Consider the following 55500-nt stretch of genomic DNA (forward strand, 5'->3'; position numbering starts at 1 on the left):
GCGAAGCCGACACCGATGACCGGGTTGTAGCCCGCCTTCGCCAGGGTCTCCAGGCGCTGCACCTTGTCCGCGTCCGACTCGTTGTCCGTCGGCTCGACATCCCGGCCGCCGATACCGAAGTCCTTCTGAGCCTTCTGGAAGCCCGCGTAGGCGGCGTCGTTGAAGGACTGGTCACCCTTGCCACCGACGTCGTACGCCAGGCCGATGCCCTTGCCCGTGTACGTGCCGTCCTTCGATGATGTGCCGGTGGAATCAGTGCTGGACTTTCCGCAGCCGGCGGCCGCGAGGGCGACGACCGCGACGGCCACCGCTGCCTGGGAGAACCTCGTTCTCCGGGAGACGTTCCGAGAGACCATACGCACAGCAAGCACCCTTCATCCCCACGGCGCCGTCACGGGCCGCTGTCCCCAATATGCCGCCAGTGGTGGCGATGCGGCGCACAGTAACGCGCGTAGAAGGGGAGGGGAACGGGATTTCTCCGGGCCGTTATCGATTCGTGCCGACTCCGGGTTACAGCCGGGCGCCGCGGGTTACACCGGGATGACACAAGGGGACAAAGAGGCACCGAACGGGTGCCCCTCCCCCCTCCGGGCGGCCTACTGGTCGTCGAGCTGTACGGCGGCCGTGAACAGCTCCACGCCGACCGTGATGGCGCGCTCGTCGGCGTCGAAGTCGCCCTGGTGCAGGTCACGGGACGTGCGGTCGCCGGGGGTGCGGACGCCGAGGCGGGCCAGGGCGCCGGGCACGTGCTCCAGGTACCAGGAGAAGTCCTCGCCGCCGAGGCTCTGCTGGGTGCTCTCGACGGACTTCAGACCGCGCCGGGCGACCATGGATCTGCGCAGCAGCTCGGTGGACTCCCGGTCGTTGACGACCGGCGGCACGCCCCGCACGTAGGTGATCTCCGACTTGGCCCGGTGCAGGGTGGCGACCTCGTCGATGGCGGCGTGCACGATGTCGGGCGCCTCGCGCCAGGCGTCCAGGTCCAGGCAGCGGACGGTGCCGGACAGCTCGGCGTGCTGCGGGATGACGTTCGGGGCGTGGCCCGACTCGATCCGGCCCCAGGTCAGGGCGAGACCGCTGCGGGTGTCGACGCGCCGGGCGATCAGCGCGGGCACGTCGACGGCGACGCGGGCGGCGGCGGTGACCAGGTCGGTGGTCAGGTGCGGACGGGCGGTGTGGCCGCCGGGCCCGTCCAGGGCGACCTCCAGCCGGTCGCAGGCGCTGGTGATGGGCCCGTGCCGCAGCCCGACCCGGCCGACGTCGACCTTGGGGTCGCAGTGCACGGCGAGGATCCGGCCGACCTCGTCGAGCGCCCCGTCCCCGATGGCGCCGAGGGCGCCGCCGGGCATGACCTCCTCGGCGGGCTGGAAGAGCAGCCGGACCGGGCGGGTCAGCAGCCCCTTGGCATGCAGGTCGGCGAGGACGAGCCCGGCGCCGAGCACGACGGAGGTGTGCACGTCGTGGCCGCAGGCGTGGGCCCGGTCGGGCACCGTGGACCGGTACGGGCAGTCGGTCTTGGTGTCCGGGATGGGCAGGGCGTCGATGTCGGCCCGCAGGGCGATCAGCGGGATGGTGGGCCGCTGCCCCTCCGTAAGCCCGATGTCACAGATGAGCCCGGTTCCGGTGGCGAGCACGCGGGGGCGCAGCCCGGCCTGCTCCAGCCGCTCCTTGATCGCGGCGGTCGTGCGGAACTCCTGGTTGCCCAGCTCCGGGTGCATGTGCAAGTCGCGCCGGAAGGCTACGAGTTCGGCATGCAGGGACTCGCTGAGCACGCCGGGGAGAACATCCCCGGGGACATCGGCCTCATACTCTAGGGACATCAATTGGTTCACCCTCTGAAGGGTAGGACGCCTGACCGGTCAACTGACCCTCGATCAACAAAAGTTCAGCCCGTTAGGTGAAGAAAATCTGACCGGCGGACGCATGGCGGCGGACTCTGGTGGGTAAAACCTCTCTTTTCTCCTTCCACGGATACCACGCCCACCCATACTCCCGCTCTACAAGTCCACGGACCGGACCAAGCCCGGGCCAGTAGGCTCCGCGGTCGTGAGCGACTCGACCGCCGATTTCCTGCAGACCACCCGCTCCTCCTACGACGCGATCGCCAAGGACTACGCGTCCCGCTTCCCGGACGGCCTGTTCCACCCCCTGGACCGGCAGCTGGTCACCGCCTTCGCCGAGCTGGTCACGGCGAACGGCCCGGCTCCCGTGGCCGACCTCGGCAGCGGTCCCGGCTACGTCACCGCCCGCCTGCACGGCATGGGCGTCCCCGCGTTCGGCGTGGACATCTCCCCCGCCATGGTGACCCTGGCCCGCGAGGCACACCCCGAACTCCGCTTCCACGTGGGCTCGATGACGTCCCTGGACCTGCCCGACGCCACCCTGGGCGGCATCCTCGCCCTCTACTCCACCATCCACGTCCCCGACGATCACCTCCCGACCGCCTTCGCCGAGTTCCACCGCACCCTGGTCCCCGGCGGCCCCGTCCTGCTCGCCTTCCAGTCCGGCACGGAATCCGGCCACCTCCATCTGGCGGAACGCTTCGGCCATCAGATCGACCTGGACTACCACTGGCGCACCCCGGAGCAAGTCACGGCGCTGCTCACGGAGGCGGGCCTGGAGCCGGTGGCGACGGTGGTACGCGAGCCGGACGCGGAGGAGACCCGCGCACGGGCGTTCCTGCTGGCCCGCCGGCCCTAGCCGCGCCGCAGGTCGCCGCGCTCTCAGTCGCCGCGGCCTCGCCCCGGTTCCATGTCCGTGGTGACGGACTTGCGCTGAAGATCGGCCACGCGGTGGAGAGCCGTTTTGAAGGCGGCGTACTCCTGCTGGCCCAGCGCCTGCGCATGGCGTTCCTCGATCGTGCGCATGATGGCGGCGGCGGCCTCCATCTGGAGCAGGCCGCGTTCGGTGGGGAAGATCAGTTTGGCGCGGCGGTCCGCGGGATCGGGTCTGCGTTCGACGTAGCCGAGGCGTTCCAGGTCGTCGACGAGGGTGCCGATGACCTGCTTGTGCTGTCCGGAGACGCGGGCGAGTTCGCTGGCCCGGATGCCGTCGGCCCGCAGGTAGGCGAGGACGGCGCCGGTGCGGGGCTGGATGTCGTCGAAGCCCTGCCCGGCGAGCGCGGTGAACAGCTCGCGCTGCACGGAGAAGAGGATCCGGGCGGCGAGTACGCCGAGGTCCGGTTCCGCGTTCTGGTTCCCGGTCAACGCCCCTCCCCTCCCGGCGGCCGTCCGCCGCTGTGCCGTGTGACCAGCGATTTTAGTTGAGCGCGCGGCGGGCCGGACAGTGCAGCCCAGGCCCTGGGCGACCCGACCCGACCGTTGCTTGCACCCCGGAGGGCCTGGGCATAGCCTCAAATAGTCACTAGAACTGACTATCAAGATTAGTGACCAATAAGCCGTGGCTCCACCCCCAAAGGAGCGGAAGATGAGCGAGCGCAGCACGTTCCTGGAGTCGATCACCCGGGAGAACGCCGCCGTGGTGCTGGTCGACCACCAGGTGGGACTCCTGACCGGCGTCCGGGACATCCCTCTGGGCGAGCTGAAGCACAACGTGGTGGCCATGGCGCGGGCGGCGACCGTGCTGGGCATCCCGCTGGTCGTCACCACCACCGCGGCCGACAGCATGTGGGGGCCGACCACCCCCAAGCTGGTCCAGGCGCTGCCGGCCGGACAGAAGATCATCGACCGCAGCACGGTCAACGCCTGGCACGACGACCGGGTCCGCGAGGCCGTCGAGGCCACCGGCCGGCAGAAGCTGATCTTCGCCGGGGTGTCGCTCGAAGTGTGCGCGGCACTTCCCGCGATCGCCGCGACGGCCGCCGGGTACGACGCGTACGTCGCCGTGGACGCCTCCGGCACCTTCAGCCGGACCAAGCGCGAGGCGGGACTGCTGCGCATGCAGCAGGCGGGCGTCGTCGTCAGCGACTACGCCACCCTCCTGGTCGAGGCCCTCGCCGACAACGCCGCCCCCGAGGCCGGCGCCCTCTACGCCGCCCTCGACATGCCCTTCGCCGTCCTGGTCGGCCAGATCTCCGCGGCTCACCAGGCCTAGGACACATCCAGCACACCGGCGCGCCGCCCCAGGGAGTACGTGAACCGACGTGCCCGTGCTGGTGATCCACGGGGCCGACGACGAAGGCGTGGCACCGTCCTACAGCCGGGCGTATGCCGACGCCGCAGCGGCGCGAGGCGGAGACGTGCGCTTCGTCGAGGTGCCTGAGACGACCCACTTCGACGTGATCGACCCCGCGAGCCCGAGTTGGCGGCTTGCCCGCGACTGGATCCGGGAGCGGCTCGCCTGACGACTCAGGTACGTCATGAACGGCGACTTCCCGTTCCCGCTGCCCGGTGCAGTCGGCCGCGACGAGACCTCGGTCGTCAGTCCCACCAGTTGAACAGCAGGTCGCTCAACACGGCGGGGCACCAGTAGCGGATCTGAGTGAGCTCTGCTTCCGCCAGCTCGGTCACATCCACCTTGGCCATCGGTGTCCTCAGATCCTCGACAGGCAGGCAGCGGAAACCGGAGACCCCGAGGTCGTCCACCCACGGCGGCGGATCCACGAAGCCTGACAGCGGCTGTCCTGGAACAGGAGGTGCACCGGCGAAGGCGCTAACCGGCAGGTATGCGTGGCACAGAGCGGCATACTCCTCCGCGCGGCTGGTGACGGTGAACGCGTGGAAGCTGGACGCCCTGGCAAAGGCCAGCTCGCCGACATGGCCACCGATCCGTCTTGCCGCTTCCCAGCAGACGCTACGAAAGAGCGTTACGTCTGTCTCCGAAACCGGTTCGTCGGCGTGACCCCAGAACCCAGTCGCTCCACGCTCCAGCCGCATCAACGCCTCTCCTTCCCGACGAGGAAGCTTGCCACAGCAAGATCAATCGTCAGACGCGGCCCAGTCGTCCGCCGTCGGCACTGTACGGTGCCCGCGCCGTGCACCACCTGGAGCGCCTCGGCCACGTCTGCACCGATCAGCAGTAGAGGTTGCCGCCCGCCGAGGTGCCCAGGATCTGCACGAACCGCTGGTAGGCATCCACGCGGCTCTGCACCTGCGCGGGGTTCCTGCCGTCGCACTCCAGGGAGCCGTTGATGCTGCGGATGGTCTGACCGAATCCGGCACTGTTGACCATCGCGTTGTGGGGCGTCATCGTGCCGGGTCCGGTCTGCGTGTTCCAGTACCAGAGCCCCGTCTTCCAGGCGACGGAAGCGTCGGTCTGAACGAGGTTCGGGTTGTTGAGCAGATCGATGCCGAGCGCGTCGCCCGCCGCCTTGTAGTTGAAGTTCCAGCTGAGCTGGATGGGACCGCGGCCGTAGTAGGCAGCCTGACCGGCCGGGCAGCCGTAGGGCTGGCTCCAGTCGCAGTAGTGCGGGTAGTTGGCGGTGTTCTGCTCCACCACGTAGACCAGCCCGCCGGTCTCATGGCTGACGTTGGCGAGGAAGGCGGCCGCCTCCTGCTTCTTCACGGTGTCGCTGCCGGTGTTCGCGAAGCCGGGGTAGGCACTGAGGGCCGCGGTCAGCCCGCTGTAGCTGTAGAACGAATTCCGGTTCGGGAACATCTGGTTGAACTGCGCCTCGCTCACGACGAAGTTGCCCGAGGGGTTGGTGCCGCCGTCGCAGGCGTAGGGGTCCCAGAACCAGGTGCTGATGGTGGGGTCGTAGCCCGGGTTGTCGTGCTCTGCGATGTAGGCCTTGCCGTCGGTGTACCGGACGATGTCACCGGTGACGTAGGACTTGCCGGCCGTCCAGCTCGGATAGCTGGAGCAGGCCGCGGCGGAAGCTCCCGCGGCCGGCAACAGGACCGGTGTGGCGGTTCCTATCGCGATCGCGGCCAGGACTGCGGAGAGGCGACGCTTCGACACAGGGTCAACTCCTTTGCGGAGCAAGGGTGGGGGGCTGAAGCCACACTCAACCGCGTTGGTATGTACCAGTCAAGGTCTAGACCAATCAAATCTGACAACGTTGGCACGAATCAGGCCACCCCCAGCTCGCACCACACGAACTTGCCCCGATTCCCGAACCTGGCCGACGGCTGCCAGCCCCAGTAGTCCGCACAGGCCCGGATCAACGCCAGCCCCCGCCCCTCCTCCACCAGCTCGGCGACCTGCCCCAACGGTTGCGGCGGCTCCGGCGGTGCGGGGTCGGTGTCCCACGCCCCGATCCACACCACGCCCTCCGGGGTGCGGCGGACCCTCAGTGCGGCCGGCCCCTTGGTGTGGCGTACGGCGTTGGAGACCAGCTCCGTCGCGAGGAGTTCGGCCGTGTCCACCATCCCGATCAGACCGTGCATCGTCAGAATCAGGCGCAGGGTGCGGCGACAGACGGTCACGGCCCTGAGGTCGTTCGGGATGTAGAGGGTGTAGTCCCAGGTTTCGGGCATGCGTCATCAACTCCGGTGCGGTGAGTGGGATTTCGCGCGCGGTGGCATTGCCGCAGTCGTCATGACAGGACGAAGCGGTGCGCTTCCGCTGCGTGTGCGGTTCGTGACTGAAGGTAGGTCTATTTCTTCATGTCTCGCAAGCGGATCGCGTAACGTTGCCCGCGAACGAGTTGCGTTCAAGGGCGCGTTGAACCAAGGGGCGGTCGATGGCACTGAGGCGTGAAGCAACGGCACGCCAGATGCGTCTGGCAACTGAGCTGCGCAGAATGCGTGAAGCGGCAGGCCTCAACTCGCGCCAGGCGGCCGCGTTGCTCGGCGTTGGCCCCGCCCAGATCACCCACATCGAGTCCGCACTCGCGGGAGTGAGCGAGCAGCGACTACGCTGCCTCGCTTCCCACTACGCCTGCACGGACCAGGAGTTCATCGACGCCTTGGTGGCGATGGCCACCGATCGAACACGCGGCTGGTGGGAGGAGTACCGGGGCCTGCTGCCCAAGTCGTTCCTGGACCTGTCCGAGCTGGAGCACCACGCCCGGTTCCTACACCACGTGGCCATCCTGTACGTGCCGGGCCTGATGCAGACGGACGACTACGCACGCGCCGTCTTCTCGTCCAGGCTGCCCGAACTCACCGCCGAAGAGCTTGAGTTGCGCGTCAGGCACCGAAAGGCGCGCCAGCAGATCACCATTCCGTACGCAGCGCTGATCCACGAGGCGGCCCTGCGCATCAGGGTCAACGACCGTGCCACCTCAAAGGCCCAACTCGCCTGGCTCCTCGAGCTCTCCGAAGCGGACCATGTCACCTTGCGCGTCATTCCCTTTGACCTGGACGGCTTCGCCGCCTCAAGCGCGATGACGTACGCCGGTGGCCCCGTGCCCAAGCTGGACACAGTGATGCGGGACGCGCCTCATGGCTCAGTCCTTATCGAGGCTGAGGCACAGCTCAACATTTACCGAACACGCTTCCGTATGGTGGAGGCGGCATCACTCGAACCTGACGAGTCCCGTGACTTCATCCACGGGCTGGCGAAAGAGCTGTGAGGCATCCCATGGACAACTGGCGGAAGTCTTCCTACTCGGGCGAGGGCGACGGCAACGAATGCGTGGAGATCGCGAACTCCCCCACCCACATAGCCATCCGCGACTCCAAGGCCCCGGCCAGAGCAACCCTCACCTTCCCAGCCGGAGCCTTCACCCCCTTCATCGAAGCCCTGAAAGAGGGCGTCCAAGACGGCCCCAAGGCCCCTACTCAGACACCCTGAACCGCTTGGAGCACTTCAACTGACCAGAGCGCCGGTGCGCGCCGCGAACTCTCGCACGCCCTCAACCCGGTTCGTCCCGTACAGCAGACCGGCGATCAATGCCCGTAGCGCGGGCCGGCGAACCTCCTGCGGTGCCTCCTGCTCGACCCTCTGCAGAGCAGCGAACGTCTGCGGCGCATCCCCGAGGGCGTTCCACATGCGGGCGATGTCTGTCCACGCCCGCGCGCGGCGTTCTGCCGTCGGCATGCGATCGACGTCCAGCCTGGCTGCGATGTCGACTCCCTCGTCCGGGGTTCCGAGGGCGTTCAGCACACTGATCCGGTATGCGTCCACCTGCGTCCGGGTAGCCTCCACCGTGAACAGGCCTGGGACGGCCGGCCTGCGGTCGGCTTCCTGCCCCGCCTCCTCCATCAGAGACAGGGCCGTCGATCGGTCCGTGCCCGTAGCCGCCGAGTACGCGCCGGTCAGTAGCAACGTCGTGCGGACTGCCGCGGTCTGATCGTGGTTGGGATCCAGGTCGGCAGCCTCCTTGGTGAGCAGGCGCACCGCGGCCGCAGAGCGGCCCGAGCGGCGCATGGCGATCGCCAGCTGACGCGAGGCCTCGCCGACGGCGACCGGGATTCCGCTGGAGCGCGCGGCCGACAGGGCGCGGTCGGCAGCTACCCACGAGGCGTCCGAGTGTTGCTTCGTCGCGAGTTCGGCGGCCAGCACGTACGCGCGGGCCAACGCCAGGTGTGCCTCATCGCGGGCCCGGCCCTTCGAAACGTCCCGCGTCGCCTCCGCCGCGGCGATCAACGCGGGCAGCACCTGCCCCAGGCGGGTGTACTGCGTGGCGCAGTAGTCCCCGCGCGCGGCAGCGACCTGTCCGACCAGCCGGGGCAACGGCACCGGTGCCGCCTCCGGAAGCCGGAACAGCGACACTTCCAGATCCACAGGTGCGGCAGCCGCGGCGGCCGGACCGGCGCCCGCAACGGCCGTCGCCGCCGCTGCCACAGCTCCCGTCAGCAGCTCCCTACGACGCACCGCATCCTCCTCGTCCGACCACCCTCCGGCCACCGTAGCGACATTGGTCATGCCCGGTACGGAAGACGCACAGAGCTGCTGGGGGGCGATCTGCAGGAACGCAGCGAACCGCATCAAGCTCGCGTAGTCGACACGCAGCTTCCCGGACTCGATGCGGGAGACGGCGGACGCTGAGTAGCCACAGGCCTCGCCGACCTGCGCTTGAGTGAGCCGACGGGCACAGCGGGCACCGCGTAAGACCGCGCCGATCTCAGCATTTGCACCCACTGGGCACCTCCTCGAACCCGGTTGGGTGGTAGAGAACCTAGCGATGCCGAGGGCGTCCGGGCAGGGCGCGCGGGTGCACACCGCGTGCGCGGTCCGCACACGGTGTGCCGATGCGCACCGACTTGTCCCAGAACGGTCTGCGGGCCGTCATCGTCAAGACCGCACCCGGCAACCGCTGGGCGTCTCCTCGACCGGCCCCCAAGAAGCGGCACACCCATGTCGTCGGCCTGTCATCCTCACCGGAGGCACACATGAAGCTGCTGGTCACCGGCGGAGCCGGGTTCATCGGCTCTCACTTCGTCAAGCGCATGCTGGACGCCGAGGACGTCGAGCAGATCACTGTCCTGGACGACCTCACGTACGCGGGGAACGTAGGGAACCTCGGAAAGGCGTTCCTCAACCCGAAGCTGGCGTTCGTCAAAGGAGACATCTGTAACGACGGCCTGATCGACCTTCTCGTCAGCGGGCACAGCGCGTTGGTCCACTTCGCCGCCGAGTCCCACGTCGACCGCTCGTTCACCACGGCCGGAACTTTCGTGAAGACGAACGTCCACGGCACTCAGGCCCTCGCGGACGCGGCCATGCGACACGGCGTCGAGAAGTTCGTGCACATCTCCACGGACGAGGTGTACGGGCCGCTGCTGGAAGGAGAGGCCACCGAGGACTACCCGCTGCGTCCGACCGTGCCCTACGCGGCGTCGAAGGCGTCCAGCGACCTGGTAGCCCTCAGCTACTGGCACACCTACCGGGCGCCGGTCTGCGTCACGCGCTCCTCGAACAACTACGGGCCCTGCCAGCACCCCGAGAAGATCATCCCGCTGTTCGTGATGCGGCTGTTGCGCGGCGAGCAGGTCACCCTCCACGACAGCGGGCAGCACGTCCGGAATTGGCTGCACGTCGAGGACAACTGCGCCGGCATCGAACTCGTCCTGCGTCAGGGCGTGCCCGGCGAGATCTACAACATCGGCGGCGGCACCGACATGACGAGCAAGGACCTGACGGGCGAGCTGCTGCGGATCTGCGGCGCTGGATGGGACTCGGTCACGTACATCCCGGACCGGCTGTCCAACGACCTTCGGTACGCCATGAACTGGGAGAAGATCGCGCAGCTCGGCTACCAGCCCACCCGCGACTTCCAGGCCGGGCTCGTCGAAACCGCCGACTGGTACCGAGCCAACCCCGACCGCTGGGCCCCACTATCCCGCACGCCTCTCGCCGCCGTGCCCGCCCCGCGCACCGCCTCCCCGGAACTGGGGCACCAGCATGCCCACTGACCAGACCACTCCGCGCCGGATCCTCGTGAGCGGTGTCGGCGCCACCCCCGGGTTCGGCCTGACCCGCAGCCTCCTTCGCCTGGGCCACCAGGTCATCGGCGCCGACGCGAGCCCGCTCGCCCCCGGCCTCTTCCTGGCCGATGTCATTCCCCAGGTCATCCCGCGCGCCGACGACCCCGCCTACGGCAGCACGATGGCCGAGCTGTGCCGAGACCTGGCCGTCGACGCGATCGTGGTCGGCATCGAGAACGACCTCCCGCCGCTGATCGACGTGCGACCGCACCTGGAGGCCGACGGCGTGCGCGTGTGGGTGCCGGACGCGGAGTCGGTGCACGCCTGCATCGACAAAACGGCCTTCCACCAAGTGCTGGCCCAAAACGGCATCCCCACCCCCCGTACCTGGCAGCCCGAGGAGTTCGACCAGGTCCCCGACGGCATCGAACTGGTCGTCAAGCCCAGGAAGGGCCACGGCGCGCAGAACGTCCACTTCGTACAGAAGCAGGCCCATGCCCGCCTCCTGTGCGAACTGGTCCCCGAAGCCATCGTGCAAGAGCGGGTCTTTGGTTGCGAGTTCACCGCGGACTGCCTGGTCGACCGCGACGGGCGGGCCTCGGTGATCCTGCGCCGCCGGGACCTGGTGAAAGCCGGACTTGCAATCGTGAGCACCACGTTCGAGCACAGCACCGTGCACAACCTGGTCGTGGACACGCTGCGGGCCGTTCGGGCTGCCGGCCTGTGCTGCGTCCAGGGGTTCGTCACCGACGACGGCCGGGTCACGATCACCGAGCTGAACGTGCGGGTCGCCGGGGGATTCCCGCTGGCCGAGGCCGCTGGTGCGGATCTGGTCGGACAGATGGTCAACGGCCTTTTCGGTCTGCCCGTCGACCACGGCAGCCTCACCTACCGCACAGGCGTGTTTCTAGCCAACTACGTCGAGACCCTCCGCGTCGGTGAGGTCGCCGAACTGGCCCTCACCGCCTCAGCGAAAGGAGTACAGGCGTGACCATCTGCACGAGGCCCGACACCGGACGCAATGCCAGCCCGTTCCTGTACGGGCAGGAGGCCGCCGCGGTGGCCGAGGTCCTGGAGTCCGGGCAGTACGGACACACCGACGTCACCGAGGAATTCGAGCGGAGGATCGCCGAGCTCCTCGGTGTCCGCGACGCCGTGGCCGTCTGCTCGGGCACGGCCGCCCTCCACACGGCGCTGCTCGCCGCCGAGGTCGGACCTGGCCACGAGGTGATCGTGCCGTCCATGACGTTCTGCGCGACCGTCCAGGCGATCATCGCTGTCGGCGCGACCCCGCGGTTCGTGGACATCGATCCGGCCACCCTCTGTGTGACAGACCAACTCGTCATGGAAGCGGTCACCACCAAGACGGCCGCTGTCATGCCCGTGCTGTTCGGCGGCCGGGCCGTCGACCTCACCTCCATCCGCAAGGAGCTGACCGAACAGCACATCAGCGTCATCGAGGACGCCGCGCACGCCTTCGGCTCCCGCTACGGTGCCCGCCTCGTCGGCGGGACAGGTGACCTGACCTGTTTCTCGTTCGGGCCGATCAAGAACCTCACCTGCGGCCAGGGCGGCGTGGTTATTCCCCGCACCCACGATGAGGCTGACACGGTCCGCCAGCTGCGGCTCCTCGGCGTCGTCCAGGCCCAGGCCGAACGCGCGAACACCACCAGCTACCGCGTGGACTCCTTCGGCCTGCGTTACCAGATGTCGGGAATCAACGCCGCCATCGGCCTGGCCCAGCTCGACCACTTCGAGAGCACCGAGCACACCCGCCGCAGCCTGTGGTGCGCCTATCGGCGCGCGCTCGCCCCGCTGGACGGCGTCACCCTCATCGACGTCGACCCCGACCGCTCCGTGCCCCACCTGTGCCAGGTCCGCGTGCCGCACCGCGACAAGGTGTTCGCGCAGCTACGGGCACAGGGCATCGGCGTCGGCGTCCACTACCCGCCCAACCACCTGCAGACGGCCTTCGCCGACTGGGCGCGTCCCCTGCCAGCCACCGAGCAGGTCGCCGGGGAGATCCTGACGCTGCCCTTCCACCAGCACCTCACCGAATCGGACATCGCCCAGGTGGCCACCGCCCTCAGGCAGGCCCTCAAGATGGCTGGAGGTGCATCATGCGCAAGGTCCTGACCGTGTGCCTGGGGAACCACTGCCGTTCCCCGTTCGCCGAGATCGCCCTCGCCCGCCGGGGCGGCGCGGACCTGGAAGTCCGTTCCGCCGGGCTCATCGGGAAGTGGCAGGGCGAGCCGGCCGACGAGTCCATGGTCAACGCCGCCCGGCGCCTCGGCCACGACCTCACCGAACACCGTGGGCAACAGATCACCCTGGAGATGGTCGACTGGGCAGACAGCATCCTGGCGATGGACGCCGCCGTCCTCGAAACGCTCCGCACGATCTGCGGCGAGGCGCACGCGCCCAAGCTGGCCCTGTACCTCGGCGACCGCAACGTACCCGACCCGATCGGCAAGGACGACGCCACGTTCAACGACTGCGCCGTCCTCATCGAGGCCGGGACAGCGCGCCACATCCGATAGGCCGGTCAGCCGGACGCGGCGGCCGACAGGATCACGTCCACAAGCCTGTCGGCCGCGTCCGGACGGCCGTACGCGCGGGCCCGCTCTACCATCGCCCATCTCAGATGGGCATCGGCCAGAAGCGGGCCCACCGCGCTCCTCAGCTCGTCCGCCGTCACCTCGCCCACCAGCGCGACGGCGGCCCCGGCCTGCTCCAAGTGCCGTGCGTTGTGCGCCTGCTCGTTTCCCGCCGACGAGGCCAGCGGCACGAACACGGCCGGCTTGCCCAGCGCGGTCAGCTCCGCGAGCGTCCCCGCACCGCTGCGGGAAACCACCACATCCGCGAGCGCCAGGACGTCGGGCAGCTCCGGGCCCACGAAGCCCGTCAGGTGGTACCGGCCCTGCAGCTCGGCGGGCAGCCGTGCCGCCCGCGCCCGCAGGCCGCCCACATTGTCCGGACCGCACTGGTGGACGACGTTCGCCATTGCCAGCAGCCACGGCAGCACGTCACCGATCAGCTCGTTGATCTGCTGCGCTCCTTGGGCACCGCCCGTGACGTACACGGTCGGCAGCTGCCGGTCGAAGCCCCACAGCCTCAGCGCCTGGACCGCCTTGTCCGCGTGCCCGGTCAGGACCTCGGGGCGCACAGGGTTCCCCGTCACCACCGCGACCTGCCGCGCCGACTCCGACAGCAGATCAAGCGTCGACTCCGACGACACGCAGATCCGCGCAGCCGACGCCGCCAGCTTGCGGTTCGCCAGACCCAGCCGCACCGTCTGCTCGTGCAGCACTAGTGGGCGGTGGCACATCCGCGCAGCCAGCCCGGCCGGGACCGCGACGTAGCCGCCCGTCGCGAGCACCACATCCGGCCGGAACCGGTCGATGGCCTTGCGGGCCTGGATCACCCCGAGCGGCACCCGAGCCATGTCCTTGACGTTCGCCGGCGACGCCAACTTGATCGGGTTCTTGGAGCGGCGGATCTTGCCCGTCGCCACGGTGGTGAAGGGGATACCCGCGGCCGGAGCCACCCGCGCCTCCAGGCCGTCAGCCGTCCCGATCCACAGAGTCTCGAGCACCCGGCCCTCAGCAGCCAGCCGAGCCTGCAGAGTACGCACCGCGGTCAGCGCGGGATACGTATGCCCACCAGTCCCGCCGCCCGTGACGACGAGACGGAAAGGTTCGACACCGTTCACCTGGAACTGCTCCAAATCTGGCGGAGGTCAGACGGGCCGCCACAGTAACGGTTGCAGGACCTGCGCTCAGCCATCGCGACGGGGCCCGGCCTGCTACGCCAACCCCACCGCCGCCAGCCGATGCACATCCTTCGCCGTCCCCGTAACCCCTGACAGAAACCCCTGCGCCCGAGGTGAGGCGTTCTCCGTCAGCCAGCTGGGGTCGATGTCGCACACCGCCACGCGGACGCCCGTGCCGACCAGGGCCAGGGGCAGGGTGTGGACAACTGTCGAGGGGAAGCTGAGGATCGTACGGCCGATCGGACCTCGGCGGGCGATCAGCTCCAGCGGCAGATCCGGGCGGACTATCTCCAGGCCCGTGTCGGTGGCCAGGCGGTGCAGTTTGTCGGTGTGCTCGCGGCGGTGTGCGAAGTAGCGGGTGGCGCCGTGGGTCCTGGCGAGGGACTGCACGGCCTCCAGGTAGCGGTCGCCGTCCACCACGCCGGTCTCCACCAGGGACGTGCCGACCATGTCGGCGCCCTTGGTGATGCGCGGCGGCCCGAAGCGGGCGCGGGTCCAGGCGAAGTCGTTGACGGTGACCGTGACGCCCTCGGGGGTCTCGGTCACGGGCATGGAGGAGAAGACCTCGACGCGGCGGCTGTCGCTCGGCGTGAGACGGCGGCGGGCCGAGGAGGAGACGGGGGCGAAGAGCAGGTCCCTGGCTCCGGGGCGGCCGCCCTTGCGGTGCCAGCGGACCAGGCGCTCGCCGCGGGCGAGCTGGGCGACGAACTCCATCGTCGCCGTGCCGTCGTCGACCACGACCAGGTCATGGGCCCGGGTGATCGTCAGCAGCAGTTGTACGTAGCGGGAGAACGGGTCTCCCATGACGATGCGGTCGGCCCGGCGGAGAGAACCCGCCAGGCCGCCGATCGTGTGGAAGGGCGCGGTCGTACCGCCCCGCGCCTCCTCCCAGCGCACCCGGTACCCCTCGTCCCGGGCCAGGTCCGCCATGCGGCGCAGCTGGCCCCGGGTCATGGGGTCGGTCGGGGACAGGACGACGACCGTGAGCTCCGAGCCGACGGGTGCCTGGGCACCGTCCGGCGACCGCCGTGCCTGTGCGGGCACGGACAGCCGGGTCGGCTCGGGCGCGCCGCGCAGGCCGTGGAGGTGAGCCCACTCCAGTACGTTCAGCAGCTGTACCGGGCTCTCCACGAAGGCGAGCGTGTGGGCAGGGTGGCCGGCCTGACCGGCGCGGGGGCTCATCGTCGTACGACCGTCCCGTCGTAGGGCATGTAAGGCGATCAGGGCGCTCAGACCGCGACCGGCTCGCCCGCCGCCGCCGCGATCTCCGCCTCGGCGACGACGCCGGCGACGCGGCGCAGCTTCTTCATCGGGCCCATCTCGGAGTCGTAGACCTTCTTGACGCCGTCACCGAGGGAGGCCTCGATGGTGCGGATGTCACGGACGAGGCGCGTGAGGCCCTGCGGCTCGACGGAAGCGGCCTGGTCCGAGCCCCACATGGCGCGGTCGAGGGTGATGTGACGCTCGACGAACGTGGCGCCGAGGGCGACGGCGGCCAGCGTGGTCTGCAGGCCCGTCTCGTGGCCGGAATAGCCGATCGGGACGTTCGGGTACTCGTCCTGCAGGGTGTTGATGACGCGGAGGTTGAGCTCCTCGGCCTTCGCCGGGTACGTCGAAGTGGCGTGGCAGAGAAGGATGTTGTCGCTGCCCAGGACCTCGACCGCGTGGCGGATCTGCTTCGGGGTCGACATGCCGGAGGACAGGATGACCGTGCGGCCCGTGGCGCGCAGGGCGCGCAGCAGCTCGTCGTCCGTCAGGGAGGCGGAGGCCACCTTGTGGGCGGGGACGTCGAACTTCTCCAGGAAGGCGACGGCCTCGGTGTCCCACGGGGAGGCGAACCAGTCGATCCCCTTCTCCTTGCAGTACTCGTCGATCTGGCGGTACTCGTCCTCGCCGAACTCCACGCGGTGGCGGTAGTCGATGTAGGTCATCCGGCCCCAGGGGGTGTCGCGCTCGATGTCCCACTGGTCGCGCGGGGTGCAGATCTCCGGCGTGCGCTTCTGGAACTTCACGGCGTCACAGCCGGCCTCGGCGGCCACGTCGATCAGCTTGAACGCGTTCTCCAGCTCACCGTTGTGGTTGATGCCGATCTCGCCGCAGATGTAGACGGGGCGGCCCGGGCCGGCCTCACGCGTACCGAAGGAGCGGATACGGGAGTTGGTGCTCATCAGGAGATGTCCTTACTTGGGGAGGGAATCGAGAGAGGGGCCGAGGATCCAGCTGGCGATCTCTCGGATCGCGCCGTCACCGCCGGGGACGGTGGTGACCGCGCGTGCGGCGCCGCGTACGACGTCGTGGGCGCTCGCGACCGCCACGGGCCAGCCGACGAGGGCGAAGCACGGGAGGTCGTTGACGTCGTTGCCGACGTAGAGCACGCGCTCCGGCGCGATGCCCTGCTCCTCGCACCACTGCTTGAGGGCGAGGTCCTTGCGGTCGATGCCGTGCAGCACCGGGAGCTTGAGCTTCCGGGCGCGGGCGGCGACCACCGGGTTCTGTTCCGAGGACAGGATCAGCATCTTCAGGCCGCTCTTGCGCAGGGCGGCGATGCCGAGCCCGTCTCCGCGGTGCACGGAGACGAACTCCCGTCCTTCGGAGTCGATCAGCACCCGGTCGTCGGTCTGGGTGCCGTCGAAGTCCAGTACGACTGCGTCCACATCGGCGGCAGTCGGAAGCGAACCAGGTCGGTCCGCGTCGAAGAGGGGGGCCAGCGCACGGGCGCGGGCCAGGTCGTGCGGGTCGTCGACCTCCAGCACCCGGGCCGGGTCGGTGCGGACCAGCTCGGTGTGGCCGAAGAAGCGGTGGCGGTGCTCGCGGAAGCCGGCCGCGTCCATCGCGTAGGCGGCGCCGGTCTCCAGCAGGTCCTGGGGGCGGTCCTGGCGGCGCGGGCGGAAGGACTTGTCGTGGTTGACGCCGTATCCGCCGCCCAGGGAGGCCGAGTCGGCGTCCTCCGTGACCGAGCCGGTGGCGACCGGCACCGGTACCGGGGCGTCCGCCTCGTCCCGCCAGATGAAGCCGTGGAAGGGCGCGACGGTCACGGCCGTGTCCGCGTCGTTCTCGACGATCGCGCCGGCCACCCCGTCGATGTCCTCGCGGATGATGAACGGGCTGGTGCACTGCACGAGCAGGACGACGTCGACGGCCGCGCCGTGCAGGGCCTCGTGGGCGTCCATGGCGTGCAGGACGGCGGCCTCGGAGGTGGCGGTGTCGCCGGCGATGGCGGCGGGGCGCAGCACGACCTCGGCGCCGGCCTGGCGGGCGGCGGCCGCGATGGCCTGGTCGTCGGTGGAGACGACCACGTCGGTCACCAGCCGGGCGGCGCGGCACTCGCGCACCGCGCGGGCCACCAGCGGGACACCGCCGACGGGGGCGAGGTTCTTGGCGGGGACACCCTTGGAGCCGCCGCGCGCCGGGATCACCGCGAGCACGCGGCGCACCGCGGGTGCGTCGGGGTTGGCGTCGGTCATCTGCTCCACTCCTTGCCGGGGGATCCGGTCGCTCACAGCTCTCCCATTCGTCGGATCACGGGGGCCACGCGCTGCACGCCGTGGCGGTAGGCGCCGCGCGCGGCCCGGCGCACGATCTGGCGGACGGGTCCTGGCTCCTTGTCGGCGGCGGGCGCGCCGGGCAGCGGTGCGCCGTCGGGGCCGAGGTGGTGGCGGGCGAGGATGCCGGGCAGGTAGCCCGGCGCGGTCTCGGGTGTGTAGTAGGGGGCGAGGGGCGAAAGCCCCTCTGGCCGGTCCAGCAGCTTCGCGATGCGATCGCGGGCCGCAGCGAAATAGGAGTCGTAGGAGCCTCCCCCAGAGGGGGTAACCCCAGCTGCGACGCCCTGCCGGGCCACCCACTCCTCGTTCGGCGCCGGGCGGTGTCCGGCGTCGAGCTGGTCCCAGGAGGCGAGGCACCCGGAGCCGGTGAAGTGGTGGTTGCCGAGCACCTCACGCACACCGAGGTCGGTCAGGACGACCGTCGGGACGCGGCGGTGCAGGGCTTCGAGGGCGGCCGTGGAGCTGACCGTGACCAGCAGGTCGGTGCGGTCGAGCACCTCGCCCATGTGGCCGTACACCAGGCGGAAGTTGGCGGGCACGTCCTTGCCCTGGACCAGCTTCTGGTACGGCAACTCCTCGATGTGGGTGGTGTGTTCACCCGGCTTGGAGCGCAGCTTCAGCAGCACCTCGCGCTCGGGGTGCCTGCGGGCGTGCTCGATCAGCCGGTCGAGCAGGTACGTACGGTCCTTGCGGCTGTCCGGGACGGAGGGCTGGGCCGCGAACACGACCGTGTAGGGGTCGTGTTCACCGGTGTACGGCTCTCCGCCGAGGAACGGCAGCGCGACCTCGGTCACCGCGGAGGCGTCGGCGCCGACTCCCTCGTACACGGCGCGGAAACGGTCCGCGTCGTGACGGGAGTTGGCGAGGACGAGGTCCGCGCCGTGCCGCAGCAGCAGGCCGTCGGCGAGCTTCTCGTAGACGACGCCGACATAGCCGGTGACGACGACGGGACGCTTCCCGGAGCCCCAGGCGTTGCGCAGCCCGTGCAGCATCGCCTGCACACCGCCGCCGACCAGGGCGAGGACGAGGACGTCGTACGACTGCTCGCTCATCGCGCGCAGGAACTCGACGCCGGTCACCTCGCGAAGGGAGTCCGCTCGGACACCGACTTCCTCGAGCTGGCGGGCGGTGGGGGTGGCTCGTCCCCGCAGGAGGTAGCCGTCGAGCCGGATCTCGGCGCCGGTGGGGGTGACGCGCTGCGCGGTGAGCGCGCCCCACTTCCACCGGGTGTCGGAATCCGCGAGGACGGCGACCCGCAGGGACTTCGTTGCACTGGCTGGCACGCCGAAGACGCTAGGAAGGCATTCCGAGGTTCCGCCCAACCCGAATGCAACAAACGGTTAACAGCACATCGCCGAATGGCGAATCAGGCCGCGATCGGGCCGGAAAATAGCCCGGTTCACAGCTTCGCCACGCGGCGTTCACCTGGCATCAAGCCGACGGTCAAGACGAATGACGGGCTTCGTCCTAACGTCCCCCACGTGGTCAAGCTCTCCGTCATCGTGCCGTTCTACAACGTGCAGCAATACGCGCCCGACACCCTGAGGAGCCTCAGTGCGAACACGCGTGAGGACTTCGAATTCATTCTCGTCGACGACTGTTCCCGCGACGGGACACCAGACATTCTCGCGCGCGCGGAGCGCGAGCTGCCAGGCGCGGTCTTCGTCCGGCACGAGCAGAACGGAGGACTGGCGACCGCCCGCAACACCGGTATCGACCGGGCGCGCGGCGAATACCTGACCTTCCTGGACGGCGACGACTGGCTCGCCCCGGGCTACTACCCGAAGCTGGTCGACGCCATCGAGGAACTGGGCTGCGACTTCCTGCGCACCGATCATGTGCAGTGCACGGCGCGGTCGCGCACCGTGCACCGGGTGCCGGTCGGCCGGCGGAACGTGGTGCTGAACCCGCGCGAGGCGATCCTGCCCGCGGACCGCTCCACCTCCGTGGACTACGCCTACGCCTGGGCGGGCGTCTACCACCGCCGGCTGGTGGACAAGGGTCTGCTGCACTTCACCGACGGGCTGCGCACGGCCGAGGACCGGCCGTGGATCTGGAAGCTGCACCGGGAGGCGGAGTCCTTCGCCGCGGTCAGCATGCTCGGGGTGTTCTACCGGCGCGGCGTGGCCTCGTCACTCACTCAGATCGGCGATGTCCGGCAGCTCGATTTCATTCGCGCGTTCGATCAGGTGATCGCGGAAACCGCCGCCGACCCGGATGCCGACGAGCTCCTGCCGAAGGCCGTGCGTACCTATTGCGCGATCATTTCCCATCACCTGGGATCCATCGAAAGGTTCGAGCCCGCGGTGGCGAAGAAACTGAAATCCCTGAGCGCCGGGGCGCTGCGGCGCATGCCGCAGGACGTGCTGGACGAGGCGCTGGACTCCATGGACCTGCAGCGCGCCACCAAGCTGCGCCGGCTGCGCCGCCGTCCCGCCTCGACGGGGGTCGCCGCGTGACCACCCAGATCTTCCAGGCGTCGACGCTGTACGGCACGGCCACGCTCGCCGCCGCCCTGGACTCGGGCAGCTTCGGCCCGGCCGGCCGGCGCATCCTGCTGGTCTGCAACAACGCGGCGACGCCCGAGACCACGCCCGGCCTGGACGAGATGCCCGGCTTCGAGCGGCTGCGCGAGCGCTTCGACCACGTGATCTCGTACAACGAGACGATCTTCCCCTTCCACCCCGGCGGCTGGGCGCCCCGGGTGGACGACATGCCGCTCTGGGAGCGGTATCTGCGCCACGAGTGGCAGCTGGGCGACGACGACGTGGAGCTGGCCGTCGAGTCGATCCAGGTCAACCCGTCGCTGGCGCTCGCCCAGATCTTCACCGGCGCCCCCGTCACCGTCTACGCCGACGGTCTGATGAGCTACGGCCCGACCCGCAACAAGATCGACCCGCTGGTCGGCACCCGGGTGGACCGGGTGCTCCACCTCGACCTGGTGCCTGGCCTGGAGCCGCTGCTGCTGACCGAGTTCGGCGTCCCGGGCGAGATCGTGCCGACCCAGGCCTTCACCAAGGTGCTGGCCGAACTGGCCCCGCTCGGCGACGGCCTGCCCGAGATCGAGGAGCCCGCGCTGCTGCTCGGGCAGTACCTCTCCGCGCTGGACATCCTCACCGCCGAGCAGGAGGAGAACCTGCATGTGCGGATGCTGAAGGGCGCAGTCGCGCTCGGGCACACCAAGGTGGTGTTCAAGCCGCACCCCAGCGCCCCGGCCCGCTTCACCCGCACCCTGGAGCAGGAGGCGGAGAAGCTCAAGGTGGAGCTGACCGTGCTGGACACGCCGGTCCTCGCCGAGGTGGTGTACCAGCGGATGCGTCCCGCGCTGGTCGTCGGCTGCTTCTCCACCGCCCTGCTCACCGCCTCCGCGCTGTACGGCCTGCCGGTCGCCCGGGTCGGCACCGATCTGCTGCTGGAGCGGCTGACACCGTTCGAGAACAGCAACCGGGTGCCGGTCACCGTGGTCGACGCGCTGCTGCCCGAGCTGGGCGACCGTGCGGCGGTCACCGAGCAGCGCCGGGGCATGGACGTGGAGGCGCTGGGCGCGCTGGTGCGTGCGGTGGGCTTCGCGATGCAGCCGAAGATCCTGCCGAGGCTGCGCGAGGAGACCGAGCAGTACCTCGCCCGGAACCTGAACCCGCACACCCTGCGCTACTTCAAGCGCAAGCGTCTGACCTCGCTGGCACTGCCCGGTGGGGTGCCCGCCCAGCTGTCGTTCATCCCGCGCAACGCCACGGTCCGCCGGGTGGCGCGCAAGGCACGCAATCTGCGCCGGGTCGTACGCCGCTGAACCCACCCCCCTCTCGCCGACCGCCAAGGGCGGGCCTGTCACGGGCCCGCCCTTCCGGCTTCTCAGCGGCCCAGGATCGTGCGGATCCGGGTCGCGTTCTCCTGCGTGGCCTTCCACAGCAGCTCCTGCCGGTCGTGCACGTCGGCGACGGTCCGGCTGTGGTGGTCCAGGATGTTCAGGGCCCGCTCGGTGAGCACCGCGCCCAGGTTCCTCTCGTGGACGGAGACACCCCACTCGGGCCGCTCGATGTCGCTGAGGAAGTACGCCATCTTCGGGTGCGAGATCAGGCTGATGATGGGTGTGCCGACCCCGAAGGGGATCATCCCGGCGTGCCCGCGCATGCCGATGACCAGGCGGGTCCTGGCGTACGTCTCGCGGATCTCGTCGTTGGAGAAGTCGTACATCGGGATCACCGGCAGCGAGATCCCGTGCTCGCGGCGCAGGTCGAAGGCGATGCGCTCGTCGTCCAGCGAGTGGGCGACGCACTGCACCTCGGTGTGGGCGCCGATCGCCCGGACCGCCTTCGCCATCTCGGCGAGGAAGTGCCCGTAGTCGTGGCCGAAGCGCAGGCCCGCGCGGTCGTAGGCCGCGTTCAGCAGGACGGTGTCCTCGCGGTGCAGCGGGTCGCTCCAGCCGGCGACCAGCCGGCGCATGACCGTGGTCGGGCAGGGCTGGAAGACGACCTTGTCGTGCAGCTCGGACGGGAGCAGCGAGCGGACCTTGGCGATGGAGCCGTGGTTGCGCAGGCCGAAGAAGGAGGCCTTCTCCACCAGCAGGCGCAGGCTCTCGTTGAACCGCTGGGCCCGGTAGGACTGTCCGTCGAAGGCGTTGAAGCCGACCGCGAACACCATGATCGGCACGTCGATGGCGCGCAGGTGCTCGTCCGGGACGTTCCACTGCCAGGCACTGTTGCCGTTGGGCATGGTGTCCGGGATGAACAGTCCGCCGCCGCCGATGACCAGTCCGCGCCGGGCGTTGACCCGCTCCAGGGCGGCCTTGTCGAACAGCCGGTGGGCGTGGACGGAGTGCCAGCGCCGGGAGGTGAAGTCGGGTCCGAAGGCGAGCCGGACCGTCTCGGGCAGCAGCTTGTCGCCCGCGTTGCCCTGCCGGTCCATGTAGAAGGCCACGTGCGCGAGTTGGTCCTCGGCGGCGCCCTGCTCCTGGGCCGGTACCGCGGCCGCGCGCTGCGCCCACAGGCGGCTGGAGCGGTGGGTGGGGTCGACGGTGAGGCCGGCGGTGGCGTACTTCAGGGCCTCGGCGTTGTCGCCGTGCACCCAGGCCAGCTGGGCGAGGCGGGCGTAGGCGGTGGCGGCCCGGTTGGGGGCGGCCGTGGCCAGCAGCAGCTGGGTCTTCGCCTCCTCGGGGCGGGAGACGCTCATCAGGGCGTGCCCGAGCACCTCGTGCGGCCAGGCCTCGTCCACCGGGATGCGGACGCTGCCGAGGAGGTCGACGGCGTCCTGGTACTCACCGGCGGCGATGTGGGAGGCGGCGACCTTGCGGGCGGCCTCCACGTCACCGGTGCGCCGCACGTGCGGGGTGCCGTAGTGCACGAGCAGGTCGTGGTGGAGGTTGCCCTTGGACAGGTAGGCCGCGTGGAACTCGGCGTCGCCCATCTCGAACTCGCGCCAGCGGTCCTCGGCCTGCGCGTACCCGGCCTCGCCGCCCTGCCAGGGCTTGTGCCGGCCGGTGAAGTGCAGGATCGCGGTGTCGTCGGGGACCGGCAGGTCGCCCGAGAGCCGCCGCTTGACGAAGTTGTAGCGGGAGTCCAGGCGGACGAAGTCGCCGTCGAGGACGGCGTTGAGGATGCCCTGGTCGTGCTTGTCGAGCTCGTAGCCGCCGCTGCGCCCGACCTGGTCGATCTTCGCGCAGAACGCGTCCGACAGGTACTCGCGCTGGATGACCAGCAGCCCGGAGTTGAGCTTGTGCTGCCCGTAGAAGAACTGCGGAACGGCCGCGAGACCCTCGCGCAGCTGGAGGAGTTCGCCGAGGTCGCCGAGGACGACCATGTCGGTGTCCAGGGTGACGACGGTGTCGTAGTCGCGCAGCCGGAAGATGTCGAGGATGAAGTACGCCTTGCGGACCAGGTAGTTGTCCTGGTCGCCCTTGACGTAGGAGTCGTAGTGCTCGGCGTCGACGCGGCGCAGCACGATGCGCGGGTGCAGGGCGCGGATGCGGGCGATCGAGGAGGGCTTCAGGTCGTCGTGGAGGACGACGAAGTCCTCGCAGACGCCCGGGTTGGACAGGGCGAGGCTGCGCAGCAGGACGAGGAAGCCGGGCAGGTAGTTCTCGTCGACGAAGCTCGCGAAGGCGATGCGCCGCTTGCCGGTCAGGGCGCTGTCGGAAGAGGGCGCGGTCTCCGGTGCTGCCGGGGTGAAGGTGGTCATCGCAGGGATATCCTCATGTCGGTCACGCTCTGGGCCCGCTCCATGACCCATGCCTTCTCGCTGGTGTATTCGTGCACGGAGGTGATGGCGAGCTTCATGGCTTCCTGGACGCGGTAGGCGCCGCTCTCGTAGAAGTCGAACCCGATCAGGTCCAGGGTCGGGCTGACGTCCAGGAAGTCCAGCAGCCACAGCATGTTGAAGCCGGTGGTCGGGATGCCGGACCAGACGTCGTTGCCGAGCCGGCCGATGTTGCGGACGGGCCAGCGCAGCGACTCGTCACCGAGGTACCGCTGGGCGCCGGGCACCAGGCGGTTGCGCAGCGAGTGCTTCCAGTCGCCGGAGACCCCGCCGAAGACGAGCCGGGTGGTCACCGGCCGGTCCCAGTTGAAGCCGTGCTTGTGGATGGTGGCGTGGATGTCGGTACGGCTGCCGGTGTGCAACGGGTCGATCCGGTACGAGTTGAAGCGGACGACCAGGTCGTAGCCGTCGATCTGGGCACCCATCGAACTCTCGCCCACGCGGCCGGAGTTGGCGATCAGGCAGATCGACTTGCCGGCGATCTGGTTGCGGAACTCGCCGAGGCTGATCCACTCCACCCCGCCGACGGTGGGGTCGGCGACCGGGCCGCGCATGCGGATGCGGCGCTGCTCGGCGTAGAGGGCGACGGCCTCGGTGAGGGCGGCGGGGTCGGCGGTGACCCCGGTGCGCAGGTCGAGGTACTGGCTGAGCAGTTCCTGCCGGTCGGCGACCGGGGCCTCCTCGGCGGCCAGCGCGAGCAGGGCACCGACCAGCCGGGGCTCGGCCGCGTCCCAGTCGCCGAGGGCGTGCAGGGCCAGGCCCTCGGCCCACCCGTCGGTGGCGGGGCCGCGGGTGAAGTCGGCGGCGCGCGGGCACTGGCGCTGCAGCAGAGCGAGCAGCTCGCGCTCACGCTCGGCGGCCCGGCGCAGCCCCGTGATCCGGGCGGCCACGCCGAAGCCGTCCTCGTCGGTCAGCTCCAGGTAGCGCTCGTAGGCCTGGACGGCCTCGCGCTCCTCGCCGAGGGCCTCCAGGACCCGGGCGCGCAGCCGCCAGCCGGCCCGGGAGTTCTTCCGCTCGGCGAGGACGGTGTCGCTGATCTGCAGGGCGAGGTACAGCTCGTCGTCGTAGCCGCACTCGAGGGCCTTGTTGCCGACGGCCAGCAGGGCGTCCAGCAGGTCGCCCGGGATGCTGCCGGTGGGCGCGGCGGCCCCCTTGACGGCACGCTTGAGCAGGGCGGTCGCACCACCGGCGGGGGCGGGAGCGGGAGCGGACGTGCCGGTGGTGCTGAACACCACGAGCAACTTGCGCAGCTGCTCGGCCAGTTCCGTACGGCGGCGGTCGAGACTGCCCACGAGTTTGCCGCTGTGCACGGCGCACGCGCGCAGGCAGTCCTCCAGCTCCCCTCCACGCGCAGGTGCCCGCCGGTTCTGGACCCTCGTCATAGCTCTCCTGATTTTGCCAAGCAAATACGGTGTTTACGGCGGCATGCCGTGGGTTTGCAAAAACGTGGGGGTGGATGGAGAAACTAGGAAGCCAAAGCGACCACTGGGTTAACGAATCCAGACAGGTAAGAGAATGGTTAGACGGTCAATCACATCTTTCCTGTGATTCCGCCAGGTGACGGTGGAGCGGCTCCCTCATGCCGGGGACTTTCACAAAAGAAGCCGAGATGATCAGCGCATCGTCGGGTAGGCGCCGAGCATCATGGCTGCTTCATCCCCCACCCTCACCACCGCTCCCGCTCCCCCCACACCCGCGCCGGGTCCCGCCCCGTCGCGCCGGGGCCGACTGCTCGCCCTGGACGGCCTGCGGCTCGTGGCCGCGCTGATGGTCTGCCTCTACCACTACGCCGGACGCGGCGGCACGGTCTCCGCGTCCTGGCACCAGACACCGGCCCACGTCTTCCCGACCCTGTCCCAGGTGGCCACCTACGGCTGCCTCGGCGTCCAGTTCTTCTTCGTCATCAGCGGTTTCGTCATCTGCATGAGCAGCTGGGGCCGCACCCTCGGCGACTTCTTCCGCTCCCGCGTCGCCCGCCTCTACCCCGCCTACTGGGTCGCCCTGGCGCTCGTCACCGGCGCGGCCCTCGCCCTGCCGGCCGTCGTGCACCCGGTCCGCCCGGACGAGTTCCTGGTCAACCTGACGATGCTGCAACAGCCCATGGGCGCCCCGCGCGTGCTGGGCGTGTGCTGGACGCTCTGGGTCGAGGTCCGCTTCTACGCGCTGTTCGCCCTCCTCGTCGTCCTGCGCGGGGTCACCTACCGCCGGGTGGTGCTCTTCTGCTCCGTGTGGACGCTGGCGGCGGTGGTGTGCCGCACGTCCGGCAACGCGCTGACCGACCAGCTGGTCATGCCGGACTACGCCCCGTTCTTCGTCGGCGGTCTCGCCCTCTACCTGATCCACCGCTTCGGCGGCGACCTGCTGCTGTGGGGCATCGTGGCCGTCTCCTGGCTGCTCGGGCAGAGCAACGCCACGCGCGGGCTGTGGCACACCGGCGCGCACGGCGACTTCGTGCGCGCCCCGTACGTCATCCTGCTGATCGTCACCCTCGCCTTCGCCGCCGTGGCGGCCGTGGCACTGGGCTGGACCCGCCGGGCCGACTGGCGCTGGCTGGCCACGGCCGGCGCGCTGACGTACCCGTTCTACCTGGTCCACGAGCATCTGGGCTGGTTCGTCATCCGGGTGCTGCACCGGGGCCTGGGCCTGCCCGCGTGGGCGACGCTCGTGACGACGGTGCTCGGCATGCTGCTGCTGGCCTGGCTGATGCACCGGTTCGTGGAGAAGCCGCTCGGCCCGAAGCTGAAGCGAGCACTCCGTGGCCGGAAGTTGGGCAGTCGTTCATCTCACCTTGGGTTTTGAACCGGGCCCGGGGGCAGGCACCGTAGTGCCCCACCCCCCGCGCCACAGGCTTTCCGCAGAGAACCCACAGACTGCCGTACCGAGGGAGTGCCCCCGCCTCATGGCCACCATTCAGGAAGCGACCCGACCGCCCCACCGGCTCGACGACGTGCCCGGCTGGTTCCCGGTGCTCGACCAGTTGCTCTTCGACTGGCTCCTGAACCGGCAGGAGGCCGGGGGAACCCATGGCGACCTCCTGGAGGTCGGTGTCTACATGGGCAAGAGCGCGATCTTCATCGGCCGGCACCAGCAGCCGGGTGAGAAGTACACGGTGTGCGACCTCTTCGAGGGCGACGCCCCGGACGACGCCAACCGGGCCGAGGCGACCAAGTCCTACAGCGCGCTGACCCGGCGCGTCTTCGAGAACAACTACCGCTCCTTCCACGACGAGCTGCCCCGGGTCCTCCAGGGGCCCAGCTCCGTGGTGCCCGACGAGGTCGAGGCCCGCTCCTGCCGGTTCGTGCACATCGACGCCTCGCACCTGTACGAGCACGTGCACGACGACATAGGAGCGGCCCACGACCTGCTGCTGCCCGACGGCATCGTCGTCCTCGACGACTTCCGGTCCGAGCACACGCCCGGCGTGTCCATAGCCACCTGGGAGGCCGTGCTCAACCGGGGCCTGCACCCCATCTGCCTCAGCACGCAGAAGCTCTACGGCACCTGGGGCGATCCCGAGCCGGTCCAGGAGGCGCTGCTGGCCATGGCGCAGGAGCGGTCCGACTGCCACCTGAGCGTCCAGGAGGCCGCGGGGCACCGGATCGTCCGCCTGAAGTCCAAGGGGATGGCCGCGCCGGCGTTCCCGCCCTCCAAGCACGCGGTGGCGGCCGAGGCACCGGAGCCGACGCCGGCCGCGGTGTCCGCGCCGGCACCGGCACCCGCCCCCGCGGCACGGCCCGCCCGGCCCGCGCCCCGCCGTGGCAGCCGGGTCCGCCGGGTCGCCGTGGACCTGTTGCCGCCGGTCGTGACGCGGGCGATCCGCAAGGCGCGCGCGGCCCGGAGCTGACCGCCCGCTCAGCCGATCCCGTAGCGGGCCTCGATGCCCGCGATCACCAGCGCCAGCCCTTCCTCGAACTGCCCGTCGTAGTCGTCGAAGAGCACCTTCCCGGCCTCGGCCGCGAGCGGGAAGTCGGCCATGCGCCGGGCGCGTTCTCCGATGTCGTACCCCTCCCGGCGCTCGCCCGGGAGGGGCTGCACGCCCTGTTCCTCGGTGACGAACCCGATGGTGAACACGCTCGCGGTCCGTGCCGCGTTGACCGCCTGCGCCAGGGTGAAGCCGGCCTCCGTGAGGACCCGCAGGTGCGCCTCCATCTCGCGGGCGTGGTCCGTGCCCGTGAAGCGTGAGCCGCTGAAGACCTTGGCGCCGTCGCGGTAGCCGAGCAGGGCGGCACGCAGCCCGCGGCTCGTCCCGAGCAGCCGCTCCTGCCAGCTGTCCGCGGGATCGAGCGCCGCGTCGGCGACCATCCGCCGGTACATCTCCGTCGCCATCTCGTCGAGCAGCGCCTGCTTGTCCTTGAAGTGCCAGTACAGCGCCGGGGCCTTGACGTCCAGCTCCTTGGCGATGGCACGCAGGGTCAGCCCGTCGAGGCCGACCTCGTTCAGCAGCCGCAGCGCCGTGTCCGCGACCCGTTTGCGGTCCAGGGGCGCGCGTCGTTCCGTACTCACGCTTGACAGCTTAACAGCGTTAAGGGCACCCTCATGGGCGACGGCACTTAACAACGTTAAGGAGAATCATGAGGGATGTCCTGATCGTGGGGGCCGGCCCGACCGGCCTCACCCTCGGTATCGACCTGGCCCGGCGCGGCGTGGACGCGCTGGTCGTGGAGCGGGCGGAGGGGCTCTTCCCCGGCTCGCGCGGCAAGGGGATCCAGCCGCGCACCCAGGAGGTCTTCGACGACCTCGGCGTGCTGGACGCGATCCGCGCGGCCGGCGGCCCCTACCCGGCGCGGATGATCTGGAAGGACGGCGAGCGGCTCGGCGAGCAGCCGATGTTCGAGCCCGTGGACGCGGACGAGGGCGCGCCCTGCACCGAGCCGCTGATGGTCCCGCAGTGGCGGACCCAGGAAGTCCTCCACGCACGGCTGGTCGAACTGGGAGGCCGGGTGGCCTTCGGGCGCGAGGTGACGGGCCTGGAGCAGGACGCGGAAGGCGTGAGCGTGCGGTTCGCCGACGGTACGACCGTCCGTGCGCGCCATGTCGTCGCGGCCGACGGCGGGCGCTCCGCGGTGCGGCGCGCGGTGGACGTGGGCATGGCCGGGGAGACGGTGGACCCGAGCCCGTTCCTGGTGGCGGACGTGCGGGTGAAGGGGCTCGACCGGGAGTACTGGCACGCCTTCCCCGGGGCCGACGGCACCGGCGTGGCGCTGTGCCCGCTCGCCGGCACGGACGTCTTCCAGCTGGCCGGGAAGCTCGCCGAGGGCACGGAGATCGACCTGTCCCTCGACGGCATCCGCAAGCTGGTCGCCGCGTACACGCACCTCGACGCCGAGGACGTCACCGAGCTGCACTGGGCCTCGGAGTTCCGGCCCCGCACCGGACTGGCCGACCGGTTCCGGGTGGGCCGGGTGTTCCTCGCGGGCGACGCGGCCCACGTCCACTCACCGGCCGGCGGGCAGGGCCTGAACACCAGCGTCCAGGACGCGTACAACCTGGGCTGGAAGCTGGGCGCGGTGCTGCGCGACGGGGCCGAGGAGGCTCTCCTCGACACCTACGAGGAGGAACGGCGCCCCAACGCCGCGGCCATGCTGGGCCTGTCGACGGGTGTGCACCGCGGGGAGGTGCAGCGCGGGAAGGCGACGGTGCAGCTCGGGCTGGGGTACCCGGAGTCGTCCCTGAGCGAGGAGACCCGGGCCGTTCCGTCCGGAGTCCGGGCGGGCGACCGGGCCCCCGACGGCACGGTGGACGGCGTGCGCCTCTTCGACGCGTTCAGGGGGCCGCACTGGACACTGCTGGGCGCGACGGCACCCGTCGCCGGCCGCCACACACTCCTGGAGGCCCCGGAGTCGTACGGCCCCGGTGTCTTCCTGGTCCGCCCGGACGGGTACGTCGGCTGGGCGGGCGACACGACAGCCGGGCTGGACGCGTATCTCGCCCGGGTCGGCTGCCGCTAGGCGCTACGCACCGGCCAGCGACAGCTTCACCGCGAACCCGAGGAACAGGGCGCCCGCCGCCGAGGTGGCCGTCGCGGACAGACGCCTGCGGCGGCGGAAGGCGGCGGCGAGGCGGGTGCCGCCGAATATCAGCGCGCTGAGGTAGAGGACGCTGGCGAGCTGCGCGAAGGCGCCGAGGACCACGAAGGACAGCGCCGGGTAGGCGTACCCCGGGTCCACGAACTGCACGAAGAAGGCGACGAAGAACAGGATCGCCTTGGGGTTGAAGAGGCTGACGACGAGGGCCCGGCGGAAGGGCCGCTCCTCGGCCGACGTGACCGGCGCGGCCTCCTCGACGGCCTGCTCCCGCCGGCTCCGCCACGTCCCCCACGCGGACCGCAGCATCCCGATCGCGAGCCAGGTCAGATATCCGGCGCCGGCGTACTTCACGATCCCGAACAGCACCGCGTTCCCCTGGAGCAGCGAGGCGACTCCGGCGGCGGACAGCGTCATCAGCACGGTGTCCCCGCACCAGACTCCGGCGGCGGCGGTGTAACCGGACCGCACACCGCGCCGGGCGGCCACGGAGAGCACGTACAGGGAGTTGGGGCCGGGCAGCAGGACGATCAGGGCGAGGCCGGCCAGGTAGGTGGGGAGGTCGATGACGCCGAACATGAGAAGGAGTGTCGCACGGGGCTACGACATCGACTCCGGTGCGGGCGCTCAGAACGTGTCCGAGGGCACGTAACTCCCCCACACCTCCCGCAGGGCGTTGCACACCTCCCCCACCGTCGCCCGCCCCCGCAGCGCCTCCCTCATCGGATACAGCACGTTCTCCTCGCCCCCGGCCGCCTTCTTCAGCGCGGTCAGGGCCGACTCCACCGCTCCCTGGTCCCGCTCGGCGCGCAGTCTGGTCAGGCGTTCCCGCTGGCGTTCCTCGATGGCGGGGTCCACCCGCAGGGGCTCGTACGGCTCCTCCTCGTCCAGCTGGAAGCGGTTGACGCCCACGACCACCCGCTCGCCCGAGTCCGTCTCCTGGGCGATGCGGTACGCGTTGCGTTCGATCTCGGCCTTCTGGAAGCCGCGCTCGATCGCCGCCTCCGCGCCGCCGAGATCCTCGACCCTCCGCATCAGGTCCAGCGCGGCCGCCTCGACGTCGTCGGTCAGCTTCTCCACCGCGTAGGAGCCCGCGAACGGGTCCACCGTCGCCGGTACGTCCGTCTCGTACGCCAGGACCTGCTGGGTGCGCAGCGCGAGGCGTGCGCTCTTGTCCGTCGGCAGCGCGATGGCCTCGTCGAAGGAGTTGGTGTGCAGCGACTGGGTGCCGCCCAGCACGGCCCCGAGGGCCTGCACCGCCACCCGGACCAGATTCACCTCCGGCTGCTGGGCCGTCAGCTGGACCCCGGCCGTCTGGGTGTGGAAGCGCAGCATCCAGGACTTCGGGTTCCGCGCGCCGAAGTCCTCCTTCATCACCCGCGCCCAGATCCTCCGCGCCGCGCGGAACTTGGCGACCTCCTCCAGCACCGTCGTACGGGCCACGAAGAAGAAGGACAGGCGGGGCGCGAAGTCGTCCACGTCCATGCCGGCCGCAACCGCCGTACGGACGTACTCGATCCCGTCGGCGAGCGTGAACGCGATCTCCTGCGCGGGCGACGCGCCCGCCTCGGCCATGTGGTAGCCGGAGATGGAGATGGTGTTCCACTTCGGGATCTCCGCCGTGCAGTACTTGAAGATGTCGGCGGTCAGACGGAGGGAGGGCTTCGGCGGGAAGATGTACGTTCCGCGCGCGATGTACTCCTTCAGGACGTCGTTCTGGATCGTGCCCGTCAGGCGGTCCGCCGGCACGCCCTGCTCCTCGGCCACCAGCTGGTAGAGCAGGAGCAGCAGGGCAGCCGGGGCGTTGATCGTCATCGACGTCGAGACCTTGTCCAGCGGGATGCCGTCGAACAGCACCCGCATGTCCTCGATCGAGTCGATCGCGACACCGACCTTGCCGACCTCGCCGTGCGCGAGGGGCGCGTCGGAGTCGTGGCCCATCTGGGTGGGCAGGTCGAAGGCGACGGACAGTCCGGTGGTGCCGTGCGCGATCAGCTGCCGGTAGCGGGCGTTGGACTCCACCGCCGTGCCGAAACCGGCGTACTGGCGCATGGTCCAGGGGCGGCCGGTGTACATGCTCGGGTACACCCCGCGGGTGTACGGGTACGACCCCGGTTCGCCCAGCCTCCCGGCCGGGTCCCAGCCGGTGAGGTCCGCCGGCCCGTAGACCGGCTCGATCGGCAGCCCCGACTCCGACTCACGTGCCATGGATGCCTCCGCAGTACGGTTTGTCCCTCCTCACCATGCCCCGTAGTTCGGCGGCGGTCACGCGGGGAAACATCCCGGGCATGAGTATCCCGGGGAGACCAGCCGTCCTACTCGTCTCGGCCGCCGCCCTCGCCGCGCTCTGCGGCTGCACGGTGCAGCCCCCGGACGCCGACGGCAAGCACCGCCCGCCGGTGCGCGTCCAGCTGCCCTCCAGCCCCGCCCGAGAACCCACCCGGACGGCCGAGGGAACGCCCGCCGCCAAGCCCGCGCCCCGGGTGCTGTGGTCCCGCGGGGACAACGGCCCGGCCGTGCGCGAGCTGCAGGCCCGGCTCCGCCAGGTCGCCTGGCTGTTCGACGGGCCGACGGGGACGTACGACGATCTGACGGAGCAGGCCGTCCGGGGCTTCCAGGGCAAGCGCGGGCTGCCGCAGAGCGGAAAGCTGGACACCGTCACCTGGCAGCGGCTGCTGGCCATGACGCACCGGCCGGGCCGGTGGGAGCTGTACCTGATGGGCGGTCAGCCGGCCGCCGCGCCCGACCCGCGCTGTCTGACCGGCCGGGTCCTGTGCGTCAGCAAGACCAGCCGGACACTGCGCTGGATGGTCGACGGGCGCACGGTCGAGACGGTGTCCGTCCGCTTCGGCACCCAGTACACCCCCACCCGCGAGGGTCAGTTCCACGTCTACTGGAAGTCACGGCACCACGTGTCGACCCTCTACCACTCCCCGATGCCGTACGCGATGTTCTTCAGCGGCGGCCAAGCGGTGCACTACTCCTACGACTTCGCGGCGCGCGGGTACGCGGGCGGTTCGCACGGATGCGTCAACGTGCGGGACGAGGCGGCGATCGCGCGGCTGTTCGCACAGGTGAGGATCGGCGACAAGGTCGTCGTGTCCTGGTGAGGAAGTTTGGGGCGCGGGCGGGACCGGGGGAACGTGTCCCGCCCGCGCCAGGTGCACGAGCCGCGGGTACGGGGGGAACCCCGGCTCAGTGCTACGGCCGATGACCAGTCGGCTCACTCAGTACTGCGTCGCGGGGCCCGGAAACGTCACACCCCTCGCGGAAAAATTTTCGCGGCTTACAAAACCGCAGGTCACAAGCAGGGTGGGTGCCGCCGGAACTCAGAGTGCGGTGTACGACGGGCTCGGCGAGGGCACCGGTCCGGCAGCCTTCCGCTCCGGGCCGAGGGGCACGAAGGCCGAGGGTGCGGGGCCGGCGGCGCGGCCCCGGCGGTCGTGGCGGTGGCCGTGGCCCCGGCCCGGGTGACCGTCGTCGTCACCGCCCTGGCCGTTCCCGTCGCCCTTGTCCTTGCCGTCGCCCTGGCCGTCTCCGTCGTTCCCGTGGCCCTTGCCGCCCTCGTCGTCGCCGCCGGTGCCCTTGCCCGTACCGCCGGAGCTGTACTGGCCCGCCAGGACGGACTTGCAGTACGTGGTCACCCGCGAGGAGCCGCCCGCCAGGCCCTCCAGGACCCGCCTGCGGTCGGAGCCCAGCTCCTTGCCGTCCCTCAGGTCGCGGCAGGCCGCGCCTGCGACCTGCCACCAGGTGCCGGGGGTCCCGGGGGCGTCACCGGAACCGGGCGTGCTGCCCGGATGCGTGCCCTCGTGGGTGGCCCCGCCGGAGGGGTCGAGGGACCCGCTCGTACCGCCGTCGGGCGTGTCCGTGCTCGGGCGGATGCCCTCGGGGGACTGCGGCGTGGGCGAGGTGTGCGGCTGCCCGGGGCTCTGGGCGGCGGAGACGGAGGAGGTGGGACCCGGATGGTCGTCGTGGAACGGGATCGGCAGCACTCCGCTGCCGGCGGCCATGGCGACCCCGCCCAGCGTGCCGACGGCCACCGCCGCGGCGAGCGCGAAGCGCACCGGGCGGGCCCAGCGCGGGCGACGGGTGTGGATTCCGGTACGGGTCGGGGCGCCGATGCGCACCAGGCCGGCGTCGGAGACGCTCGCGGGCGGGCCGGAGCGCCCGGCGCGGGTGCCGTCGCCGAGCGCGGCGGCGGTCCGTTCGGCCTCGACCTCTTCACGGGCCTTGCGGAATGCGGCCAACGCACCCTGTTCACCGGGGAGTTCACCGGTCGCGGGAGCCGCCTCGGCCGACAGTGCGCCCAACGCCTTCACAAGCCGTTCCGCCTGGTCGGACGAGGAGGCGTCGACAGCTTCCAGCGACTCACCACGCAGCAGACGTTCCGCCATATCACGGGTAAGCCACTTGTTGTGCTCGTCGGCCATCACATGTCCTTCTGCGTCCTCGCACGCGTATGCGTCACAGTTGCGGACGTCACCGCGCGACCACGCGGTTCTCGCTGGGGAGGGAGCGCATCCAGCGCGCCCGCCGATTCCGGATCGTCACCGAGCAGCTCCGCCAGGCGCTTCAGACCGCGGTGCGCGGCGGTGCGTACGGCGCCCGCGCGCTTGCCGAGGGTCTCGGCGGCGGACTTGGCGTCCAGGCCGACCACCACGCGCAGCACCACCGCCTCGGCCTGGTCCTGCGGGAGCCGGGCGATGAGCGAGAGGGTGCTGTCGGTGGCCAGGGCCTCGATGGCCTCGCCGGCCGTGTCGGACTCGGCGGCCCGGCCGGTCAGTTCCGTCTCGTCGCCGCCTATCGCAGGGCGGCGGCCGCGCATCCGTATGTGATCCAGGGCGCGGTTGCGGGCGATACGGGCGGCCCAGCCCCGGAAGCGGTCCGCGTCACCGCTGAACCGGTCGATGTCCCGGGCTATCTGCAGCCAGGCCTCGGACGTCACGTCCTCGGCGTCCGGGTCGCCGACCAGCGTGCGTACGTATCCGAGCAGCCTCGGGTGCACCGCGCGGTACACCGTACGGAACGCGGTCTCATCCCCGTCCTGTGCCGCACGCACCGCGGTGGTCAGCTCCGCGTCGTCCCCCAGCACCGCACTCCCTTTACGCCTGTCTTCGGTCGGCGCGAAAGGCACGTTACGGCGTGAAACTGCTCCCGTCCAGGTCGGTAGAAGATGCAACTAACTCGTGACACGCCCATGTGTGACAGAAAACGCACTCACGACGCTGAAGGAAGTACGGGCCGCACGGCGGCCCGTGAGCGCGACGGCCGGGGCCTCTCCTGTGGGGGGTGGCGGCCCCGGCCGTTGCCCTGACGCCTCACGGCGCTGTCGAGCGGACGTCCGACGGCGGGTGAATCCTCACGTCGGCAGATGAATCTTCACGTCCGACAGCAGGGAACGCCGTTACTTCTTCGCGCCGGACTTCCCGGAGTTGGCAGAACTGGTGGGCTTTTCGCCCACTTTGCCACTATTGGTGCCATTGCCGCTGTTGCCGCTGTCGGCGCCGCTGTGCCCATTGCCGCCGCTGTGCGTCTTGTCGCCCTTGCCGCTGTTCGTGCCGTCGGCACGCGCGATCCGCTCGGCGCAGTAGCCGGCGACGTTCTCCTCGCCGCCCGCTGCCGCGACGAGCCGCTGCCAGGCCGTCGCGTCCAGGGCCTTGCCGCGGTCCTTGACCTGCTCGTAGGCGCGGCAGTGGGCCAGGGTGTCCTTCGCCTGGGCCGGGTGGTGGGGGCGCGCCGAAGCACCTGCGGACCCAGGAGCGGCCGGCTCCGCGGTCGACCGTCCCGGGGCGCTCGACGAGGGCCGCTTCTGCTGCCCGCCGTCGCCCTTCCCGGATCCCACGGAGTCGATCGCGGCGAAGGCGACGCCGCCCAGCGTGACGCTCGCGAGGAACACCGAGAGCGTGGCCTTCAGCGAGAGCCGGGCGCCGCGCGCCTGCCGGGGTCGCCAGTCGTCCCGGCGCCGGGTCCGCAACGCGTGCGCCCCGGAATCACGGGCGGCGCAGAAGGCGGCCACGGCACGCTGCTCGGCCTCGGGGTCGATACCGCTCGAGGTTCCGCCCCGGCTGAGCGCGGCGCCGAGCCGCGCCTCGAAGGCGGCGTCCCGGTCGGCCGGAGCCGGCCCCAGGACGGTGCCGCCAGGGTGCCCGCGCCGGCGGCCGGGCTCGTCGCCGCTGTGCCGTTCACCCATGTCCGTTCCCGATCCTGTTCCTAGTGCGGCCCGCCCGGCGTCTCGGATCTGCCGGGGGCCTCGCCCCACTGCCTCTGCAGAATCCATACGGCTGGCGGCCGTCAGCGTTCATTTCGACTCCCCCAGCGTCCGGGAGCCGTCATCCGTCACACCTGCGTCCGCCGCGTCCTCGCCGCCCAGCTGGCGGGCGAGCCGCTTCAGCCCCCGATACGCGGCCGTACGGACCGCGCCCGGGCGCTTGCCGAGGACGCGCGCGACGGAGGGACCGTCGAGGCCGACGACCACCCGCAGCAGAACGGCCTCGGCCTGGTCGCGCGGCAGCGACCGGACCAGTTCCAGGGCGCGCTCGGTGGATATGGACTCCAGCGCCTGTTCGTGGGTGCTGTGCGGCCCCGGCAGCTCCAGCATGTCCTGTTCGAGCGCCGTCCCCCGGGGCCGTACCCGCTGCCTGCGCAGGTGGTCCAGCGCCCGGTGCCGGGCGATGGTCGCGGTCCAGCCGCGGAACCCGGCACCGTCTCCCCGGAACCTGCCGAGGTCGCGGGATATCTCCAGCCAGGCGTCGGAGGCCACGTCCTCGGCGTCCTCGCCGACAAGGCCGCGCAGATAGCCGAGCAGGCCCGGCTGCACGATCCGGTAGGCCACCGCGAAGGCGTTCTCGTCACCGTCCTGGGCCCGTGCGACGGCCGCGCCCAATTCCCCGTCGTACGCCTGTACGCGGCGGGGTTCCCTTCCGTGGCCCAAGAACCGTCCTCGTCCGTACCGAGCCCGGGCCGTGCCCGCGCTCGCCTCGAATCCCCATCGTGCGACACGGTCACCCGTGTCCCACGCCCCACGGTCATCAGCGCCGAAGCTCACAGATTTGTCACAGTCGGCGGCGGGCTTCCTGTCGCAGCCCGCCGCGACCTCGGCGATCACGCCCACGGCGCCGCCGTCAGCCGATGGCGACACGCGGATGCGCACCGGGCCGTATCCACCCCATGATCCGGTCCATCGTGGCGCGCGGCACGGACACACAACCGGCGGTCGCGCCGTTCCCGTTGACGTGCAGGAAGATTCCGGCGCCGCGCCCGGGCGTGGCGGGCCACCGGTTGAAGTTGATGACGAGGGCCTTGGCGTACTGGGTCGGGTAGTTGATCAGATGCTCGCTGCCCCGGTCACCGGCCTCGGTGAGCGGGAAGTCGGCGCCCGCCGCACTGTGCATCGAGTTGTAGAACTTCGACTGGGGGTCCTCCACCCACCAGTCGGAGCTGTTGACGACGTGGTACGGCATGCTCGTCCCGCCCGCTTGGACACCGAACCCCTCGGTGATGGTGTACGTCCCGGAAGGCGTGGTGTACGTCCCCTGCTGCCGTGTCGCCCCGTTCGTGACGCCGTTGGAGCCGACCCGGCCGGCACTGGTGCTGAACTGCGCCTTCCAGCCCGAGGCCCCCTTGGCCCAGGCGGTGACGGTGGCGTACGAGCCGCTCGCCTTCACGGTGATGAGCTGGGTGGCGTCACCCGGGGAGGCGGGAACGGGGAAGTTCGGGGCGGCGTGGGCGGCGGGCGGGGCGGTGGTGGCCCGCGGGGTGGCGGCCGCACCGGGGGCGGCACTCGCCGAGGCGACGGCGTCGCCCTTTCCCTCGCCCTTGGCCTTGGCAGAGGCGGAGGCGGAGGCGGAAGCGGACTTCGACGGCGAGGGCGACGCGGACGAGGATGACGGTGACGATGACGTCAGGGAGGTACCCGGCGCTTCCGTCCCGTCCGTCGCCCCGACCGCGACACTGCCGGACCCGCCCTCCGCCTTCCCGTCTCCACCGTCCCCACCTGGACCTCCACAGGCCGACGCCATCAGGAGGACACCGGCGACGGCCGGAGCGGCGACGAAGCACGTACGGGCACGGGAACGCGAAGAGGGCAGCACGAAGAGACCCTTCGATGGGCAGCGGGAAGCAGAGGCACGGCCTGAGAAACGGCGGCCGACCGGAACGAGGGCCGGTTATACAGCAGCGGTGAGCACCTGGACGACTGAGGCGACGAACCGGACTCCGCGCACAAACCGCCCGTCCGACCGCCGGAGTGCGCGCCGGTCAGTCGGCTGCGCGGCGCGCCCGCCCGTGCAGGGTCAGCCAGAAGGTCTGCAACGAGTCCTCCGGACCGCCCACCTCGAAACGGTTGAGCACCCTGCCCAGCGGGTTCCACACCCGCCCGTCCGGCATGCGGACACCCACCGGCTGCCCGAAGTAGGCGCGCTGCTCGGCGTCGAAGTCCACCCACGCCGCCCCCGCGCGGCGCACGAGCACCTCACCGACGTACGCCCCCAGCCCGAACAGCGCGTCCCGTGCCCGCTCCCGGTCGGCGCCGCCCTTGCGCAGCCCGTCGATCAGGAAGTCCACGACCCGCAGGCTGCGCTCGGAGTAGTCCAGCGGCAGCCGGGTGCGGGTGGTGGCACGGGCGACGAAGGCAGCCGCGCACGCACGCATCTCACCTGGGCACGGTCGCGTGTCCACTCCACCCATGACAACGTTCCCCCTTCGCTCGGATAGGGGGAGCAGGACCTCGTTCCCCCGTCCACCAAGCGGAATCTGACTCTCCAACATCACAGGTCACTGGAGTGTCAATCGCCACATGGGTACTCACACCGGATGTACAACCTTCTTACCCTGCGGTGCGTCGCACAGCTCACTTCACACCGGACGGCAGGGCCAAGTGCCCGCTGAACGCACCACGGTTGTCGGCTCTTGCCTCCTGACTCACCGTGATGTCCCCACCCTGGAACGGCACATGAAACGCGAACGCGTACCGATGTGCCGCGACCCGGTACCCATGCGCAGCGCCCTCCAGATCCCACCTCTCGGTGAAGCTCTTGAGCGTGATCCGACCGTCCGTCGCCGTCACACCCGCCTTGCGCAACTGCGCCAGCGTGGGCTCCACTTCACGCACGGCCCGCCGGAGCGCGGGACGGCCGCGGGCATCCGACAACCGCCACCCGGACGCACTCACCTGCAGCCGTACGCCCGCTCCCGTACGACTCACCGTCGCACTCTTCGCGTACGCGGCGAACGCGTCCAGCTCGGCCAAGGGGTCCTCGACGTCATTGGCGATGTCGGGCTCGGAGAGCGCCCCCTCCCTCCACCCCTCGGCACCCTCCTTGACGTAGCCGGTGCCGCCGACGACGTACACCACCTCGGGCTTGCGCTCCCCCTTGCTGGTGGTGATCGTGCCGGTCTGCTGGAGCGCGACGGGGACGGTGGTCCGGTGCACGGTCGCGGCGTACGTCGCTCCGGACGGCGCCTGCCCCTGCATGACGGCGGACTCGCTGCCCCGCAGGGCGAACGTCCACCCCTTTTCGGCACCCATGGCCTCCCGGGCGCGAGCGACGAACTGCGCAGCGCTCTTCGGCTCCGGCCTCGCCTTCGGCATGGCCTTCGGCTCGGATCCCGCCTGCGCGGGCTTCGAGGAAGTGTGCCGCCCCGCCGGCCTGCGCTCGCCTCCCTGCGCCGAACAACCTGCCGACACGGCCACGGCAACCGCGACCGACACAACACCGAGGACACGACGCCCACTCGGGCAGGGGGATGTTCCGATTCCGGGCAGCACGAATCAACCCTTCAACAGAGTCGGTGAGTTCGATGGGGGCCCGGTTATACAACAGCGGCGGAGAGGACGGCGAGCGTTCGGATGAACTGGAGCGAACGGGGCAGAGCGGGCTTAGTGACCCAGTCACCCGGCGGCGGCCAGGCGGCGCAGAAGCTCCTCCTGCGAGACGTCTTCGACATGGGTCAGAAATACCCACATGTGACCGGAAGGGTCCTTGAGAATGACGGTGCGGTCACCGTGGAACATGTCCTTCGGCGGCTGGATGATCTCAGCGCCGGCGGCTTCCGCGCGCTCCGCCAGGCTGTCGACGTCCGGCACGAAGACATGCAGCGTGACGGACGTGCCTCCGCCGAGCGAGGTCGGCGGGGCGAAGGAGGCAGCCTCCGCCTCGCCCACGCTGGCGTCGCCCAGCATCAGGACCGACTGTCCGATGGTGATCTCGGCGTGCAGAATCCCGCCGCCCGGAGCATCGATCCTGAAGTCCTCACGGGCACCGAACGCCCGCTGGTAGAAATCGATCGCCGCGGCGGCGTCATCGACCATGATGTGCGGGATCACCGCGTAGCGGTAGCGGTCGGGGATCTCGACATGGGCTGCGTGCTCGGTCACGGCGAACCTCCTCGAAAGACACCGCTGGTCGGTTCCTGCGGCTCTGGAAGGAACCTAAAAGCTCAAGTTTGATTGAGGTCAAGCGAAGGCGGGGGCGGCCAGGGCCGCAGGCACGGCACAGGCGTGGTGATCTGTTCGCCCTCATCCGCCCACCACGGCGTGCCTACGTCCGGCTCAGCCATCGGCGCCGGGTGAGCGAATGGCAGACCTGGCGTCGGCGAACCCGCACACAGCCACCGTCGCCACCAGGAATGCCGCCGCCGCCGACAGCAGCGTGACCTCGTAGTAGGACCGGGGAGTCAGCCAGGCAGCCAGGCAGGCGGCGCCGGTTCCGGCCAGGACGGCGCATCCCAGTCTCCGGGCCAGCAGGAGGCCTGGGGGAGGTTGTCCGTCCGGAGGCCCGAAGGACCCGTCCACCGTCTTCCGTGCCTCGGCCAGAACGTCGCGTGCGGCCAACACGCACGCCGTCGCAGCCGTCACCAGGGCCACGCTCGCCGCCAGCTGCGGTGTCCCGAACAACACGCCGTACCGCACGGCCAACGCGGGCACGAAGAAGAGGCTCAGCCAGTAGCGCAGTACGTGCTGCAGGAACGCGAGCGTCAGTCCGCGTCGGGCGGGCCTTCCCTCCAGCCGGGACGCCACCCGGCGCAGACTCACCAGCAGGACGGCGGCCGCCAGCGCGAGCGGCAGGCGCTCGGGCAGTCGGCCCAGGCTGTAGAGCAGGGCGGTGTCGTACACGACCAGGACGAGCACTCCCAGAGCGCCCAGGGAGCCGATGAACACCAGCAGCCCGGGCACCGAGGCGGGAGTCCGGGTCGTTCCCCTGTCACGGGCCGCGCAGAGAGCGACAAGGATCGGCGTGAGGACGGCCGCGACGGACCGTACGACAAGGTCGTCGACCGTGTACGGATTGCGCAGATCCCACTCGACCAGACAGAACACGGCCGTGTACGACACCGACGCCAGCGGCAGCGCGGCGGAGCGGGCGATGCGTCGGTACAGGTCGGCGTCCAGCCAGCGCATCACGGTGGCGAACGCCAGGAGAACGAAAGGCAGTTCCAGAAAGGCCTGCACCCGCAGCACGCTCGGGGCGAGAAGCCCGGGCGCGGGGAAGTGCCCGGCCAGGTGGCGCAGGGCGGGATTCCGCGACGCCAGATCGAACCACCCGGCGGGCAGATACCGCGCGACGAACGACGGGTCCCCGTCGTGGACGCGCAGGACGTAGACGGTGAACAGCACCTGGTTGACGTAGATGAGCGCGGTGGTGATGGCCAGCGCAACGAACGGCGACACGGAGCGACCTGTCGCGCTGGAATCCCCGGTGCGGCCGAGGCCCCGCAGGGCGAGCGCGAGGGCCGACGCGGCCGACGCGATCACCGCGGAGTCCACGAGTGCTTTCACGGCCCTACCTCAGCTTCAACGGATTTACGCTTGACCCTCTTTCGGCAACAGATCGCCGTCGATGTCGCTCATACGCGACGAACTGGTTCCGGCTCAATGGCGATCGCCCCCCGGGAGTCCCGGGGGCGATCGTTTTCCACCTGCGGCAGGGGCGGGCTTGGCTCCCGATCAGTCGATGCGGTCGCTCAGGCCCAGCACCTGCGGGTTTTCGCCGGGGAAGTTCCTGGGCATGCCCGGCACGTCGATGGTGCGCCCGTACACGCCGGCCAGGAACTCGACGGCTCCGACCGGGAACTCGATCCACTCGGCGTTGTCCGTGCGGACGACCACCGGCCATGCGTCCGGGTCCGCAGGGCTCGTCTTCCAGTAGAAGGAATCCCCCGAATTGGACTCCGCCCAGGAGATCAGACCCCCGGGCTGCGGGAAGGGAACGTAGTCCTCGGTGTCGCCCATCTCGTACAGATCCTGAAGGATTTCATCCTCTCTGACCCCGGACGCCCATGCCGCCTCACGGCCGGGCGGCGGAGCCGACACCGTCAGGAAATCGTCGACGACCAGCACCGGGTATGCCTCCGCCAGAGCGCGGAAGTCCGAGGGCAGCGCCGTCCCGAGGGCCGCCTCGAGGGCGGCCCAATCCACGCTGCGCCCCGCCGTCACACGCCACGGCGTCATCGCCGGAAGCGCGGCCTCCAGCGCTTCGACCCTCTGCATCTCGTCCGCCGATCCACGCACAGTTGTCACTTCGTACGCCTACATGGTGCCGCTGGGAAGCGTAGGCACAGCGGGCTCCGGTCCCTCAGCCTGCTGCGTCGACCACCGGGTCCTCATAGATGAGTCGGCCGATCTCGCGGCCGACGTACGGGCGTGGCCGCCCCGGAGGAAGCGCCGGCGCGACGACCCGAAAGACGCTGCGCAGCGCGTCCCCCGTGTAGTCGGGAAGGTGATCCGTAGCTCTCAACCACACGCTTCCCGTGGGCAGTTCCTCCACCACCGTAGAGGCACCCGACTCGCGCAGTCGAGCGACGCCGCCGAGGCGATCGGCGATGCGGGCGGAGCACACGGTCACCCAGGGGTATCCACGGAGCACATTCTCGCTCTCCTGAATCCCCTTCAGCGGGCTGAGCCCCAGCCGGTCCTCCAGCATCGTTTCCCCACCGTGACCGCCGTCATCGGTGACACAGCCAAAAGTGATCGGAACCCTCAGCGCAAAACGCCTCAGGTGCTCGACTGCGGAATCCACATCCAGTGACGAAATGATCCTACGACACGAGTCCGCGCCGGGCTCTCCAACCCCGTATTCCACCCGTAGCCGATGCCATTCACCGTCCTCGCTGACAGACTGAACGGAAACCTTGGCCTGACTCGCCCCGTATCGGCGCCCCTGGTCACTCAGTTCCAGAATCCAGAATTCACTGTCCGCGGGCCGCTTGGCCACCCTCGCGAGAAATTTGCTCCAATTCTCTTCGGACCAGGCCTTCCGGACCCGCACCCTACCCCATAGCGGGTCCTGCTCGGTCAGCGAGGCCCATGTACCACCGGGGGCCCAGCACACTCTCACCCTTTTTCGGAATGCGCAGTTCGGGACCGTTCCGCAGGCCACGGAGGAGCGGGGGAAAAAGCCCCTCGGCGGCCGTTTCGAACCACTCGACCGCAAGCCCGGAGATATCCGTGTCCGATGCCCGCAGGTCAATCTCGACTCTCACTACTTGCTCCTTACCGCCAACACAACCCGGCAGGCCATCCCGTTACCGGAACGCATGATCCTCGGATCAGAATACAGGCACGAAAGGTACTGTTGGAAAAGCGGGGAATGGGGTGAAGGGTTTACTCGGATCGACCTCCGGCATGCGGAGGTTGTCGTGCAGCCAGTCGCGAATCTTCTCGGTCACGGGGACCTCCTGCGGCACCGACTTGGGCTCCGGCTGCTTCACCCGGTCACCGTATGTCCGGTCGTACAGAATCACCCCGGTAGGTCCGCCCCCGCCGTATGGATCGGTGAGCCCAGCCGCCGAGCAGACGAAGCGGAAACGTCTGGCTCACCTGATGGCGGGCAGGCCGGACGTAGTGGCGCCGCGGTTGTAATCACGCAGGTGACGGCATGTCAATTGAGCTCGCAGATCACGACAGTTCCCCCATCGCGGGAAATCGGCGCCCGGTTTGTCCACTCGCTGGCGCGCCTTGTCCGGCATCCTGTATAAGAGCCCGGATCCGGGAATTTAGGCGCACGTCCACGAATTCCGAGCGGCCGATTCAAAGGGACTTCTCATGGGCGCTGAAGAGCGGGAAATGGCGGCGGAAACGGCCGAGAACGGGGAGAACGGCGGGAATTCCGGACCCGGTGACAGGGTGCACGCGCCCCGCCCGGACCGCACCGGCCTGCTCATCGGCGGCGCCCTGCTGGCCGTCTGCAGCGGGCTCGTCCTCTACGGCGTGCTCGACACCGCCGACAAGCCGGCGAAGCCCCCGGTCCCCACGGCCGCCGTCACCTACGAGGTCACGGGAAAGGGCACCGCCGACATCGCCTACCAGGGCCGCAGCGAGGCCGGGACGGCGACCGTCGACCGTGCCGTCGCGCTGCCGTGGAGGAAGACCGTTCAGGTGCCGCTCGGCAAGCCGCCGCTGGTCTCGATCACGCTGGGCGAGAAGGGCGGCCAGGCCAGCTGCTCACTCGCCGTCCGCGGCAGGCACGTCCAGACAGCCTCCGCGTACGGCAGATTCGGCCGCGCCACCTGCCAGGCCGAACTGAACTCACCCGAGCCGTCGGGGGCTGCCGGGTGAAGGCGACGGGGACGGCGCGCCGGGGCCGCCGAGCGGCCTGTCCGGGGAGCGGCGGCGCCGCCCCGTCGCGGGCGAGGACGGCACCCCGACGTGCCTGCCGAGCAACAGCACCGGGCAGGGCCACGCGCGGACGGCGGAGCCGAGCAGGACGGCTCTCGGGGCGCCGACGGCCGTGCCGCCGAGGACGACCCTGACACGCAGACAGCGACGCCGAGCAAGACGACCCTCAGGCCACCGACAGCCCCGGCACCGACGACGACCCTGACGCGCAAACGGCGAGGCCGAGCAAGACGAACCCTCAGGCCGCCGAGCAAGGCGGCTCTCGGGGCGCCGGCGGTCGTAGCACCGGGGACGGCCCTGACGCCGTGGTGGCTGCCTGTTCCGGCCGGCCGGGGTCCGCTCGTCCGAGAGAGGCCCCGCCGGGTGTTCACGCGGAGGCGGTCGCGTCGCGGCAGAGCAGACGCAGGGAGCCCTGGCCGGCGAAGCAGCGGCGGGCCTCCTCGACGGGGTCCCACAACTTGCCGTCGGGTGTGCGGATCCAGTGGTCGCCGCCGGTCGACCACCACTCGGCGCCGGTCTGGCGGACGATGACCTCGCCGGCGTAGGCGCCGAAGCCGCGCAGCACGTTCTCGACCGCCGGGTACGGCGGATCCTCGCGGCGGATGTCCTCGATCATCCGGTCCACCCGCCACAGACTCTGTGCCGAGTAGTCGAGCCGCACCCGCGCGCCCTCGCGCATGGTCGCCACCGCGTCGGCCGCCCACCGGACGGGCTTCGCCGCTGCGTGCGGCCTGGTCTCCTGCTGCTCTGTCACGTACTGCGCTGTCACATAGGGAGAAGCGGGCGGGGCCCGGCATCCGTCACCCGGATCGGGCCAGGTTCCCCAACCGGTGCAGGACCGCCCCACCGCCACCGCACGACAGCCACGGGACTCCCCCAGAACCGGGGTTTGAACTCCGGTCAGCCACGGCTGCGGGCCCGGCGGGACACGACCGCCTGCAGTATCCGGCGGCCCTCGATCGAGACGTCCAGGGCGCGGCGCAGCCCGTTCGAGCCGTGCTCGGCGAGGAGTTCCAGGACGACGACCTGGCGGCGCAGCTCGGCGGCGACGAGCGGGGACGCGTCCGAGGCGCCGCCCTCGCGCCCTGCCTCCGGGTCGTCGGCCTCCGAACTGCCGCCCGCGGCCGGGTCGAGGAGCCGGTGGATGCGCAGGGAGGCGACGGAGCAGGCGTCGGCCCAGGCCCGTATCGCCTCGGCGGTGCGGTCGGCCGGGGCCGCGTCCAGCATGCGGTGGGCGAGCTGCTCGGCCTCGTCCTCGCCGGCCTGCGCCGGACCGAGCGCGCCTCGCGCCTTCTCCAGACCGGCGACCCACTCGGAGCCGTCGGCGAGGCTCGCCCACAACGGGCGCAGCACCTCGTCGTCACCGCCCAGCAAGGGCACGCACCGGTCCAAACAAGCCAGCCCACTGGCAGCCAGTCCGCGTTCGTCGGCCTGAGCGATCAGTTCCACCAGGCTCATGAAGCCTCCCTCGCCAGGGCGCCGCCTTTACGGAGCCCGCACTTCCCCTAACTGCGTGCGACGGCGAGAGAGTGTCACAGCAGGGGGTTTTCAGCCAAGAGCTGGGACAAACACAGGTCCTGCGAGGGCCTTCTCGTGCTGCATGCGGGTGAGCCGCAGCACGAGAAGGGCGGCGAGGACGGCGGCCAGGACGTCGACACCGTCGGCGATCATGACGTGCAGTGCGGCGTCCCGGATCGCCGGGGCGGTGCGCGCCGCGTCGTACTCGCTCTGCATGAGTCGGCCGACGCCGGTGGAGAGCAGCCAGAACCCCCACCAGGCGTTGATCAGCCAGTGCCGCGCCCGCACGCCGACGGGTTGGCTGGCGTCCCAGACGTCCAGGGCGATCCGCCGCGGGAAGTAGAAGTTCGCGATGGGCACCACCCAGCCGGCGATGGTCCACGCGCGCGCCTTGCTGTGCCCGTCGGGACTGAACACCTCGGCGTTCACCCGCACCCGGTAGAACCAGACCAGGAACACGACCGCGCAGACCAGCCAGAGCATGCCCTGTGCGCCGCCCGCCGCCGAGTACAGAGTGTCCGCCCGGTCGGCGCGCCCGGAGAGGTGCTTGCCGAGGACGCCGGTGCCCGCCGCGAGGTCGTCCGCCACGCGGTACACGTTCAGACCGGCCACGACGGCCGCCAGGTCGGTCAGGACGACCAGGCCGAGAAGCACGGCGGTGGCCCTGCCGAGCCCGATCGGCGAACGCAGCCGGGCGCCCTTCGTGCCGGCTCTCATGGCATCGCTGCTCATGGTGAATCCCCCCGTGTGCCCCAGGTGCGTCGTGGCACGCGGAACATACGGTTCACCAGCCTGACATGTCCACCTGAGGAATCAACCCAGCCGGTCCGCCAGCTGCTTGAACTGCGCCCAGGACAGAGCGGGGGTACGCGGGTCCCACAGCTTCTGCACGGTGGCCCGCAGCGGCATCCGGATACCGGCCGCGACCTGGTCCTGCGTCTGGGCGCCTGCGATGTCGCTCCACACCGCGAAGGACCCGCCGAGAATCTGCCCGTCGTAGCTCGCCGGTACGGCGCTCGTGCCGCGCAGCACCCGCGGGTTCCACTGCTCGTAGATGCGCTGCCCGGTCGGGTAGACGAAGGTCTGCGGCTGCCCGAGGACGTAGTACAGGAACTCGTCGTTGTAGTTGAGCACCTTGCGGCCCGCGCTCAGGTACTCCACCGGCTGCCGGGCGCCGATCTCCTTGCCGGTCCAGTAGGCGACCTGGAGGTCCTTGGCGGGCTGCACCGACGTGTTGCGGAAGAAGCCGTCGTTCCAGGCCCGCATGGTCCGGTCGTGGGCGCGCACGGTGGCGGCCCGGTCGTTCAGCCAGCCGGTGGCGAGGTCGGCGACGGTCGCGCCGGAGCCGTACTTCTGCCGGGCGGCGGCCGCCAGCTGCGGATACGACGCCTGCGGGTTCGCCACGGTCAGCGCCTGGTACTCGTCGCCGCCGAGGTGCCACTGGTCGCCCGTGAACAGCCCGGCGTACTCATTGAGCAGGTCGTCGACGATCTTCGCGGAGGCGGGCTTGGAGATGTCGATCGCGCCCCGGGTCGCCACTCCGTTCACGTTGCGCAGCTGCAGGTCCGGATGGGCGGCGAGGACCGCGCCGAGATGCCCGGGCGAGTCGATCTCGGGCACCACGGTGATGTGCCGGGCGGCCGCGAGGCCGACGATCTGCTTGACCTGCGCCTTGGTCAGGTGGTCCTTGGAGACGATCTCGGGATGGGTGCTGGACTCGATCCGGAAGCCCTGGTCGTCGGAGAAGTGCAGCCCCAGCTCGTTGAACTTCAGGTCTCCCAGCTCGCGTATCCGGTCCTCGATCCAGGACGCGGTGTACGGCTTGCGCGCGATGTCCAGCATGAAGCCGCGCCGCGGCTTGGCGGGCTCGTCCCGTACGACGCCCTCCGGCGCCGTACCGCCGCCGTGGACCTCCTGTTTGAGGGTGCGGGTGCCGTAGAAGACGCCCGCGTCGCCCGGGCCGCTTATGTCGACCCGCCCGCCGCGCACGGTCATCGTGTACGACTCCGGGTTCCCGCCCCCGCTGCCCAGCGTCAGCCGCAGATCGCCGGCCCGGACGTCGTTCTTCTCCCCCGCGTACGACAGCCCCAGTTCACCGGCGATCAGCCGCCCCTCGTCGGCCAGTTCCGGATCGCTCACCACCACCCGCTCGCCCCGCTGCGCCCGCCAGCCGGGACCGCGGGCCGGGGTGTGGGAGCGCACCGCGGGTATGGTCCGCGGCGCCTGGGAGAGCGGATAGGACCGGCTGGGCGAGGGACTGCTCTGCGTGGCGGCATGACCGGACGCCGCACCGGAGGTGCGGTCCGACGGCGCCTGCGCCGCGCTCCCCGCCGGTTTCCCGCCACCGCCGCCGTCCGCCGAGGCCCACACGCCGACGCCCACACCGAGCGCGACGGTCCCCGCGAACGCGGCGGCCACGACCGCCCGCTTCCGCCTCACCTGCTGCGCCGAGGCCCGGCGCCTGTGCTGGCTCACCCAGCCAACGTACGTCCGATCGAGGGTTCGTCCGTCACCGAGACGTTCCGAAACTCTCCCGTTCGAGTGAAATTCGGGCATCCGTCGTACACAGAGTGACCACTCTCGATAACGTGATGACACACCTTTCATGGCATCCCCTGCCACACCGCATGTGACACGAGGACCCACGCTGCCTGCGCACCGTCTCCCGTACCTCCCCAAACCGCTGGACGCCTTCAACGTCGCACCCGCCGACGAGGCTCGCGCCCTGCTCCTGCACTGCCTGCGCAGCCTGCACTGGTCCCGCCGCCTGACCGAGCACCGCCCCTACCCCGACCTGGACTCCCTCCTGGCGGCGGCGGACGAGGCGGCGTACGACCTGTCGCCGGGGGATCTGACCGAGGCGCTGGCGAGCGAGTCGCTGCCCGAGCTGCCGGAGGACACATACTCCGCCGCCCACACGGCTCTGAGCGCGGCCCACGCGGCCTATGAGGCCCGATTCGGACACGTTTTCGTCATCTATCTGGGTGATTGTCCTCGCGAGGAGGCGCTCGACCGCATCCTCGAAGGCATCCGATCACGATTGACGAACGATCCGGAGGAAGAACGGGTGGTGGCAGCCGAGGAACTCCGGCGCCTCGCAAGCAGCAGGCTGGCAACTCGCCTGAGGGCCGCGGGGAACTGTACGACCAGCCACAACGCCCCCGCACCCGGCAAATAGCCGGACAGGCCACCCCAGTAGCCGCAGGGCAATAGCCCATCCGATGCCAGTTTGATCACACAGGTAGGCCCCCCGTAAGCGGCGGCGCACCGCATGGATACGATGCTGAGGGCCGGTGGACCGTACCCGGCCGGGCCCGACCGACACCGAAGCCGGCGCGGCCCTAGTCCCCGCTCCCGGAGGGTTCTTCCGTGCCGGCTGGAACGCTGTACCGCGGCCGGGAAGGAATGTGGTCCTGGGTGGCTCATCGAGTCACCGGCGTCCTCATCTTCTTCTTCCTGTTCGTTCACGTGCTGGACACCGCACTCGTCCGTGTCTCCCCCGAGGACTACGACAAGGTCGTAGCCACGTACAAGACTCCGATCGTCGCGCTGCTGGAGTACGGCCTCGTCGCCGCCATCCTCTTCCACGCGCTCAACGGTCTGCGCGTCATCGCCGTCGACTTCTGGTCGAAGGGCCCGCGCTACCAGAAGCAGATGCTCTGGACCGTCGTCGGTGTCTGGGTCGTCCTGATGATCGGTGCGATCTACCCCGTCCTCGGCCACGCCGCTCGTGTTCTGTTCGGGAGCTGAGGCCCATGTCCACGACTGAAACCACCGCGTCCGGCGTCGGCCCCGTCGAGGGTGCCCCCGTCTACAGCGTCGAGAACCCGGCCCCGCTCATCGAGGCGCCGCGCAAGCGGACCAAGAAGACCCCGAAGTCCACGCGGGGCAACTTCGAGATGGCGGCCTGGCTGTTCATGCGCCTGTCCGGCGTCGTGCTGGTCGTCCTCGTCCTCGGCCACCTGCTGATCCAGCTCGTGCTGGACGGCGGCGTCTCCAAGATCGGCTTCGCCTTCGTGGCCGGCCGCTGGGCGTCCCCGTTCTGGCAGGTCTGGGATCTGCTGATGCTCTGGCTCGCCATGCTGCACGGCGCCAACGGCCTGCGCACGGTCATCAACGACTACGCGGAGCGCGCGAACACCCGGCTGTGGCTCAAGGGCCTGCTCTACACCGCCACGGTGTTCACCATCCTGCTGGGCACGCTGGTGATCTTCACCTTCGACCCGAACATCCGCTAGGCACGGGGCTGCGAGAATCATGAAGATCCACAAGTACGACACCGTCATCGTCGGCGCCGGCGGCGCGGGCATGCGCGCCGCCATCGAGTCGACGAAGCGCAGCCGCACCGCGGTCCTGACCAAGCTCTACCCCACCCGCTCCCACACGGGCGCCGCGCAGGGCGGCATGGCCGCCGCGCTGGCCAACGTGGAAGAGGACAACTGGGAGTGGCACACCTTCGACACGGTCAAGGGCGGTGACTACCTGGTCGACCAGGACGCCGCCGAGATCCTGGCGAAGGAGGCCATCGACGCCGTCCTCGACCTGGAGAAGATGGGCCTGCCGTTCAACCGGACGCCCAACGGGACGATCGACCAGCGCCGGTTCGGCGGTCACTCCCGCAACCACGGCGAGGCCCCGGTCCGCCGGTCCTGCTACGCCGCGGACCGCACCGGCCACATGATCCTCCAGACGCTGTACCAGAACTGCGTCAAGGAGGGCGTGGAGTTCTTCAACGAGTTCTACGTCCTGGACCAGCTGATCACCGAGGTCGACGGCGTCAAGAGGTCGGCCGGTGTGGTGGCGTACGAGCTGGCCACCGGCGAGATCCACATCTTCCAGGCGAAGGCGGTCATCTACGCCTCCGGCGGCACCGGCAAGTTCTTCAAGGTGACGTCGAACGCCCACACGCTGACCGGTGACGGCCAGGCCGCCGTCTACCGCCGCGGTCTGCCGCTGGAGGACATGGAGTTCTTCCAGTTCCACCCGACCGGCATCTGGCGCATGGGCATCCTGCTGACGGAGGGCGCCCGTGGTGAGGGCGGCATCCTCCGCAACAAGGACGGCGAGCGCTTCATGGAGAAGTACGCGCCGGTCATGAAGGACCTCGCGTCCCGTGACGTCGTCTCGCGCTCCATCTACACGGAGATCCGCGAGGGCCGCGGCTGCGGTCCCGAGGGCGACCACGTCTACCTCGACCTCACGCACCTCCCGCCGGAGCAGCTGGACGCCAAGCTCCCGGACATCACGGAGTTCGCGCGCACCTACCTCGGCATCGAGCCCTACACGGACCCGATCCCGATCCAGCCGACCGCGCACTACGCGATGGGCGGCATCCCGACCAACGTCGAGGGTGAGGTCCTGTCGGACAACACCACCGTCGTCCCGGGTCTGTACGCGGCCGGCGAGGTCGCCTGCGTGTCCGTGCACGGTGCCAACCGCCTCGGCACCAACTCGCTGCTGGACATCAACGTGTTCGGCCGCCGCGCGGGCATCGCCGCCGCCGAGTACTCCCACACGGCCGACTTCGTCGAGCTGCCGGAGAACCCGGAGGCCCTCGTCGTCGAGCAGATCGAGCAGCTGCGCAACTCCACCGGCAACGAGCGGGTCGCCCAGATCCGTCGCGAGCTGCAGGAGACCATGGACGCCAACGTCATGGTGTTCCGCACCGAGCAGACGATCAAGACCGCGGTCGAGAAGATCGCCGAGCTGCGCGAGCGCTACAAGAACGTGGCGATCCAGGACAAGGGCAAGCGGTTCAACACGGACCTGCTGGAGGCCATCGAGCTGGGCAACCTGCTCGAGCTGGCCGAGGTCATGGCGGTGTCGGCGCTGGCCCGCAAGGAGTCCCGCGGCGGTCACTACCGCGAGGACTACCCGAACCGCGACGACGTCAACTTCATGCGCCACACGATGGCGTACCGCGAGGTCGGCGCCGACGGCTCGGAAACCGTCCGTCTCGACTACAAGCCGGTCGTCCAGACCCGCTACCAGCCGATGGAGCGTAAGTACTGATGGCAACTCCTGTTCTGGACAAGGTGGAGGCGGAGGCCGCGGCCTCTCCCTACATCACCGTCACCTTCCGGGTCCGCCGCTTCAACCCGGAGGTCTCGGCCGAGGCGACGTGGGAAGACTTCCAGCTGGAAATCGACCCGAAGGAGCGTGTCCTCGACGGTCTCCACAAGATCAAGTGGGACGTCGACGGCACCCTCACCTTCCGCCGTTCCTGCGCGCACGGCATCTGCGGCTCGGACGCGATGCGGATCAACGGCAAGAACCGCCTTGCGTGCAAGACGCTGATCAAGGACATCAACCCCGAGAAGCCGATCACGGTCGAGCCCATCAAGGGCCTCACGGTCCTGAAGGACCTGGTCGTGGACATGGAGCCGTTCTTCCAGGCGTACCGGGACGTGATGCCCTTCCTGATCACGAAGGACACCAACGAGCCGACGCGTGAGCGTCTGCAGTCCGCCGAGGACCGTGAGCGCTTCGACGACACGACGAAGTGCATCCTCTGCGCCGCCTGCACGTCCTCCTGCCCGGTGTTCTGGAACGACGGCCAGTACTTCGGTCCGGCCGCGATCGTGAACGCCCACCGCTTCATCTTCGACAGCCGTGACGAGGCGGCCGAGCAGCGCCTGGAGATCCTCAACGACCGCGACGGCGTGTGGCGTTGCCGCACGACCTTCAACTGCACGGACGCCTGCCCGCGCGGTATCGAGGTCACGAAGGCGATCGCCGAGGTGAAGAAGGCACTGATCACGCGTCGCTTCTGATCCGCCCTCGCCCAGGGCGAGTTGGGCCCCGTCTCCGGTTCCGCCGGGGGTGGGGCCCTTTGCCTGTCCCGGACCGGGAACTGACAGGATGATCCTTCCATCCACACAGCGCCGAGCAGGGGGACGAGACAGCATGACCCAGCCGAATCCGCAGACCGGCGGGAACCCGCAGTGGGGCCCGGCCGGGAACCCCCCGGCGCCGCCTGCCCAGCCCCCGGGTATCCCCCCGCAGCCACCGGGGACGCCGGCCTACGGTTACCCGGCCCAGCCGCAGGGCGCGCCCGGATACGGCTACCCCGCGCCCGCGGGGCAGGGCTACGGCTTCCCGCACCAGCCGGCTGCCCCGGCCGTTCCGGGCGCTCCTGGCGCTCCCGCGCCGATGGGCGGCGCCCCGCTGCTGACCATCGGGGACATCACGGTGACGGGCGGACAGATCATCACTCCGGCCGGGCAGTTGCCGTTGCGGGGCGCGGTGTGGAACGCCACCGACATGTCGCACACCGAGGAGACGATGCCGACGCACGCCATCGTGCTCGCCATCGTCTTCTTCCTGTTCTGCCTGCTCGGCCTGCTGTTCCTCCTGATGAAGGAGAAGAAGACCACGGGCTACATCCAGGTCACCGTGACCAGCGCGGGCCGGCACCACTCCACGATGATCCCGGCACACGGCCCGGACTCCTTCCCCGCCGTCATGGGCCAGATCAACTACGCCCGCTCGCTGAGCAGCATGTAGACCCGCCCCACCCTTCCGGAGGAGCCCCGCCGAATCCGCTTCGGTGGGGCTCCTCGCATCTTGTCGGGCTTAGTGCCTAATCTGACGACATGTCAGACGAAGAGTCGTACGAACTGCTCGGGTTCGACAACGTACTGCTGCCCGTCGGGGACCTCGGCGAGGCCGTCGGGTTCTACGAGCGAGCCGGGTTCGCCGTCGGGTTCCGGTTCGACGAGGCCGGGATCGCACTGCTGAAGGTCGGCGGCGAGACCCCCGGGATTCTGCTGCGCGTCGAGGACGGGCTGGGGCACCGGACGCCGCTCTGGCCCTCGCCGCGCCTGTGGCTGGAGGTGCCGGACGCGCGGGCCGCCGCGCGGGAGCTGGCCGCCGCCGGAATCCCGCCGCTGGACGAGGTGTTCCCGGTGGCCACCGGCTGGACCGTCGAGATCGCCGATCCCTGGGGAAACGTCCTGGGCTTCACCGACTACAGCAAGCGGCGAGCCCTGGGCCGCAGGAGCTGAGACGAGGGTCTCCCCGCACTCCCACCCATTGAGTTGAACATGTTCAAAAGCAGGGCTACAGTCATGCCTGTCAGCGTTTTGAACGCGTTCAAGAAGGGGTGGGGCGCATGGACCGCATCGTCATCGCCTATGTCATCTACCTGGTCGTCAGCATCTCGCTGACCGTCTGGGTGGCCCGCACGCTCAGCCACAACGGCCGGGTCTTCCTCGCCGACGTGCTGCACGGCAACGAGAAGCTCGCCGACGCCGTCAACCACCTCCTGGTGGTCGGCTTCTACCTCGTCAACCTCGGCTTCGTGGCCCTGTTCCTGACCGACAACAGCGACGTCGGCGACACCCGGGCCATCTTCGAAGTGCTGTCGGTCAAGCTCGGCGTGGTGCTGCTGGTGCTCGGCGCGATGCACCTGGGCAACGTGTACGTGCTCAACAAGATCCGGCGGCGCGGGATCATGGAGCGCGAGCAGCAGCCTCCGGTGAACCCGCAGGGCTGGATGCCGCCGACGGTCGGGGCGTGACGGCCATGACCGCCACGGACGGCCGGGGCACCACGGGCGTCCCGGTCCGCCGTCTCACCGTCCTGTACGACGCCGAATGCGCCCTCTGCACCCACCTGCGCAACTGGCTGGTACGGCAGCCGCAGCTGGTGCCGCTGGAGCTGGTGCCGGCCGGATCCGCCGAGGCCCGCAGGCGCTACCCGGGGCTCGACCACGCCGCCACCCTCGACGAGATCACCGTGATCGGCGACTCCGGCCAGGTCTACCAGGCCTCCCGGGCCTGGATCGTCGTCCTGTGGGCCCTGCGCGAACACCGCCCGCTCGCCCACAAGCTGAGCACCCCGGCCGGGGCCAAGCTGGCCCGGGGCGCGGCGCTGGCGGCCGCAAAGTGGCGGGGTGCGCTGTGGGGCGGCGCGCAGCGAGGCGGTGCGCAGTGGGGCGGTGCGCAGTGGGGCGGTGCGCAGTGGGGCGGTGCGCAGTGGGGCGGGCAGTCCTACCGGGGTGCGGACGGGTGGTCGTACCACCCGGGCACGGGCTGGAGTTACAACCCGCCGTCCTGTTCAGACGGTACCTGCCCGACTGGTTAGGCTCCTCCCGTGCCCGCGAAGAACGACGGCCCCGAGGCCGGCTCCCCGACCAAGTCCGAGCAGACCCGCGCCCTGATCCTGGAGACCGCCATGCGGATGTTCCAGGAGCGGGGCTACGACAAGACGACCATGCGGGCCATCGCCACGGAGGCCGGGGTCTCCGTGGGCAACGCCTACTACTACTTCGCGGGCAAGGAGCACCTGATCCAGGGCTTCTACGACCGGATCGCCGCCGAACACCAGGTGGCGGTCCGGGAGGTCCTGGACCGGGAGACCGACCTGGAGGCACGGCTCGCGGGAGTGCTGACCGCATGGCTGGACATCGCCAAGCCGTACCACGAGTTCGCGGTGCAGTTCTTCAAGAACGCCGCCGACCCCGACAGCCCGCTCAGCCCCTTCTCGCCGGAGAGCGAGCACGCCCGCGAGCAGGCCATCAGCGTCCACCGCGAGGTGCTGGCCGGCTCCAAGTCCAAGGTCG

General features: G+C 70.1%; 57 protein-coding genes and 1 pseudogene (1 of these 58 only partly in view). 26 read left to right on the plus strand and 32 right to left on the minus strand.

Going from position 1 to position 55500, the window contains the following annotated elements:
- Positions 1 to 356 (minus strand): annotated as a pseudogene (locus ACIRVH_RS44400) (BMP family ABC transporter substrate-binding protein); the annotation flags it as partial.
- A gap of 240 nt (positions 357 to 596) precedes the next feature.
- Positions 597 to 1820, minus strand: a complete 1224-nt coding sequence (locus ACIRVH_RS44405; RefSeq protein WP_403966125.1) for an amidohydrolase — start codon at positions 1818 to 1820, stop codon at positions 597 to 599.
- A 226-nt stretch (positions 1821 to 2046) separates the two neighbouring features.
- Here ACIRVH_RS44405 and ACIRVH_RS44410 point away from each other — a divergent pair, with 226 nt between their 5' ends.
- A complete protein-coding gene (locus tag ACIRVH_RS44410) occupies positions 2047 to 2700 on the plus strand; it encodes a class I SAM-dependent DNA methyltransferase (RefSeq protein WP_403966128.1) in 654 nt (217 codons plus the stop codon).
- A 23-nt stretch (positions 2701 to 2723) separates the two neighbouring features.
- On the opposite strand, the gene ACIRVH_RS44415 is transcribed toward ACIRVH_RS44410, so the two are convergent.
- On the minus strand, positions 2724 to 3206 hold the full coding sequence (locus tag ACIRVH_RS44415; RefSeq protein WP_403966131.1) for a MarR family winged helix-turn-helix transcriptional regulator: 483 nt from the start codon (positions 3204 to 3206) through the stop codon (positions 2724 to 2726).
- Between the two features lie 220 nt (positions 3207 to 3426).
- On the opposite strand from ACIRVH_RS44415, the gene ACIRVH_RS44420 reads away from it, so the two are divergent.
- Positions 3427 to 4053 (plus strand): isochorismatase family protein, encoded by a 627-nt coding sequence (locus ACIRVH_RS44420; RefSeq protein ID WP_403966134.1) that lies wholly within the window; start codon positions 3427 to 3429, stop codon positions 4051 to 4053.
- Positions 4054 to 4102: 49 nt separating this feature from the next.
- Positions 4103 to 4303: a hypothetical protein gene (locus tag ACIRVH_RS44425; RefSeq protein WP_403966137.1), complete on the plus strand. Its 201-nt coding sequence runs from the start codon at positions 4103 to 4105 to the stop codon at positions 4301 to 4303.
- Positions 4304 to 4379: 76 nt separating this feature from the next.
- Here the strand turns inward: ACIRVH_RS44425 and ACIRVH_RS44430 are convergent, their stop codons facing one another.
- The 3 genes from ACIRVH_RS44430 to ACIRVH_RS44440 all read right to left on the minus strand — a co-directional run bounded on the left by ACIRVH_RS44430 (position 4380) and on the right by ACIRVH_RS44440 (position 6377).
- A complete protein-coding gene (locus ACIRVH_RS44430) occupies positions 4380 to 4835 on the minus strand; it encodes a hypothetical protein (protein WP_403966140.1) in 456 nt (151 codons plus the stop codon).
- Between the two features lie 136 nt (positions 4836 to 4971).
- The gene (locus ACIRVH_RS44435; protein ID WP_403966143.1) at positions 4972 to 5859 is read right to left on the minus strand and encodes a glycoside hydrolase family 19 protein; all 888 of its coding nucleotides are present in this window, start codon (positions 5857 to 5859) and stop codon (positions 4972 to 4974) included.
- Between the two features lie 110 nt (positions 5860 to 5969).
- Entirely contained in the window at positions 5970 to 6377 is a 408-nt protein-coding gene (locus tag ACIRVH_RS44440; protein WP_403966146.1) for an ATP-binding protein, read from the minus strand.
- Positions 6378 to 6583: 206 nt separating this feature from the next.
- On the opposite strand from ACIRVH_RS44440, the gene ACIRVH_RS44445 reads away from it, so the two are divergent.
- Both ACIRVH_RS44445 and ACIRVH_RS44450 read left to right on the plus strand, forming a co-directional pair.
- Entirely contained in the window at positions 6584 to 7417 is an 834-nt protein-coding gene (locus tag ACIRVH_RS44445; RefSeq protein ID WP_403966149.1) for a helix-turn-helix domain-containing protein, read from the plus strand.
- An 8-nt stretch (positions 7418 to 7425) separates the two neighbouring features.
- The gene (locus tag ACIRVH_RS44450; protein WP_403966152.1) at positions 7426 to 7638 is read left to right on the plus strand and encodes a DUF397 domain-containing protein; all 213 of its coding nucleotides are present in this window, start codon (positions 7426 to 7428) and stop codon (positions 7636 to 7638) included.
- Between the two features lie 15 nt (positions 7639 to 7653).
- Here ACIRVH_RS44450 and ACIRVH_RS44455 read toward each other — a convergent pair whose 3' ends face one another.
- Entirely contained in the window at positions 7654 to 9009 is a 1356-nt protein-coding gene (locus tag ACIRVH_RS44455) for a helix-turn-helix domain-containing protein (RefSeq protein ID WP_403966318.1), read from the minus strand.
- A 170-nt stretch (positions 9010 to 9179) separates the two neighbouring features.
- Here ACIRVH_RS44455 and ACIRVH_RS44460 point away from each other — a divergent pair, with 170 nt between their 5' ends.
- From ACIRVH_RS44460 to ACIRVH_RS44475, 4 genes are read left to right on the plus strand one after another with little or no spacing between them, the layout of a single operon-like run.
- Positions 9180 to 10202, plus strand: a complete 1023-nt coding sequence (locus ACIRVH_RS44460) for a dTDP-glucose 4,6-dehydratase (protein ID WP_403966321.1) — start codon at positions 9180 to 9182, stop codon at positions 10200 to 10202.
- Positions 10192 to 11205, plus strand: a complete 1014-nt coding sequence (locus ACIRVH_RS44465) for an ATP-grasp domain-containing protein (RefSeq protein ID WP_403966155.1) — start codon at positions 10192 to 10194, stop codon at positions 11203 to 11205. Before ACIRVH_RS44460 ends, ACIRVH_RS44465 begins: the two co-directional genes overlap by 11 nt.
- Positions 11202 to 12350 (plus strand): DegT/DnrJ/EryC1/StrS family aminotransferase, encoded by a 1149-nt coding sequence (locus ACIRVH_RS44470; RefSeq protein WP_403966158.1) that lies wholly within the window; start codon positions 11202 to 11204, stop codon positions 12348 to 12350. Before ACIRVH_RS44465 ends, ACIRVH_RS44470 begins: the two co-directional genes overlap by 4 nt.
- Entirely contained in the window at positions 12335 to 12754 is a 420-nt protein-coding gene (locus ACIRVH_RS44475; RefSeq protein WP_403966161.1) for a low molecular weight phosphotyrosine protein phosphatase, read from the plus strand. Before ACIRVH_RS44470 ends, ACIRVH_RS44475 begins: the two co-directional genes overlap by 16 nt.
- A 5-nt stretch (positions 12755 to 12759) precedes the next feature.
- Here ACIRVH_RS44475 and ACIRVH_RS44480 read toward each other — a convergent pair whose 3' ends face one another.
- From ACIRVH_RS44480 to ACIRVH_RS44500, 5 genes are all read right to left on the minus strand, one after another.
- On the minus strand, positions 12760 to 13941 hold the full coding sequence (locus ACIRVH_RS44480) for a UDP-N-acetylglucosamine--N-acetylmuramyl-(pentapeptide) pyrophosphoryl-undecaprenol N-acetylglucosamine transferase (protein WP_403966164.1): 1182 nt from the start codon (positions 13939 to 13941) through the stop codon (positions 12760 to 12762).
- Between the two features lie 78 nt (positions 13942 to 14019).
- A complete protein-coding gene (locus tag ACIRVH_RS44485; protein WP_403966167.1) occupies positions 14020 to 15168 on the minus strand; it encodes a hypothetical protein in 1149 nt (382 codons plus the stop codon).
- Positions 15169 to 15215: 47 nt separating this feature from the next.
- On the minus strand, positions 15216 to 16154 hold the full coding sequence (locus tag ACIRVH_RS44490) for an N-acetylneuraminate synthase family protein (RefSeq protein ID WP_403966170.1): 939 nt from the start codon (positions 16152 to 16154) through the stop codon (positions 15216 to 15218).
- Between the two features lie 12 nt (positions 16155 to 16166).
- Complete coding sequence (locus ACIRVH_RS44495) at positions 16167 to 17450, minus strand: cytidylyltransferase domain-containing protein (RefSeq protein WP_403966173.1); 1284 nt, start codon at positions 17448 to 17450, stop codon at positions 16167 to 16169.
- Between the two features lie 32 nt (positions 17451 to 17482).
- The gene (locus ACIRVH_RS44500) at positions 17483 to 18811 is read right to left on the minus strand and encodes a DUF6716 putative glycosyltransferase (protein ID WP_403966176.1); all 1329 of its coding nucleotides are present in this window, start codon (positions 18809 to 18811) and stop codon (positions 17483 to 17485) included.
- A gap of 198 nt (positions 18812 to 19009) precedes the next feature.
- Here ACIRVH_RS44500 and ACIRVH_RS44505 point away from each other — a divergent pair, with 198 nt between their 5' ends.
- Together ACIRVH_RS44505 and ACIRVH_RS44510 are read left to right on the plus strand one after the other, a co-directional pair.
- Positions 19010 to 19987 (plus strand): glycosyltransferase family 2 protein, encoded by a 978-nt coding sequence (locus ACIRVH_RS44505; protein ID WP_403966324.1) that lies wholly within the window; start codon positions 19010 to 19012, stop codon positions 19985 to 19987.
- A complete protein-coding gene (locus ACIRVH_RS44510) occupies positions 19984 to 21318 on the plus strand; it encodes an alpha-2,8-polysialyltransferase family protein (RefSeq protein ID WP_403966179.1) in 1335 nt (444 codons plus the stop codon). Before ACIRVH_RS44505 ends, ACIRVH_RS44510 begins: the two co-directional genes overlap by 4 nt.
- Positions 21319 to 21380: 62 nt before the next feature.
- Here ACIRVH_RS44510 and ACIRVH_RS44515 read toward each other — a convergent pair whose 3' ends face one another.
- Both ACIRVH_RS44515 and ACIRVH_RS44520 read right to left on the minus strand, forming a co-directional pair.
- Positions 21381 to 23702: a glycosyltransferase gene (locus ACIRVH_RS44515; RefSeq protein ID WP_403966182.1), complete on the minus strand. Its 2322-nt coding sequence runs from the start codon at positions 23700 to 23702 to the stop codon at positions 21381 to 21383.
- A complete protein-coding gene (locus ACIRVH_RS44520; protein WP_403966185.1) occupies positions 23699 to 25162 on the minus strand; it encodes a hypothetical protein in 1464 nt (487 codons plus the stop codon). The genes ACIRVH_RS44515 and ACIRVH_RS44520 overlap by 4 nt, the downstream gene beginning before the upstream one ends.
- Positions 25163 to 25424: 262 nt before the next feature.
- On the opposite strand from ACIRVH_RS44520, the gene ACIRVH_RS44525 reads away from it, so the two are divergent.
- A complete protein-coding gene (locus ACIRVH_RS44525; RefSeq protein WP_403966188.1) occupies positions 25425 to 26579 on the plus strand; it encodes an acyltransferase family protein in 1155 nt (384 codons plus the stop codon).
- A gap of 100 nt (positions 26580 to 26679) precedes the next feature.
- Complete coding sequence (locus ACIRVH_RS44530; RefSeq protein WP_403966191.1) at positions 26680 to 27624, plus strand: class I SAM-dependent methyltransferase; 945 nt, start codon at positions 26680 to 26682, stop codon at positions 27622 to 27624.
- Between the two features lie 8 nt (positions 27625 to 27632).
- Here the strand turns inward: ACIRVH_RS44530 and ACIRVH_RS44535 are convergent, their stop codons facing one another.
- Entirely contained in the window at positions 27633 to 28283 is a 651-nt protein-coding gene (locus tag ACIRVH_RS44535; protein WP_403966194.1) for a TetR/AcrR family transcriptional regulator C-terminal domain-containing protein, read from the minus strand.
- Between the two features lie 68 nt (positions 28284 to 28351).
- On the opposite strand from ACIRVH_RS44535, the gene ACIRVH_RS44540 reads away from it, so the two are divergent.
- Complete coding sequence (locus ACIRVH_RS44540) at positions 28352 to 29728, plus strand: FAD-dependent monooxygenase (protein ID WP_403966197.1); 1377 nt, start codon at positions 28352 to 28354, stop codon at positions 29726 to 29728.
- A 3-nt stretch (positions 29729 to 29731) separates the two neighbouring features.
- On the opposite strand, the gene leuE is transcribed toward ACIRVH_RS44540, so the two are convergent.
- Entirely contained in the window at positions 29732 to 30382 is a 651-nt protein-coding gene (leuE, locus tag ACIRVH_RS44545; RefSeq protein ID WP_403966200.1) for a leucine efflux protein LeuE, read from the minus strand.
- Between the two features lie 48 nt (positions 30383 to 30430).
- Entirely contained in the window at positions 30431 to 32011 is a 1581-nt protein-coding gene (locus ACIRVH_RS44550) for a methylmalonyl-CoA mutase (RefSeq protein ID WP_403966203.1), read from the minus strand.
- An 80-nt stretch (positions 32012 to 32091) separates the two neighbouring features.
- On the opposite strand from ACIRVH_RS44550, the gene ACIRVH_RS44555 reads away from it, so the two are divergent.
- Positions 32092 to 32913, plus strand: a complete 822-nt coding sequence (locus tag ACIRVH_RS44555) for a L,D-transpeptidase family protein (protein ID WP_403966206.1) — start codon at positions 32092 to 32094, stop codon at positions 32911 to 32913.
- Positions 32914 to 33132: 219 nt separating this feature from the next.
- Here the strand turns inward: ACIRVH_RS44555 and ACIRVH_RS44560 are convergent, their stop codons facing one another.
- The 11 genes from ACIRVH_RS44560 to ACIRVH_RS44610 all read right to left on the minus strand — a co-directional run bounded on the left by ACIRVH_RS44560 (position 33133) and on the right by ACIRVH_RS44610 (position 43014).
- A complete protein-coding gene (locus ACIRVH_RS44560) occupies positions 33133 to 34233 on the minus strand; it encodes a hypothetical protein (RefSeq protein WP_403966209.1) in 1101 nt (366 codons plus the stop codon).
- The gene (locus ACIRVH_RS44565) at positions 34233 to 34895 is read right to left on the minus strand and encodes an RNA polymerase sigma factor (protein WP_403966212.1); all 663 of its coding nucleotides are present in this window, start codon (positions 34893 to 34895) and stop codon (positions 34233 to 34235) included. Before ACIRVH_RS44565 ends, ACIRVH_RS44560 begins: the two co-directional genes overlap by 1 nt.
- A 312-nt stretch (positions 34896 to 35207) precedes the next feature.
- Positions 35208 to 35993 (minus strand): hypothetical protein, encoded by a 786-nt coding sequence (locus tag ACIRVH_RS44570; protein ID WP_403966215.1) that lies wholly within the window; start codon positions 35991 to 35993, stop codon positions 35208 to 35210.
- Between the two features lie 108 nt (positions 35994 to 36101).
- Entirely contained in the window at positions 36102 to 36734 is a 633-nt protein-coding gene (locus ACIRVH_RS44575; RefSeq protein WP_403966218.1) for an RNA polymerase sigma factor, read from the minus strand.
- A gap of 190 nt (positions 36735 to 36924) precedes the next feature.
- Positions 36925 to 37893, minus strand: a complete 969-nt coding sequence (locus ACIRVH_RS44580; protein ID WP_403966221.1) for a L,D-transpeptidase — start codon at positions 37891 to 37893, stop codon at positions 36925 to 36927.
- Positions 37894 to 38059: 166 nt separating this feature from the next.
- Positions 38060 to 38452: a hypothetical protein gene (locus ACIRVH_RS44585; protein ID WP_403966224.1), complete on the minus strand. Its 393-nt coding sequence runs from the start codon at positions 38450 to 38452 to the stop codon at positions 38060 to 38062.
- A 199-nt stretch (positions 38453 to 38651) separates the two neighbouring features.
- Entirely contained in the window at positions 38652 to 39392 is a 741-nt protein-coding gene (locus ACIRVH_RS44590; protein WP_403966227.1) for a hypothetical protein, read from the minus strand.
- A 300-nt stretch (positions 39393 to 39692) separates the two neighbouring features.
- Complete coding sequence (locus ACIRVH_RS44595) at positions 39693 to 40178, minus strand: VOC family protein (protein ID WP_403966230.1); 486 nt, start codon at positions 40176 to 40178, stop codon at positions 39693 to 39695.
- 174 nt (positions 40179 to 40352) lie between these two features.
- Complete coding sequence (locus ACIRVH_RS44600; RefSeq protein WP_403966232.1) at positions 40353 to 41579, minus strand: hypothetical protein; 1227 nt, start codon at positions 41577 to 41579, stop codon at positions 40353 to 40355.
- Between the two features lie 168 nt (positions 41580 to 41747).
- The gene (locus ACIRVH_RS44605; protein ID WP_403966235.1) at positions 41748 to 42290 is read right to left on the minus strand and encodes an SMI1/KNR4 family protein; all 543 of its coding nucleotides are present in this window, start codon (positions 42288 to 42290) and stop codon (positions 41748 to 41750) included.
- An 85-nt stretch (positions 42291 to 42375) separates the two neighbouring features.
- Positions 42376 to 43014, minus strand: coding sequence for a hypothetical protein (locus ACIRVH_RS44610; RefSeq protein ID WP_403966239.1), 639 nt, complete (start codon positions 43012 to 43014; stop codon positions 42376 to 42378).
- A gap of 830 nt (positions 43015 to 43844) precedes the next feature.
- On the opposite strand from ACIRVH_RS44610, the gene ACIRVH_RS44615 reads away from it, so the two are divergent.
- Positions 43845 to 44357: a hypothetical protein gene (locus tag ACIRVH_RS44615; protein WP_403966242.1), complete on the plus strand. Its 513-nt coding sequence runs from the start codon at positions 43845 to 43847 to the stop codon at positions 44355 to 44357.
- Between the two features lie 427 nt (positions 44358 to 44784).
- Here the strand turns inward: ACIRVH_RS44615 and ACIRVH_RS44620 are convergent, their stop codons facing one another.
- The 4 genes from ACIRVH_RS44620 to ACIRVH_RS44635 all read right to left on the minus strand — a co-directional run bounded on the left by ACIRVH_RS44620 (position 44785) and on the right by ACIRVH_RS44635 (position 48374).
- Positions 44785 to 45171 carry a hypothetical protein gene (locus tag ACIRVH_RS44620; protein WP_403966245.1) on the minus strand — a complete coding sequence of 129 codons (387 nt, stop codon included), beginning with the start codon at positions 45169 to 45171 and terminating at the stop codon, positions 44785 to 44787.
- Positions 45172 to 45317: 146 nt separating this feature from the next.
- A complete protein-coding gene (locus tag ACIRVH_RS44625) occupies positions 45318 to 45875 on the minus strand; it encodes a hypothetical protein (protein WP_403966248.1) in 558 nt (185 codons plus the stop codon).
- Positions 45876 to 45965: 90 nt separating this feature from the next.
- Positions 45966 to 46667 carry a DUF4328 domain-containing protein gene (locus tag ACIRVH_RS44630; RefSeq protein ID WP_403966251.1) on the minus strand — a complete coding sequence of 234 codons (702 nt, stop codon included), beginning with the start codon at positions 46665 to 46667 and terminating at the stop codon, positions 45966 to 45968.
- 81 nt (positions 46668 to 46748) lie between these two features.
- Entirely contained in the window at positions 46749 to 48374 is a 1626-nt protein-coding gene (locus ACIRVH_RS44635; RefSeq protein ID WP_403966327.1) for a glycoside hydrolase family 20 protein, read from the minus strand.
- Positions 48375 to 48540: 166 nt separating this feature from the next.
- Between ACIRVH_RS44635 and ACIRVH_RS44640 the strand changes: the two genes are divergently transcribed.
- The 10 genes from ACIRVH_RS44640 to ACIRVH_RS44685 all read left to right on the plus strand — a co-directional run.
- Positions 48541 to 49113, plus strand: coding sequence for a 2-oxo-4-hydroxy-4-carboxy-5-ureidoimidazoline decarboxylase (locus tag ACIRVH_RS44640; protein WP_403966254.1), 573 nt, complete (start codon positions 48541 to 48543; stop codon positions 49111 to 49113).
- A gap of 191 nt (positions 49114 to 49304) precedes the next feature.
- Positions 49305 to 49685, plus strand: a complete 381-nt coding sequence (gene sdhC, locus ACIRVH_RS44645) for a succinate dehydrogenase, cytochrome b556 subunit (protein ID WP_361120915.1) — start codon at positions 49305 to 49307, stop codon at positions 49683 to 49685.
- A gap of 5 nt (positions 49686 to 49690) precedes the next feature.
- The gene (locus ACIRVH_RS44650; protein ID WP_403966257.1) at positions 49691 to 50173 is read left to right on the plus strand and encodes a succinate dehydrogenase hydrophobic membrane anchor subunit; all 483 of its coding nucleotides are present in this window, start codon (positions 49691 to 49693) and stop codon (positions 50171 to 50173) included.
- A gap of 19 nt (positions 50174 to 50192) precedes the next feature.
- Positions 50193 to 51947 carry a succinate dehydrogenase flavoprotein subunit gene (gene sdhA / locus ACIRVH_RS44655; RefSeq protein WP_403966260.1) on the plus strand — a complete coding sequence of 585 codons (1755 nt, stop codon included), beginning with the start codon at positions 50193 to 50195 and terminating at the stop codon, positions 51945 to 51947.
- Positions 51947 to 52708 carry a succinate dehydrogenase iron-sulfur subunit gene (locus ACIRVH_RS44660; RefSeq protein WP_393467902.1) on the plus strand — a complete coding sequence of 254 codons (762 nt, stop codon included), beginning with the start codon at positions 51947 to 51949 and terminating at the stop codon, positions 52706 to 52708. The genes sdhA and ACIRVH_RS44660 overlap by 1 nt, the downstream gene beginning before the upstream one ends.
- A gap of 133 nt (positions 52709 to 52841) precedes the next feature.
- Entirely contained in the window at positions 52842 to 53441 is a 600-nt protein-coding gene (locus ACIRVH_RS44665) for a hypothetical protein (protein WP_403966265.1), read from the plus strand.
- Between the two features lie 89 nt (positions 53442 to 53530).
- The gene (locus tag ACIRVH_RS44670; RefSeq protein WP_403966268.1) at positions 53531 to 53941 is read left to right on the plus strand and encodes a VOC family protein; all 411 of its coding nucleotides are present in this window, start codon (positions 53531 to 53533) and stop codon (positions 53939 to 53941) included.
- A gap of 107 nt (positions 53942 to 54048) precedes the next feature.
- Positions 54049 to 54456: a hypothetical protein gene (locus tag ACIRVH_RS44675; protein ID WP_403966271.1), complete on the plus strand. Its 408-nt coding sequence runs from the start codon at positions 54049 to 54051 to the stop codon at positions 54454 to 54456.
- 5 nt (positions 54457 to 54461) lie between these two features.
- Entirely contained in the window at positions 54462 to 55022 is a 561-nt protein-coding gene (locus tag ACIRVH_RS44680; protein WP_403966330.1) for a thiol-disulfide oxidoreductase DCC family protein, read from the plus strand.
- 9 nt (positions 55023 to 55031) lie between these two features.
- On the plus strand, positions 55032 to 55500 hold the 5' portion of the coding sequence (locus tag ACIRVH_RS44685) for a TetR/AcrR family transcriptional regulator (protein WP_403966274.1). 278 nt of this gene lie beyond the right edge of the window; the window shows 469 of its 747 coding nt (coding positions 1–469); it begins with the start codon at positions 55032 to 55034; the stop codon falls past the right edge of the window.

It is taken from the genome of Streptomyces sp. NPDC101165 (genome assembly GCF_044768135.1).
GTDB lineage: Bacteria > Actinomycetota > Actinomycetes > Streptomycetales > Streptomycetaceae > Streptomyces.

Excerpts from the sequence above, each read along its gene's own strand:
- ACIRVH_RS44405 (WP_403966125.1), bottom strand. The coding sequence starts at position 1,820 with ATGTCCCTAGAGTATGAGGCCGATGTCCCCGGGGATGTTCTCCCCGGC.
- ACIRVH_RS44420 (WP_403966134.1), top strand. The coding sequence starts at position 3,427 with ATGAGCGAGCGCAGCACGTTCCTGGAGTCGATCACCCGGGAGAACGCC.
- ACIRVH_RS44430 (WP_403966140.1), bottom strand. The coding sequence starts at position 4,835 with ATGCGGCTGGAGCGTGGAGCGACTGGGTTCTGGGGTCACGCCGACGAA.
- ACIRVH_RS44440 (WP_403966146.1), bottom strand. The coding sequence starts at position 6,377 with ATGCCCGAAACCTGGGACTACACCCTCTACATCCCGAACGACCTCAGG.
- ACIRVH_RS44445 (WP_403966149.1), top strand. The coding sequence starts at position 6,584 with ATGGCACTGAGGCGTGAAGCAACGGCACGCCAGATGCGTCTGGCAACT.
- ACIRVH_RS44450 (WP_403966152.1), top strand. The coding sequence starts at position 7,426 with ATGGACAACTGGCGGAAGTCTTCCTACTCGGGCGAGGGCGACGGCAAC.
- ACIRVH_RS44460 (WP_403966321.1), top strand. The coding sequence starts at position 9,180 with ATGAAGCTGCTGGTCACCGGCGGAGCCGGGTTCATCGGCTCTCACTTC.
- ACIRVH_RS44465 (WP_403966155.1), top strand. The coding sequence starts at position 10,192 with ATGCCCACTGACCAGACCACTCCGCGCCGGATCCTCGTGAGCGGTGTC.
- ACIRVH_RS44475 (WP_403966161.1), top strand. The coding sequence starts at position 12,335 with ATGCGCAAGGTCCTGACCGTGTGCCTGGGGAACCACTGCCGTTCCCCG.
- ACIRVH_RS44485 (WP_403966167.1), bottom strand. The coding sequence starts at position 15,168 with ATGAGCCCCCGCGCCGGTCAGGCCGGCCACCCTGCCCACACGCTCGCC.
- ACIRVH_RS44490 (WP_403966170.1), bottom strand. The coding sequence starts at position 16,154 with ATGAGCACCAACTCCCGTATCCGCTCCTTCGGTACGCGTGAGGCCGGC.
- ACIRVH_RS44495 (WP_403966173.1), bottom strand. The coding sequence starts at position 17,450 with ATGACCGACGCCAACCCCGACGCACCCGCGGTGCGCCGCGTGCTCGCG.
- ACIRVH_RS44515 (WP_403966182.1), bottom strand. The coding sequence starts at position 23,702 with ATGACCACCTTCACCCCGGCAGCACCGGAGACCGCGCCCTCTTCCGAC.
- ACIRVH_RS44520 (WP_403966185.1), bottom strand. The coding sequence starts at position 25,162 with ATGACGAGGGTCCAGAACCGGCGGGCACCTGCGCGTGGAGGGGAGCTG.
- ACIRVH_RS44525 (WP_403966188.1), top strand. The coding sequence starts at position 25,425 with ATGGCTGCTTCATCCCCCACCCTCACCACCGCTCCCGCTCCCCCCACA.
- ACIRVH_RS44530 (WP_403966191.1), top strand. The coding sequence starts at position 26,680 with ATGGCCACCATTCAGGAAGCGACCCGACCGCCCCACCGGCTCGACGAC.
- ACIRVH_RS44540 (WP_403966197.1), top strand. The coding sequence starts at position 28,352 with ATGAGGGATGTCCTGATCGTGGGGGCCGGCCCGACCGGCCTCACCCTC.
- leuE (WP_403966200.1), bottom strand. The coding sequence starts at position 30,382 with ATGTTCGGCGTCATCGACCTCCCCACCTACCTGGCCGGCCTCGCCCTG.
- ACIRVH_RS44550 (WP_403966203.1), bottom strand. The coding sequence starts at position 32,011 with ATGGCACGTGAGTCGGAGTCGGGGCTGCCGATCGAGCCGGTCTACGGG.
- ACIRVH_RS44555 (WP_403966206.1), top strand. The coding sequence starts at position 32,092 with ATGAGTATCCCGGGGAGACCAGCCGTCCTACTCGTCTCGGCCGCCGCC.
- ACIRVH_RS44560 (WP_403966209.1), bottom strand. The coding sequence starts at position 34,233 with ATGGCCGACGAGCACAACAAGTGGCTTACCCGTGATATGGCGGAACGT.
- ACIRVH_RS44570 (WP_403966215.1), bottom strand. The coding sequence starts at position 35,993 with ATGGGTGAACGGCACAGCGGCGACGAGCCCGGCCGCCGGCGCGGGCAC.
- ACIRVH_RS44585 (WP_403966224.1), bottom strand. The coding sequence starts at position 38,452 with ATGCGTGCGTGCGCGGCTGCCTTCGTCGCCCGTGCCACCACCCGCACC.
- ACIRVH_RS44590 (WP_403966227.1), bottom strand. The coding sequence starts at position 39,392 with ATGCCGAAGGCGAGGCCGGAGCCGAAGAGCGCTGCGCAGTTCGTCGCT.
- ACIRVH_RS44605 (WP_403966235.1), bottom strand. The coding sequence starts at position 42,290 with ATGCAGAGGGTCGAAGCGCTGGAGGCCGCGCTTCCGGCGATGACGCCG.
- ACIRVH_RS44615 (WP_403966242.1), top strand. The coding sequence starts at position 43,845 with ATGGGCGCTGAAGAGCGGGAAATGGCGGCGGAAACGGCCGAGAACGGG.
- ACIRVH_RS44625 (WP_403966248.1), bottom strand. The coding sequence starts at position 45,875 with ATGAGCCTGGTGGAACTGATCGCTCAGGCCGACGAACGCGGACTGGCT.
- ACIRVH_RS44630 (WP_403966251.1), bottom strand. The coding sequence starts at position 46,667 with ATGAGCAGCGATGCCATGAGAGCCGGCACGAAGGGCGCCCGGCTGCGT.
- ACIRVH_RS44640 (WP_403966254.1), top strand. The coding sequence starts at position 48,541 with ATGGCATCCCCTGCCACACCGCATGTGACACGAGGACCCACGCTGCCT.
- ACIRVH_RS44650 (WP_403966257.1), top strand. The coding sequence starts at position 49,691 with ATGTCCACGACTGAAACCACCGCGTCCGGCGTCGGCCCCGTCGAGGGT.
- sdhA (WP_403966260.1), top strand. The coding sequence starts at position 50,193 with ATGAAGATCCACAAGTACGACACCGTCATCGTCGGCGCCGGCGGCGCG.
- ACIRVH_RS44660 (WP_393467902.1), top strand. The coding sequence starts at position 51,947 with ATGGCAACTCCTGTTCTGGACAAGGTGGAGGCGGAGGCCGCGGCCTCT.
- ACIRVH_RS44665 (WP_403966265.1), top strand. The coding sequence starts at position 52,842 with ATGACCCAGCCGAATCCGCAGACCGGCGGGAACCCGCAGTGGGGCCCG.
- ACIRVH_RS44670 (WP_403966268.1), top strand. The coding sequence starts at position 53,531 with ATGTCAGACGAAGAGTCGTACGAACTGCTCGGGTTCGACAACGTACTG.
- ACIRVH_RS44675 (WP_403966271.1), top strand. The coding sequence starts at position 54,049 with ATGGACCGCATCGTCATCGCCTATGTCATCTACCTGGTCGTCAGCATC.
- ACIRVH_RS44680 (WP_403966330.1), top strand. The coding sequence starts at position 54,462 with ATGACCGCCACGGACGGCCGGGGCACCACGGGCGTCCCGGTCCGCCGT.